Genomic DNA, 55067 nt, shown 5'->3' with positions numbered 1-55067 from the left:
AATCGAACATCACCGTGGCAATGCCCGGCGCGCCGTCGTCGCGGCGGAAGAAATGCCGGGACAAGGTCTTGCGGCGGATGTAATTGGTGGTGCTGCGGATGCCGCCCATGATACCGCCGCCCTTGTCTGCGGCCGGTTCGTCGTCCTCAAGGTCGAGTTCGGGCTCAATCGGCGCGCTCTCGTTCGAGGGGATCAAGGCGCCGTGCAGCGCGATGTCGCCGTTCAGATTGACCGCGATCACAGCCGTCGCGCCAAGGGCGCGGCAGACGGTGACGGGCACCGGATTGACCAGCGCGCCGTCCACCAGCCACCGCCCGTTCAATTGAACGGGATCGAAAATGCCGGGAAGGGCGTAGGACGCGCTGACCGCATCGGCAAGATGGCCGTGCCGGAGCCATATTTCGTGGCCGGAGGCGACTTCCGTCGCGACGGCTGCATATTTGATCGGTAAGTCCTCGATGCGTAGACCGCTGAACTCTTGGCTGAGGCGGGCTCTGAGCTTCATGCCGCTGATCAGGCCGCTCCCGCCCATCGAAAAGTCCATCATGCCGAAGATCCGGCGTTTGGTCATGGAGCGAGCGAAATCATCGAGCACATCGAGCCGGCCGGCGGCATAGCTGCCGCCCGCCACCGCGCCGATCGAGGTGCCGGCGATGACCGAGGGGCGAAAGCCCTGTTCTTCCAGTTCCTGCAGGACGCCGATATGTGCCCAGCCGCGCGCCATGCCGCCGCCGAGCGCGATGCCAAGCACCTGACCGCCGCGTGGCACGCGCGGCGCGGCGAGCGGCGCGTAGGCTTTCACCGGACCGCTGCCGATATCGTCCTGACTCGTCCGTAAAAATTGGAACAACGGGAAGACTCCTCGCCAGCGCTCATTTTAAGATCATGCAGGCCCTGAAGCCCAGATGAACGAAATGGTTATTTTGGGGGATGCGGTCAGCGATCGAACGTGAGAACTGGGCCTTGGTCGGTCAATTGGACCGAGCGGTAAAAACACGACCGGCGCCCCGTGTGGCAGGCGCCGCCGTCGCCGCCCACCTCGACCTTCAAGAGGATGGCATCCTGATCGCAATCGGTCCGCATCTCGACGATCTTTTGGATCTGCCCCGATGTATCGCCCTTGCGCCACAGGCTTTGCCGCGAGCGCGACCAATAATGGGCGATGCCGGTTTGCAGCGTCTCTGCCAGCGCTTCGGCATTCATCCAGGCCAGCATCAGCACGTCGCCACTCGCGTGATCGACGGTGACGCAGGCGACGAGGCCGTGCGCATCAAAGCGCGGGGTGAAGGCCTCGCCCTCTTCCAGGGCGGCTTTGGTTCCGGGCGGGGCGAAAGGGGTGCTAGGCGTCCACATGTGAAATCCGATAGAGGTAGGAATGCTTTATTCGCGGCTTTGTCGTCCGCTTCTCCTTGCCTATATAGGCATCAGTGTCCTGTGAGCAGTCCAGTCATGTTGAACGACATCTACAATAAACGCATATTGGAACTGGCCGCCGATATTCCGCGCCTGGGCCGCTTGAGCGCGCCTGATGCCAGCGCCACGGCCCATTCCAAGCTGTGCGGTTCGACCGTGACCGTCGATGTAAGGATGGCGGACGGCCTGGTGAGCGATTTTGCGCATGATGTCCGTGCTTGCGCGCTCGGCCAGGCCTCGAGCTCGATCATGGCGCGGCATATTATCGGCTCGAGGCCGGACGAGTTGCGCGATCTGCGCGAAACGGTGCGCCGGATGCTCAAGGAAAACGGCGCGCCGCCGCAGGGCAAGTGGGAGGAGATCGCGGTGCTGGAACCGGTCCGCGATTTTCGCGCCCGCCATGCCTCGACCTTGCTGACTTTCGACGCGGTGGTGGATGCGGTGGGGCAGATCGAGGCCAGGCAGGGCTTGACCTCGGCTTGAAAGGTCAGGGCAACGAGACGTGCCCGACCGCATAGAGCTGCGTCTGTTCCCGGCGCACCTCCGGCACCCGGTCCCAGAGTCCGAAATGTACGAGCGTCCAGTCCGTGGGGTTGAACGCAGTCACGGACGCCAAGGCGCCGTCGCGCGCGGCTGCTTGAGCGTCGGCAATCGCGTCGCTGCGATATTGCCCCAAGTCGGAATAGGGCGCGATCGTCTCCACGGTCCGGCTTGCGAACCGCGCACTGCCGATGCTCGGGGCAAGTTCGGCGTGCCAAACCATCCAGGTACGCACGCTTGGCCAGCCGAAATCCCGGCTCACAGTGGCGAAGCCGGGCCCGGTGAGGAAATTGTTGAGCCCTTCGGGCGCGTCCCATAGATAGAACGGTGCGTAGAGGTTCTCGGCGCTGCGCAAACCATCGTCGTGCTTGCGCGCGGCGAGATAGGCCTTGAAGCGTAGATGCGGAAATCCGTCGAGCAAGGGCCCCTTGTCGCGGATGCGCCGGTCGATGATGGCCATGTCGTAATCGGCGGGCAGGGTGAAGCTATATTGCATCGCGATCACGGGGGTTCTCCTGTCCGGGCAACCGGCTCCATCCAATGAACCGCCGTTCCGTCCTCGACGCATTGGACACTGATATAGCTGAAGGGGCTCGCGGGTGTCGCCCCGTGCCAGTGCCGCTCATGCGGGGCAAACCAGACGCTGTCGCCCGCGCGAATTTCGATCACGTCGCCGCCGTCGCGTTGGGCCAGGCCGACGCCGTCGAGGACGAACAGCAATTGGCCGCGCGGATGGCTATGCCAATGGGTCACGACGCCGGGATCGACGAAGGCGCGCATGGCCGTCATCTCGCCATCGGTCCGGCTCGACAGCAGCATTTGCACGAGAAAGGGGCCGGTCGCGACGCCGTCGGGCGCACGGGTGATGCCTTCACCGGCGCGGCGAATGGTCATCTCCAGCGGGCAGGCGGAGGCCGTTTCGAACGACTTGCTCATGCGGCATCTTCCGGCACGGGCGCGGCGGCGGAGACGCCGTAGGCGAACGACCAATCCTGGAAGGCCGAGTTGGAGATGAAGACCATGACGTCCTCGGGCCGAATGCCGGGCTCCTTGGCGAGGCGTTCGACCAGACGGCTGTAGAAACGCTGTTTGGTGGCCGCCGAGCGCTGTTTGCCCGTCGTGATGTGAAAGACAACATAATCGTCCGAGCGCGGGCCGCCGCGATAGGTGCGGTCGAAGATCAGTTCGCCGGGTTGAAGCTGGTCAAACGACGCGAAACGATCATTTTCGGGAACCTCAAAACATTCGACCAGGGCGCGGTCGAGATTGTCCGCGATGGCGGCGAGATACTCCGGCGACTTTCCGGCCAAAAGCGAAATGCGGGTGAAGGGCATGGATTGCTCCGTGAATGGCATTGACAAGCGCACTATGGAGCAGTGAAAATGTCCTGAAAATTGGATTATTTTGAACAAATAATCCTGAAAATCAGGATGATTGCGATGCGCTTCACCAACCTCGATATGGATTCCCTGCGCAGCTTCATGACGGGCGTGGATGCCGGGTCATTCGCCCGCGCCGCCGACCGTCTCGGGCGGTCCACGTCGGCGGTGAGCGCGCAGCTCAAGAAGCTCGAAGAGCAGGCGGGCGTGCCGCTGATGCGCAAATCCGGCCGTGGCCTGACGCTGACCGACGGCGGCGAGGCGCTTCTGTCTTACGCCCGGCGCATTCTCGAGCTCAACGACGAGGCGGTGAGTGCCGTGCGCGGTGTCGAGCTCGAGGGCTGGATCCGCCTCGGCCTGCAGCAGGATTTCGGCGAAACCTTGCTGCCGCAGGTGCTTGGCCGCTTCGCCCGCGCGCATCCCAAAGTGCGGATCGAGGGGCGGATTGCCCGCAACAACGAGCTCGTCGACAAGATCGCCTCCGGCAGTCTCGATCTCGCCCTGGCTTGGGACGATGGCAGCCGCTTCGCCACGACCGAGCGGATCGCGGCATTGCCGCTGTGCTGGCTGGCGGCGGCCGAGGGGGAGCCGGTCTCGCATGCGGGGAGCGGCGATCCGTTGCCGCTCGTGGCGCTGGAAGCGCCCTGCGTCCTGCGCGCCGTCGCGGTCGAGCATCTCGATCGGCAAGGCTTGTCGTGGCGCTTGTCCTTTGTCAGCCCGAGCCTTGGCGGCCTATGGGCGGCGACGGCGGCCGGGCTCGGCATCGCGTTGCGCACCCCGGTGGGGCATCCGCAAACGATCCGCGTGCTTGACCCTGTAGCTCACGGCTTGCCGCAATTGCCATCGCTCGGACTGGTGCTGCATCGGGCCGAGAAGGAACCGAGCGCAACCGCGGCCCATCTCGCCGCAATCATGGTTCAAGCTTTGCGCGAGACCTTGCCGCGCGATTGGCTGGTGTGACGGGATGATGCGTGAGTAGATTGCAAAATAATATCAGTATAATATGTAATTTTCTTCACCTTACATATAACTTCACCAGAACTGCTTCATATCGAACGAATAAGCGACCGTCGCGCCAAAGGTGAACTGGTTGCGCGAGCCGGTGACATTGGTGATCGGGCTGCGGGCGGCGCTTTGGGTCAGGCGATTGTAGCCGGCAAAAGCGGTGGTGCTCCATTGCTTCGACCAATCATAGGTGACCGAACCGGCGACACCCAGGTAATTGAGGCCGCCTTTGGCGTGATAGGCTGGCAAGAAGTTGGCGTTTCCAAGCGTCGCCAGCGATTCCTGCTGGGTCACGGAAAAATAGGTGCTGGTGTAATGATCGTTGCCGAATTGGAGTCGGGGGCCGATCATATAGGTCCAGGGGCCGTTGAAGGTGACCCAGTCCTCACCGAGCTTGGCGATGAAGCCTTGCTGCTCGTGCATGGTGCGCATCAGTTCGACGCGGCTGCGGAAATTGGGTGTTTCCCACACATCGACGAAGCCGCCCGCCGCAAGTGCCCAATTGATGGTCTTCAAGCCGGTCAGTTCGGAATAATCATGGTGGCTGCGGGGGGCAATGTAGCGGACGACCGGGCCGGCCTTGATCCAACCCATATCGAGTATGGCCAGGCTGACGCCGTCGTCCGGCGCGCTGAAGCTGGCGGGTGTTCCAGCACGGCGAAACGAAATGCCGGGCGTGCCATAGGGGAGAAAATCGCTGGAGCCGATATAGGCCGGCGTCAGGCCGACGGTGCCTTTCACCGTCACGGTCCAATAGGGCGCGGACGAATCGAGATCGGCCTGCTGCGCCAAACTTGCCGACGTGGTCAGTGCGCCGGCAGCTAAAATCATGAAAAATAAGGAACGAGACACAATAAAAACTCCTTAACGGGCGCCGCGAGGGTGACCGGACAATGTTTAATATCGTGCGACCAAATGCGGTGAATTTCCGGTAAACATGTGGCGCGCCGCATTTTTGCCACCCGCTTGCCGACAAGCGAGCCGATTTTGCCACACGTCGGAGGATCATTGTTTTGGGGCTTGGATGCGGCGTTGGAGCTGCCTATTTTAGGGCGATGTTGGACTTACCCCGCCTGCCGCGCCTGTTGGGTCATGGCGTGATCCGGACCTATCAGGTCACCTTGTCATCCTTCCTGGGACGGCACTGCCGCTATCTGCCGACGTGCTCCGCTTACACGGACGAGGCCATTCAGCGGCACGGATTGTGGATCGGGAGCTGGATCGGCTTGGCGCGCATCTGCCGCTGCCATCCGTGGGGCGCATCGGGCTTCGATCCGTTGCCGCGCGATCTGCCGGCCGATGCCCGATGGGACAGGCCCTGGCGCTACGGCGCGTGGCGGCAAATCCCGGTTTGCGAGGCGGTGCCGCCGGAGGGCCGTGGGGCGGATGAGCACGCCTGATTCATCGCATCGTCTGAGGAATTCCAGACGACGTTCTATCCGCCTGACATCAAATTGATCATGGCCGATAAAATATTCGATCGGGCCGGCTCGGAGAGCTGCTGCAGCACATCCATGTGAATCTTGCCGATGGCGCAGAGACGGTCGTCGGGAATCGGCTCCGCCGGCATCGTATTGTCGACCAGGTGATCGATTTCCGCTTTGCTGAGGCCTCGGGCGGTCAAGGAATTTTCCAGAACGCTGATGTCCTGCTCGGTCGGGCGGCTGCGCTCGACATTGCTCGCTTTGCCGTCGACCATCGCATCGAGATTGGCTTGGGCCATTTTGGTGATGAGATCGCGGTGGTGGGCGGCAAAGGCCAGGAATGCCGGCGACGTGGTGCCGTAGAGAAAATCGCCGCACAGGCGCGGGTCGGCCTTGCCGAGCTCGCCCAGGATCGTGCCTTGGACGGCGAAAATCGCCAGCATCTTGTCGGTCTGTGCCTTCGCTTCCAGGATGCTGCGTTCGGCGCGCAGGTTCTGGATCAGGTTCAGCATGGCGGCGTCCGTGTCGGTCGCGCCCTCGGGCAGGGGCGTGGCCGGATGGAAGGCCGCGTTGATCCGCTCACGCTCGCCGGGGAAGGCGGCGTCGAGTTTTTGGTAGAACGTATCGTAGACTTCAAGGCCGGGACCAGCGCTCGCAGGTTCGGTCGAGTGCTGCGAAGCATCGGTTGGGCTCAAGGACGGCCAGAGCGGCGTTTGCGGCGCGACGGTATAATGCCACCCCACATAGCCGCCGACGGCGGCGGCCAGGACCAAGATCAGGAGACGAAAGTATTTCATGTCTTACCCGGCCGGAGAGAATTTCGAGCGTATCACTCTTGCCCCATGCGTCGGCTCCAGGGCAAGGGCCGCTCGCCCAAGGACATGCTTTCTTTTCGCCCTTTAAGGCAATTTTGCGATGGCCCGCCTTGTGCTGATTGCCAGCATTTTTGACCTCGTCCAACGCCTCTCTATAAGTGTCAACCGGCCCTGGCGGGCCGGAGCGATTCGAACCGGAGCGGGCTTTCATGCGCTGTAACCTTTGTGGCGGCACGGAATTTAGCGACATGCCGAAGCGGCCGAAGGTGCGTTGCACCGCGTGCGGTTCGCTCGAGCGCACGCGGGTCGCAGGGTTGCATATCCAGCACAAGCTGGCGCTTCAGCCGGGCGCGCGGATTCTGCATTTCGCGCCCGAGCGTGGCTTGTCGAAACTGCTGCGCGGGATCGGGGGCGAGAATTACCGCTGCTGCGACATCAATCCCGAGCTCTACCCCGGCCTCGGTGTCGAGCGCTTCGACCTCACCCGCGACCTGTTCGACCTGCCGCGCGGCTATTTCGATCTGATCTTGCACAATCACGTACTGGAACATATCGAGGGCAATTACAGCGCGGTGCTGCTGCGCCTGGCCGCCGCGCTGAAGCCGGACGGGACGATGCTGTTCAGCATGCCGATACTGCCGGGCCATTTCTCGGACGAATTGATCCACGGCACGCACGAGGAAAAACTCGCGAAATTCGGCGACACGCTGCATGTGCGCCGCTTCGGCCGCGACTTTCTGCAAGAGACGATCGGCATGCTGTTCAGCATTCCGGCGGAGTACGATCTGACCCGGAGTTTCCCGGAAGCCGTGCTGGAAGAAGCCAATATTCCGGCGCATCATTGGCGCACCTATACGGGCACTAGCATCTTCCGGGTGAGCCCCGCGGACATACGGGTCTAGCCCTGCATCGCCGCCGCGACGAGCCGCGGCATGATTTTGCCGGCGGTGCCGCGGATGTTGAAATCCGCGAGCGCGTCGAGATCGGTGGCTTCCGGATTGATCTGCGCGATCGGCGCGCCAGCCTGCGCCGCCACTTGCGGCAGACCGGCGGCGGGATAGACGAGGCCCGACGTGCCGATGCACAGCAAGAGATCCGCCGTCCGGCATAATTCTTCCGCTTTGGCCCATTCGCGCTGCGGGAGATTTTCGTTGAACCAGACGACGCCGGGGCGGATCAGGCCGTTGCACGCGGCGCAGCGCGGCGGGTCCATTGCTTCGCCCGTGCCGGCGGCGTCGACACTTGGTGGAGGCAGCTTGTACGCGGCGCCGCAGTCGAAGCAGCGGGCGGCGAAAATGCTGCCGTGCAGATGGATCACCCTGGAGCTTCCGGCCCGTTCGTGCAAATCGTCGACATTCTGGGTGATCACGGTGACGTCGCGCGTTTGCGCCCATGCGGCAATGGCGCGATGGCCGGCATTTGGCTCGGCGGCGGCGACTTTCGCGCGCCGCCATTCGTACCAGCCGTAGACAAGCGCGGGATCGCGCAAGAAGCCTTCCGGCGTCGCAAGGTCTTGCGGGCGGAAGCGGTGCCACAGACCGACTTGCGCGTCGCGAAAGGTCGGAATGCCGCTTTCGGCCGATGCGCCGGCGCCTGTGAAAACAACGATACGCCGCGCCTTGCGAAGAATCGCATGAAAGGCGGGAACGAGGTCGGGGTGCAGGTCGAACGTGTCCATTGCCGGCCTTCTAGATCACCTGCCGCATCGCCGATTGGGATTGGTCGAGCAATCGCCGTACGATCTTCAACCCGAGCGTCAGCTCGTCGCGTGTCGGCCCACCTAAACACAGGCGCAAGCCGCTGTCGCGCGCGCTCGCATCCGTCGTGAATGCGGCGGCCGGCGTGAGAATGACGCCTGCGGCGGCGGCCTCGTGAACGATGCGATCCGCCTGCGCCGCCGCCATCGGCAGCCATATGTGAAAGCCGGGGTTGGGTTGGTGCAGCCAAGCGCGGCCCAAAAGATCCTGTGCCAGATCCATGCGCGCAAGGGCCTCGGCGCGAATGGCCGCCTCGATCGATGTGGCCGTGCCGTCGGTGAGCCATTGTTCCAGGATGGCGCAGGAGATCGGCGAGGCCATGGTGCTGGTCGCTTGCAGCGCCGCGATCGCAGACGTGCTCATGACCGGCGGAGTGGTCACGAGGCCGACGCGCAAGCCCGGGCTCATCGTCTTGGAAAAGCCGGTGACGTGCAAGGTGCGCTCCGGCGCGAGCTGCGCCAGGGGTGGCACACCGTCGGGCGCGAAAATCGCATAGACGTCATCTTCGATAATGGTGACGCCATGGCGCCGCGCGAGCCGGACGATGTCGCGCCGGCGTTTCTCACCCATCGTCACCGCCGTCGGGTTCTGCAGGGTCGGAATGGTGTAAAGCGCGACGGGACGATCCGCGGCTTCGCGGGCGCGCAAAGCCTGCTCGAAGGCGTGCGGTGTGATGCCTTCATTGTCCATCGCCAATGTCTGCACCGTCAGGTTCATGCTGCGGGCCAGCGCGATCGCGCCGGGAAAGGTGAACGCCTCGGTCAGCAGCAGGCCGTCCGGCGGACAGGCCACTTTGAAGGCGACGGCGAGGGCGTGCTGCGCACCATGGCACAGAAGTAAGGTTTCGGGCGCGACCTCGAGGCCGCGTGTCGCCAGATAGCGCGCGAGCAGTATCTGATGGGTGGGCAGGCCGATCGCCGGCCGGTAGCGGCCGAAGTCGTCAGCATGGAGTTTTTTGGCGAGCAGCGAAAAGGTTGCTGTCAGCAGGCGGTTGCTCAAAGCTTGCGGCGGAATATTGATGGCAAGATCGATGCTCGGCCTTGCGTCGCCGTGATGAAGGCCGCCAATCCAGGCGCGCCCTTGCTCCCGCACCCAGCCGCTCGCCACGAACATGCCGCGGCCATGCATGCTCTGCACCAAGCCCCGCCGCTCCAACATACCATAGGCTTTGGTGACGGTGCCGAGGCCGATCTTGAGCTGGAAGGCGAGCTCCCGGTGGGCCGGGAGCCGCGCGCCCGCGGGGATAAGGCCTGCGGTAATATCCTCGACCAGTGCGGCGATCAGACGCTCATAGGCCGGTGCGGCGCCGGCGGCGATGCGTGGGGTCCAGGGGGAGGCGAGGCGCATGGTTTGGATCTTGAGGAATAGTGTAACGGTACACTATTCGATATTTTCAGAAGTGTCACGATTTCTATAATGGGTCAACCGCCACGGACTGGCGGCCGGATACATCCATCATGACTGTCGATCTTGCTCTCGCCCTCATCGCCTATGCTTTCGTGACCTCGATCACGCCGGGCCCAAACAACACGATGCTGCTCGCCTCCGGGGTCAATTTCGGCTTCCGGCGCACCATCCCACACACGCTCGGCGTGGCGGTCGGGTTTGACGTGGTGGTGATCGTGGTCGGCTTGGGCGTCGGCACGCTGTTCATCACCTACCCGCCGATCCATCTCGCGCTGCGCTATGCCGGCATCGCCTATACCCTTTATCTCGCCTGGAAGATTGCGCGCTCGGGCGCGATGCACGGGGAGGCGCAAGCGGGCCAGCCCATGACCTTCCTCCAGGCTGCGGCCTTTCAATGGGTCAATCCGAAGGTCTGGGTCATGGTGATGGGTGTGCTCACCGCCTATACGCCGCAGCAGGATTTCTATTGGAATGTGCTGATCGTGGCTTTGCTGTTCGGCCTCGTGAATTGGCCTTGCGTCGTTAGCTGGGCGGCCTTCGGCACGGTGCTGCGCCGCTACTTCACCAATCCGAATTATGTCCGCGTGTTCAATGTCGGTATGGCGCTGCTGCTGGTCGCATCGCTCGTGCCGTTGTTGTTCGAGGGCGCGGTTTGATTTGCGAGGAGAATGGCGATGAGTATGGGCTCCTATATAGCGATTGCCTTCGCGACCTATGTGATCGGCACGGCCAGTCCGGGTCCCGCGAATATGACGATCATGATGACGTCGATGCAGTCGGGGCGCCGGGCCGGGCTCGCGCTGGCCTGCGGTGTGATCGGCGGATCGCTCACCTGGGGACTTGTCGCGGGTTTAGGCTTCGGTGCGCTGATGCTCACCTATGCGCATGCGCTGATCTGGCTCAAGATCGCCGGCGGCCTTTATATGTTCTGGCTCGCGTGGCGTGCTTTGCGCGCGTGCCGGCGCAATGACGCTTCGTTCGCCCCGATGCCGTCGGGCGAAAAGCCGCGGGCGCAGAGCGTCCGTTCGCATTTCCTGCGCGGCCTTGGACTGCATCTCACCAATCCCAAGGCGATTCTCGTCTGGATGTCGGTAATCACATTGGGCCTGCCGCCGGATGCCGATCAGCGGTTCGGTCTGTGGATCATTGCCGCATGTTCCTGCCTCGGCATGGTGATCTTCACCGCCTATGCCATCGCCTTTTCCACGTCTGCCGCAGTCACCTTTTACGCGCGGCAGCGACGCAAGATCAGCGGTGCGATGGCGTTTTTCTATGCCGCGATCGGTGCACGGCTGGTAGCCTCGTGAGATTTTGCCCCTGTTTGAGCCGCAGAGAACTGTCGATTGTAGACGGACGTCTGCGAGCGGGGAACGCGCGGCCTTTTAATTTTTGCTCAGAATATGCGTATTATTATCTCGCAATACTGTGTATTCGCAGTAGAAGCAGAGAGATGCCATGTTTAAGAGCGCGCTAGACTTAAATAGGCCCGACCCGTATTTTTCGGGAACAGCAGGTTTTGTTGCGAACACACTTGAGGACCTGCACGAGGATATGCGCAGATTCGAGCTTCCGGAGGTCGTGCCTGACAAAGTGCGGCACGCACATGATGCGATTCGACACGCCTATATTTATGCCTATTTCTCGTATGACCTCCTGTCTCTAGCAGCTAGCCAAACATTTCCTTGTCTTGAATTGGCTCTGCGCGAACGCATCGGACATCAGTTCGCCGGAAGAGTGAATAAGAGGGGCAAGCCGCATCCAGCAATGCTCAATGAGTTGCTAAAGGTGGCCAAGAAACAGAACTTGATTGTTACGCCGATCGATCATCTGCACAAAATACGCAACATGTTTGCCCATGGCAGTGACACTGTCTTGAATCCGCCGATGTTTCTGACTCAGTTCGGGATTGTCACCAACATTATCCGAGAACTCTACTCGTCTCGATAGCCCCGAGAGAACCCAGCCCCCTTTTCCTGCAGCTTTCCGCCTGCTATAGGCACCTCCGCTACGCTTACGCCGATTGGTTTCGGCGAGTGAGCCGAATGGAGTCATTATGATTAACGTCACCTTTCCCGATGGCGCCTCGCGCGCCTATGAAGTCGGCATGTCCGGCGCCGATATCGCCAAAAGCATTTCCCCCTCTCTCGCCAAGCGCACGGTCGCGATGGTTCTCGACGGGGTTTTGAGCGACCTTGCCGACCCGATCCAGAAAGATGCGAAGGTCGAGTTCATCTCGCGCGAGGATCCGCGCGCACTCGAACTCATCCGCCACGATTGCGCCCACGTGCTGGCGGAAGCCGTGCAGACGCTTCACCCGGGCACGCAAGTCACGATCGGCCCGGTGATCGACAACGGTTTCTATTACGATTTCTATCGTGCGACCCCGTTCACGCCCGACGACTTCGCCGCCATCGAGAAGAAGATGCGCGAGATTATCGCGCATGACGCGCCGTTCACCAAGGAAGTGTGGACGCGCGATCAGGCGATTGCGCATTTCGAGAAGACCGGCGAAGCGTTCAAGGTCGAGCTGGTCGAGACCATTCCCGCCGATCAGGATTTGAAGATCTACCGCCAGGGCGCGTGGATGGACCTGTGCCGCGGCCCGCATATGACGAGCGTTGGCAAGATCGGCAGCGCGTTCAAACTGATGAAAGTGGCGGGCGCCTATTGGCGCGGCGATTCCACCAAGCCGATGCTGACACGCATCTACGCGACGGCCTTCGCGAAACAGGAAGATCTCGACGCCCATCTCAAGCAGATCGAGGAGGCGGAGAAGCGCGACCATCGCAAGCTCGGCCGTGAAATGGATCTCTTCCATTTCCAGGAAGAGGGACCGGGCGTCGTATTCTGGCACGCCAAGGGTTGGCGCATGTTCCAGACGCTCATCGCCTATATGCGCCGGCGCCTGGACGGTACGTATGACGAGGTGAATGCGCCGCAATTGCTCGACAAGTCCTTGTGGGAAACATCCGGCCATTGGGGCTGGTATTCCGACAATATGTTCGCGGCCAAATCCGCGTCCGCGATGATCCGGCCGCAGGACCCGGATGCGGACCAACGCGTCTTCGCGCTGAAGCCGATGAACTGCCCGGGGCACGTGCAGATTTTCAAGCATGGGCTGAAGAGTTATCGCGACCTGCCGATCCGGCTTGCCGAATTCGGCGCGGTGCATCGCTACGAACCTTCGGGCGCGTTGCACGGGCTGATGCGCGTGCGCGGCTTCACGCAGGACGATGCGCATATCTTCTGCACCGAGGACCAGCTCGAAGCGGAGATTCTCAAGATCAACGATCTGATGATGTCGGTCTATGCCGATTTCGGCTTCGAACATGTCGAGGTCAAGCTCGCGACGCGGCCCGAAAAGCGTGTCGGCACCGATGCGATGTGGGACCATGCCGAGACGATCCTGAAGCAGGCGCTGGATCGCATGGTACGCGAGTCGGGTGGGCGCATCCGCGCTGGCATCAACGAGGGCGAAGGCACGTTCTACGGGCCGAAGTTCGAGTACACGCTCAAGGACGCGATCGGCCGCGACTGGCAATGCGGCACGACGCAGGTCGACTTCAATTTGCCGGAGCGGTTCGGCGCTTTCTATATCGATGCCGACAGCGAGAAGAAGCAGCCGGTGATGGTGCATCGCGCGATTGTCGGCTCGCTGGAACGTTTCTTAGGCATTCTGATCGAAAGCCATGCTGGCCATTTCCCGCTGTGGCTGGCGCCCGAACAGCTCGTGGTCTGCCCGATCACATCGGAAGCCGATGAGTACGCCGAGCGCGTCACCGAGGCTGCGCTCGCCGCGGGCTTACGTGGCCGCGCCGACCTGCGCAACGAGAAGATCAGCTACAAGGTGCGCGAACATTCGCTCGCCAAAGTGCCGGTGATCTTCGCGGTGGGCAAGCGCGAGGCCGAGCAGAAGACCGTGACGATCCGCCGTCTCGGCTCGCAAGCGCAAGTGACCCTGACGATGGATGAGGCGATCGCGTTGCTGCGCAAGGAAGCCGTACCGCCGGATGTGAAAAGAGCGTGAAATCCCTTCTCCCCGCAAGCGGGGAGAAGGGATTCACGCGGCCTTGACGGCATCCTCGAAATCCGCGGCCCTCGTCTCGTCCTGCGCCGTATTGGGTAGCACGAGCGCCAGCACGGTTGCGACGAGTATATTGATCGTCACGGACATCAGGCCGTTATAGGCGTTGAACGGCAGCAGCCCGAAGAAGTTGCTCACCGGCAACCAGGCGGTCGGGCCCCATGACAGCGCCGTGCCGACGAGAAAGCCCGCAGCCCAGCCGCCGAGCAGCGCCCAGCCGCTGTAAAAGCGTGTGTAAAGACCGAAGATGATCGCCGGGAAGATTTGAATCATCCACACGCCGCCGAGCAATTGCAGATCGAGCGCGAATTTGGTCGGCATGAAGAAGATCACCAGCAGCGCGCCGACCTTGACGATCAGCGAGAGCAGTTTCGCCATGTTGCTTTCCTGCTGCGCGCTCATGTGCTGATTGATGAAGGGCTTCCAGATGTTGCGAGTGAATGTGTTCGCCGCGCCGATCGACATCACTGCCGCCGGCACAAGCGCGCCGATGGCGATGGCGGCAAAAACGAAGCCGTTAAACCAATCGGGAAACATCTTCAGGAAGAGCTGCGGCACGACGTCTTGCGGGTTCTTCACCTGGATGCCGGCGGCATGGGCCATCAGCCCGAGCAGCGCGATCAGGCCCAGCACCAGCGAATAAGCCGGCAGGCCGATCGCATTGCGGCGGATCGCATCGGCGCTGGACGCCGAGAGCGTTCCCGTCAGCGAGTGTGGATACATGAACAGAGCCATGCCGGAGCCGATCGCGAGGGTGATGTAAGGCGAGATCTGTCCGGGCTGTAGCAAGATGCCCGCGGCCGGCACGGCTTTGGCGGCAACCTTTGCATCATAGACTTTGCTCGCCGCGTCGAAGATCACGCCATAGCCGCCGAGCTTATACGGGATGACGATGATCGCGGCGATCACGAAGACATAGATCATGATGTCTTTCACGAAAGCGATCATCGCCGGCGCGCGCAAGCCGCTCTTGTAGGTGTAAAGCGCAAGAATGACGAACGCGATGGTGAGGGGCAGGTGGCCGAGCCATGGCGCCTCGTCGCTGCTCGGAAAGCCGAGCGCCTGAATGACTTTTTCCATCCCGACGAGTTGCAGGGCAATGTAGGGCATGGTCGCGAGAATGCCGGTGGAGGCAACGGCGAGGGCAAGATATTTGTTGCCGTAGCGGCCTTCGACGAAATCGCTTCCCGTGATGTAGCCGTGCTTGTGGGTGACGTTCCACAGCCGTGGCATGGTGAGGAAGATGAACGGATAGACGATGATCGTATACGGCACGGCGAAGAAGCCATAAGCGCCGATCGCATAGACGAGTGCCGGCACCGCGATCACCGTATAGGCGGTGTAAAGGTCGCCGCCGAGCAGGAACCAGGTGATCCAGGCGCCGAAGCGCCGGCCCCCGAGGCCCCATTCATGGATATGGTCGAGGTCCGCCGATTTCCACCTCGAGGCCATGAAGCCGATGATCGTGACGAGGACAAAGAAGAAAACGAAAACGGAGGTTGCAACCCAATTGATCTTATCCATTGGCGCCATCTCCCCGATAGGCGAGATAGATGAAGCCAGCCGATATCGGGATCATCACCATCTGAAACCAGTAAAACAGCGGAAAGCCGAAGAATTGCGGTTCGGTCGCATTATAAAGCGGTACCCAGAGCGCCAGCACGCAGGGTATCAATAAGAGCAAATATTTCACTGTTCCCCCCTTAAACGAGTCGGACCCGACTTATGAGTCGGGCCACGTTAAGTCCATCGTGGCGGGATTTGCTGTCAAGATCAAGAATGAAAGGAGCGCGGCCTTCCAGGGCGCATGATGGGCGGCTGCCTGCGCTGGCATCGGGGCAAACCTGCGGTTTTTGCCCGGATGTACGTGGCCTGGAAGGCCGCGGTCAGTTCAGAAGGCCTTGAAGGTGATGATGGTCCGCGTATCGGCAATGCCGGGAATGATCTGCACGTGCTCGCCGACGAAATGGCCGATATCGATGTCCTTTTCCACATAGAACTTGGCCAGGATGTCGTAGTCCCCTGCGGTCGAATAGATTTCCGAGGCGATCTCCGCCTCTGCAAGGGCGCTGGCGACCGCATAGGTCTTGCCCAGCATGCATTTGATTTGCACGAAAAATGTCTGCATGGCGTCTATCATCCGTACGGGCGGGGGATTTTGCAAGCTATTCCATCGCCGATTTGGTCAGGACTTCCACATCCTGGTCCTGCGCAGACTGCACCTTGAATACGGTCTGATAGGTCCGGTCGTTGTTGCGGGCGATGGCCACATACTCGCCTTCGGCGAGAATGAGCGACGGGAAGGCGCCGATGAGATCGCGGATCACGTCGCCGCCCGGCGTCAAAACCGTGAAGCTCGTATTGGCGAGCGCGTCGCCGCCGGGGCCGTCGACGAGTTTCAACGTGATCAAGGCGGCGCGATGCTTGAGTGTCGCCTCGACCATCTGGCCGGCCGGCACGCGAATATCCGCCTCGACCACCGAATTGGTCGCACTGTTGCCGGCATTGAGCGCGCCGACGCCGACCTTGTCGAGATAGGTGGAGACGATGTGATAATTGCCCTCCGGCAGCCCGATGATGTCGCCCGGATGGGCATTCGACATGACGAGCTTGGCCTCCGAGTTGCCGCGCTCCGGCACATAGAGCGAAATCGACAGCAGGTTGGCCGGAATCGGCTTGTCGCCGAGCACGCCGATGAGTTTGAGCGTGCCGGCATTCAGCGCGATCCGCTGGCTTGCTGGCTGCGCCCCGACCGTCACGCTGCGCGTCGCGCTGGCGAGGCCATAGGCGACATGGACGACATAATCGCCGTAAGGCAGGGTCAGCGAGGGCAGGGCGTCGTCGGTCTGGGCGACCAGCGGATGGCTGCCGTCGGCTTCCGGATGCCGGTTGAAGATGCGCCATACGACACCGGCCCGGATCGGCTCCGCCTCGTCCGCGTAGGTCGCACTCAAAATCAAGAGACCCTTGCCCGCTGCCGGTGGCGTGGTGGCTGCGACCGGTGCAGTGGCGACGGGGCCCTCGGCGCGGGCCAGCCCGGCGCCAGCGAGCAGCAGCGCCGTTAGGGCTAAAATGCGGAAAAATAAGCGTGTCATATTGCGTTCTGCATCATCCGAATTGCCGCGCGCGTCAATCTCAAATCATCAAGGCCGCCGGCTATTCCGGTTGAACCCGCTTGACCTTATGCGAGCCGGGCGCCAAGTGATGGCTTTTCCGTCGCGATTGTGGAGTGATTATGTCCGGCGACCAGACCATCCTTCAACTCTTGCAGACCCGCCGCTCGGTGGCGCCGCTCGCCATGCGCGGACCTGGCCCGACGCCGGAGGAGCTCAACACGCTGCTCACCATCGCCGCCCGGGTTCCCGACCACGGCAAGCTCGCCCCTTGGCGCTTCATCGTGTTCGAAGGGGCGGCGCGCGAGCGGGCAGGGGCGCTGATCGCCAGTGTGTTCCAGGCCGACAATCCGCACGCGACGCCCGAGGCGCTGGAGATTGAGCGGACCCGCCTCGCACGGGCGCCTCTGGTGGTGGGGGTCGTATCCCGCGCCGCGCCGCATGTGAAAATTCCGGTGTGGGAGCAGCAGATGTCGGCCGGCGCGGTCTGCATGAACCTGACGATCGCCGCCAACGCCATGGGCTTCGTCTCTGCCTGGCTGACCGAATGGTATGCCTATGATCGCCGCGTGCTCGAAACCTTGGGCGTCAACGAGCACGAGCAAATGGCCGGGTTCGTGCATATCGGCCGCTTCGATCAGAAGCCCGAGGATCGGGTGCGGCCCGATCTCGCCGAGATCACCACGCGTTTCGCGCCCTGAGGCCAGGATCTGAGGCAGCCCTATGTTCTATGAACCCGAAGCCCGCGATAAGAGCCTTCTGCCGCACGACCCGTTCAAAGCGATGATCACGCCGCGCCCGGTCGGGTGGGTCTCGTCGCGCTCATTGAAGGGCGACGTCAATCTCGCTCCCTACAGCTTCTTCAACGCCTTTGCCTCGCGGCCCGGGATCCTGGGCTTCTCCAGCGAGGGGCGGAAGGACAGCCTCGCCTTCATCGCCGAGTCCGGAGAGTTCGTGTGGAACATGGCGACCTTCGCCCTGCGCGATGCGATGAACCGGACCTCGGCGCCCTTGCCGCGCGGCGAGAACGAATTCGCCCATGCCGGCCTCGTCATGGCCGAATCGGAAATCGTGAATGTGCCGCGTGTTGCGGCAAGCCCCTGCGCGTTGGAATGCAAATTGTTGCAGATCATCGACCTGAAAGATCTGCGGGGAGCGAGCGTGGGCGCCTATCTCGTTCTGGGCCAGGTTGTCGGCGTTCACATCGACGATGCCTATCTCAAGGACGGCCGTTTCGACACGGCTGCGGCGCAGCCCATCGCCCGCTGCGGTTATGCCGATTATGCCGTGGTCGATACGGTTTTCGAGCTTTCGCGGCCAACGAAAGCATAGCCCGCGACGAAAACGCAGCGACCACCGCGCAAATTCACACGGGGCGCCGTTCAGGTTTACGGTGCGCCTTGCTTGCCAGGACCAGGGCAATGCCGCCGAGGATCGCCGCCGACGACACGAGCAGGCGCGGCGTGATGGCTTCCGACAAAAGGGCGACGCCGCCGAAGGCGGCAATCAGCGGCACGGACAATTGCACGGTTGCGGCGCGGGTGGCGGAAAGCCTGCGCAGCGCGGCATACCAGATGGCATAGCCGACGCCGGATGTCAGCGCGCCCGAGGTCAGGGCCAGGATGAATCCGGTTGCGTCGGTGTGGGCGCGTGCGATCAAAATCACGCTCGAAGCCAGGGCGAGCGGTGCCGCGCGCAGGAAATTGCCGGCTGTCGCCGCCAGCGGGTCGGCGACACCGCGGCCACGCAGCGAATACACGCCCCATGACACGCCGGCAATCGCCATCATTGCGGCGCCGAGCGGCGCCGGCGCGGCGACGCCCGGCGAGACGAGATAGACAAGCCCCGAGACGGCCAAGGCTAGGCCGAGCCAGGCGATGGCCCCGAATTTTTCACCCATGTACAGACCCGCGCTGAACATGGTGAGGTGCACGCCGCCAAATAAAATCAATGCCCCCGTGCCGGCGGGCAGAGTGAGATAGGCGAAGGAAAAAAACACGACATAGGTGAACAGCATTGTCGCTGCGAGCCACTCGCCGCCACCGGCGTATGGCGGGCTCGCCCTGGCCCGCACGATCAGCAGAAGGGTGATCGCCCCGGCGACCAGCCTGACGCTGGCAAAGCTCGCCGCGTCGATAATCTCCTGCCGCAACGCGATCCGGCACAGCAGCGAATTGGCGGCAAACGCCATCATCGTCAGCGCGACAAGGGCCATCGTCTGCCAGTTCAACGGATTTGCGTGCGCGTCTTGCATGGCCACCTCAGATCCGGCGCTGTCGGGTGGTCGTGTCATGGCTGGGTCGCCACCAGAAACGTAGCCCAAGACAGAAGCGCAATGCCAAGCGGCGCGCCGAGATGAACACCCCAGGGCACGTTCTTTTCGATGGCCATGACCACGGCGAGCGCCAGCATCCAACCAAGACTGCCGGCGCCGACCACAAACATCAGGAGCATCAGCGCCCAGCAACAGCCGACGCAAAACAAACCGTGGTGCGCGCCAAGCCGATACGCATGCCACGAAGTCGATCGACCGCGCCAATGTTCGATGACGAAGCTGAGCGGGATGCGGCACTTTTCGAGACATCGGCGCTTGAGGCCGCTGAATTGAAAGGCGCCGGCCATGGCTATGGTCGCGGCGCCAATCAGCCAACCATTCCACGCGAGCCCGGGCCAGCTTCCGACTAGGAACAGGAGCAGGCCATGCAGCAGATGCGCGAGGAGGCCGAATGCGCCCCATATGGTCAGATAGCCAAACCCGAGCAACAGCATGAGGCGCCCATGGTCCCGGCGCAGCGCGGTCAAGCGATCGAAGATGCCGAACAGAGGCAATGTGGTCGGCAGCATCATCGCCACGGTCATCAATACCCACGCGGCGGCATAGAGTGTGGCGGGCACGATGACATTGCCGCCCGGAACCATGCGGCACAAAAACGCCGCTGGACCCGACGCCACGATGTCGCTGTGGTCGAGATAGCCGGCGTAAGGACTGCGTCCCCATGCCCAGAGCGCGGCCCACGCCGACAGCGCCAGTGCGACGATCACCGGGAGGAACACGCGACGATGCCGAAGGGCGCTGGACGGGCGGGCGCGTGACGCGTCAGCGCCGCTAAGGGCGCTCATCCGTCAAAAACGAACGTGCTTTGCAGCGCATTGTGATTTTTGATGTCGAGATCGATACCGAGCGCCGCATTCTTAGAGCGGTAGGTCGGGGCCTTGCCGACGAAGACCGGCGCACCTGGTACAGTCGAGAACACGGTGTCGGACAGTGTGGTCTGGCGGCTGCCGGTTGCGTCGAGATAAGGCTGGAGTTCGGCATAATAATCTTTGCCGATCTCGATGACGCCCCTGCCGTTGGCCACGTTAAACTGGATTGGCGCACGCTCGACCGAGACGATCGAGCCGATGAGTTTGACAAGTTCGGCGACAGGCCCGCCCGCCTTGCCGCTATAGACGCTGAGCAGCGCCTCCTCCTGCTCTTTCGAAGCTTTGTCGTCGACAAAGATCGCAGCAGACCAGTTGCCTTGCAGAATATTGCCGGGAACATGGGCGACGCAAGCAACGGTATTGCCGCCGACTTCGACGCCGTCGATCGTGCCTTTGTCGACGTGCCAAGCGACGATGGTGTCGCAGGTGCCGCGGTCCGGATCTTCGCCAATCCAGCAGGGGCACAAAACGTTGCAATTGCATACTTCGAGCAGACGACCTTCCAGATGATAGCTCATACTATCCTCCCTTGAAGACCTGTACCGGCGCACGCCGCCGTGGCTGAAGCGTCAAGAAGGGCAAAGGATACGCTTGCCGAAAGGCGTCGTCGAGCAAAATGCACGGAAATGCCTCGCAGCGAAGCTGAATAGGCGCACAATGATGCCAGGCGGACGCCGATCCGTGAAATCACTCACGCATGGCAAAATAAGAGCACCTATTTCTACCTCAAAACCGTCTCGCTTTTCCCCCTTCCCCGCCGCCTTCCCCGATGCCGGCGGGGCCTCACCGCTGGCCCGAACTACGTTGAGGGTGCATTTAATTCAGCCCGCGCCAATATGCGTTCGGCGCGGCGCAAATGCGGCAGGTCGAACATTTCGTCGTCCAGGGCGACCACACCCGCATCGGGTTGAGCGCGAAAGGCGGCGACAATTTTTTCTGCCTGCGCCACGGCGGCGGGTGACGGCGTGAAGATTTCGTTGATCGTGGCGACCTGCGCCGGATGGATCGCCATTTTGCCGGTGAAGCCGTCGCGCCGCGCCGCTTCGCATTCGATGCGCAGGGCCGCCGCGTCGCGAAAATCGGCGCGGATCGAGTCGATCGCCGAAACGCCGGCATTTGTCGCGGCGAGTAGCGTCAGCGTGCGCGCGAGCTGATAGGGTGCCGCGAGCGAACCGTCGCTCAGACGGCTGGTTTCCGCACCGATATCGGCGGAGAGATCTTCGGCGCCCCATGTCAATGCAATGAGCCTGCGGCTCGCCCCGGCATAGGTGCCCATATGGAACAAAGAGGACGCCGTTTCGGTGGCGATCGCAATGATTCCCGTCGAGCCGTCGGGCAAATTGTTTTCTGCCTCGCGCACGGCAAGCTTGGCGGCAAGATGCTGGACCGATTGGCCGGACAGGCTTTTCGGCAGCATGATGCCGTCCGGCGCATGCACCATCACCGCGTCGAGATCGGCATCGGTCAGGCCGGTGTCGAGCGCGTTGACGCGCACGAATAAAATCGGATGGGGCTTAAGTTTTTTGGCCTCAGCCAGAAAGGCTGCCGCAATCACCCGCGCCTGAGATTTGTTGCTCGCGGCCACCGAGTCTTCGAGATCGATGAGCAACGCGTCCGCGCCGGAAGACAGCGCCTTTTGCAACTTCTTTTCGCTGTCGCCGGGTACGAAAAGCAATGAGCGCATCAAAAAACCCTAAACCGGATTGACGATTTGGCCCGTCGCCACAGGACGCTTCAGCATGAAAGCCTGCCGGCGGCATTCGGCGACGAGCGTGTTGTGCTGATTGAAGGCGCGATGATGAAATTCCACGAGCCCCGCGTTGAGCCGCGATTTCGACTCGCGCTTGCCCAGCACTTCCGTCGTGCAATGCACGGTATCGCCTTCAAAAACCGGGGCCGGGAATTTGACGTCGTTCATGCCGAGATTGGCGATCGTCGTGCCGACCGTGGTGTCGTTCACCGAAATGCCGATCATGAGTCCGAGCGTGAACAGCGAATTCATCAGCGGCTTGCCCCATTCGGTTTCGGTCGCGCAGAAATGCGCGTCGATATGCAAGGGCTGCGGATTCAGTGTCATGTTGGAAAACAGCATATTGTCCATCTGCGTCACGGTGCGCGTCAGGCGATGGATGAAAATATGACCGACCTCGAAATCTTCATAATATAAACCGCCGCGGGGATGGGGCGTCGACATGGACCGATTCCTTCTGGCCGCGTTTTTTCCGTCTCCGCGAGAGAGCCGGATACTGCCTGATTCTTAGAGCATTTTGCGTTCTTTCAGAATCGCAAAATGCTCTACTTCTTAGTGTTGTCGCATTTTCGCTGCGCGGACCGCTGGTTCTTAATCGAAAAGTCGCGCAACTTTTCTGGAAAATTCTCTAGCATCAAACGCCGAATTGCTCACGCAAAATGCGTTCGTCCAACGAGTGGCCGGGGTCGTGCAGAAGCGTGAGGCGGGTGGAATGGTCCATCTCCACATCGACCTGCACGACGGCCTTGATCTCGAAATGATCGGCGACGGCGGCGATGGGGCGCTTGTCCGCTTCCAGCACGTCGACGGTGACTTTGGCGCGGTCGGGCACCAGGGCGCCGCGCCAGCGCCGCGGCCTGAAGGCGGATAGCGGCGTCAGCGCCATCAGGGGCGCGTTCAGCGGCAGAATCGGTCCGTTGGCGGAAAGGTTATAGGCGGTCGAACCGGCTGGCGTGGCGACCAGCACCCCGTCCGCGATCAATTCCGCCAGCCGCTCCTTGCCGTCGACGGAAATACGCAATTTCGCCGCCTGATACGATTGCCGCAGCAGCGACACTTCATTGATGGCCCGACTGACCTGCGTCTCACCGCTCAGACTGAGCGCGCGCATCACGAGCGGATGGATGACCGAGGGCTTCGCCGCCTGTAGGCGCTCAAGCAGGCTGTCCTCGCGAAATTCGTTCATCAGAAAGCCGACCGAGCCGCGATTCATGCCGTAGATCGGCGTTCCCTTATCCATGAACCGGTGCAGGGTCTGCAGCATCAGACCGTCGCCGCCGAGCGCCACGATCACGTCCGCGTCGGTGGTGGGCATATTGCCGTAGCGATGCACCAGATGGCGCAGCGCCGTGTCAGCCTCGTCGGTGCCGCTCGACAAAAATGCGATTTTTTGCACGCGAGAGGAAGGTCCGGGGTCACCGGGCATGGGAAGGTCCGTTGCTGCCTTGGGCCCTACTCAATAGCCGGAAGCGGGCCGGAACGCAAAATTGCTGCCCTTCGGCCTCGCGATGCGTCTTCAGCGATGCCCCAGAACGCCATGCCCCATCTCGGCCTGGGAAGGCGGCGGCGCGAGCCGGCCTTCTTCGGCCTTGTTGATATATTGGCTCGCGATCAGCAGACCCTTGAAGGGCCGCAAAATCGGAATGCAGGCCAAGAGAAGAAAGGGAAATGTCGTCACGAGATGCACCCAGAACGGGGGCGAATAGGTGAGTTCGATCCACATGCCAAGGCCCGTCACCGGAAAGGCCATGATCATCATGACGAAGAAGGCCGGCCCGTCGGCCGGATCGGCGAAGGAATAATCGAGGCCGCAGACCTCGCATTTCGGCGCGATCTTCAGAAAGCCTTGAAACAATCTGCCTTCGCCGCAGCGCGGGCAGCGGCAGCGCAATCCGGTGCGGATAATTGATCGTGTGGTGGCAGGAAGCTGGTCCATGATGATCACCATTTTGTTTTGGCTTATTGTATGGATTGTAAATCCATACAATCTAGTTTATGATTCAATCTGGGGATTCGCTACAGGGGTGAATTTGCGCTGAGAATCGGTCAAAGATGACCAGGTTTTGGCGAGAATTCGCTCGATGAAGCGCTTCATGATCGCTTTATGGTATTGTATGAAGATAAATGCAAGACAAAAATAAGAATCGCGAATGGACGCCGCCGCCCGTTGTTGACGGCATGCCGAAATATCTGGCGATCGCCCAGGCGCTGATCGCCGACATTCACGCCGGCCGGCTCGCGCCGGGCGCCCGTCTGCCGGCCCAGCGTGATTTGGCCAAGGCGTTCCAGGTCGATCTCACGACCATCACCCGGGCGTTCAACGAAGTGCGCCGCCAGGGGCTCGTGGAAGGACATACCAAGCGCGGCAGCTTTGTCCGCGCGCCGGTTAAGGAGCGTTATGCGGCATCGGCCGATCCGGCTGGAATCGTCGATCTCAGCATGAACATGCCGCCACAGCCGGCGGGCGCCTTGTTGCGCGAGCGTATTCGCGACGGCCTCGATGCGCTGCTCGCCTCGCCCTTCGGACTCCTGCAATTGCAATATCACAGCAGCATGGGGGTGGCCGCCGACCGGCTCGCGGGTGCGCAGTTCCTGCAAGGACGGGTCGGCACCCTCGAACTCGATCGGCTACTCGTGACGTCGGGGGCGCAGGCTGCTTTGTCCGGTATTTTGTCTGCAGCCCTGCCGCGCGTCGGACCAATCGCCTGCGCGGCCGTGACCTATCCGGGCCTGCTCGCGCTCGCCCAGCGGCAAGGCCGCACGCTGATCGGCCTTGCCTATGATGCGCAAGGCATCGTTCCAGCCGCGTTCGAGGAGTCCTGCGCCGCGCACCGGCCGGAAGCGCTGTATCTCATCCCGCATATCGACAATCCGACCACCGCGACTTTGCCGGCGGCGCGGCGCGACGATATCGTCCGTATCGCCCGCCGTTTTGACGTCACACTGATCGAGGACGACGCCTATGGCGCCCTGCCGCTCGATCCGGTGACGCCCTTCGCGGCGCTCGCGCCGGACATCACATGGCATATTGCGACTTTGGCGAAATGCGCGACGCCCGCCTTGCGGGTGGCCTATGTCGTGGCGCCCCAAGTGGAGGGCGCTCTGCAGCTTGCCGGCGACATTCGCGCCACGCACCTGATGGCGCCGCCTTTGATGACGGGACTTGCGACCCGCTGGATCCAGGACGGCACGTTGACCGCCTTGACCGAAGCCGTGCGCGCGGAAAGTGCTTCGCGTCAACAGCTTGCGGCCCGCGTGCTCAGTGGCTTCGACTTTTGGGCCCATCCGCAAGGACATCACCTCTGGCTGCATTTGTCGCCTGACTGGCAGACCAAGGATTTTGGACAGGCCGCGCGGCAGGCCGGCCTGTCGGTGGTCACCAGCGGCGCCTTTGCCGTGGGGGCTCCGCCCAACGCCTTGCGCATTTCGCTTGGCGCGTCGGCGAGTCAGCCGGCGCTTGAACAGGGCTTGAAACTTTTGGCGCATGTGCTCGCCGGTGCCATGCAGCTGCCGCCGGCAATTGTCTGATCGGCTACTTTGACGCCATCCGGCCACAGGTTAAATGGTCACCACGCTCAGTCGGGCGGCAGGCAGATCGCGACGTTCTTGAGCGCACATTGCTCGGCAAAGGACGCGGGCGGCGGCTGGTCGGTGATGATCGCCGTGACATCGTCGAGAGAGCCCAATCTGACCGGGGCATTGCGGCCGAATTTGCTGTGGTCGGCAATGACCCAGGTTTCGTCCGCTTGCTCGATCGCCGCTTGGGCGAACTCGGCTTCCCATAAGTGGAAATGCGCAAAATCGCCGCGATCGCTGATACCGGCGACCGTCAACAACGTGTAGCGGACCCGGAACTGCCGCAAGAAAGTGATGGCCGTCGCGCTGAAGGCGGCAAGGCCCTCCGGTGAGATTTCGCCGCCCGCGAGAAAGACGCGATTGTCATTGCGCGATGCGAGCCGGCAGGCGACATCCGCCGAGTTTGTGACAATGACGAGGCCGGTGTGGTTGGCGAGGGCATCGGCGACGTAAGAGGTCGTCGTCCCGCTGTCCAGGATCAGCGAATCGCCGTCGCGGATGAGCGCGACCGCCGCCGCCGCGACCCGTTGCTTCTGTTCTCGATTCAATTGCATGCGGCGCTGAAACGGAGGTTCGTCCTCGGCCGTCGGCAACGTAACGCCACCGTGAAATTTTGCGACCAGCCCTTTATCTGCAAGCGATTTCAGATTTCGCCGAATGGTCTCGGTGGAAACCGAGAACCGTTCGGCGAGGTCGGTAATTTTATACGTGCCACGTTCTTTAACAACCTGCAGAATTTCTTTCTGCCGCTGGTTGGAAAGCATCAGCCGTCCCTCTTTTGCTGTCATGTTATTGAATATGATTTCATATGTAATAATTTTAAGAGTCTGAGCGGCGTGCCCGCACAATGTCCTCCTGGACGGGACTGCCGGTAAGAGGTTCGACACAATAAAACTGTTTAGATGAAAACAACCAGCCTCTTTACAGTAAGCACATTACACCTTGTCCGAGAGGGTTCGGCAAGTGTGGCAATATAGGCCAATAGCGTTGCAAAGTGCCAAGCCGATTGTAGCATCTCCGCGATATCTTTTGGCTTTTCGGTCAAGATATTTGGGCTTGCCCGCCCATGCGCGGTCGATCGCGCAACTGCGGCATTGGAAAAAGTGACAAGTGGCAGTTTCGACCCTAAAGCGCTGGGCGAGCGCCAGTGTCAGCGGCAGCTTGGTAAAAATTGCAAAAAACTCTCTCGGCTAAGCGATCAGTTTGACGCGATGCGGCCGGTTCGCCCCATGTTTGGGAAGCTTTTCCGCGATGCCGTAGATGCGCTCGCGCCGCTCGATTTCGTCATCCACATCCTCGGGCGTAATGCCGCACTCGGCCCAGATCACGGCGAGATGGTAGAGCAGATCGGCGCTTTCCAGGATCACCCCGTCGCGCTTCATCCGCAAGGCGTCGAGGCCGACCTCGAAGGCCTCTTCGGCCAGTTTCTTCGCCATTTTCGTTATGCCGGCACGGAACAATTTCGACGTCCGCGACACGTTGGGATCACGGTCGCGCGCCGCGAGGACGGTTGCGTAAAGGTGATTGATAGCGTCGGCCATGGGTCTGCCACCCGTCTGAGAGCCACGATTCGGCGCATCGCTACGCCAGCCCCTGACAAGCATGGTAGCGGTATAGTAGTTGACGAAATGTGATGTTCGCCACAAAGCCTTTGTTAAGTTAAATCAAATTGGGAAACGGGCGGGCAGACGACCTCAGTGACGAGACTCTTCTTTTTTCTGCTATCCGAATGCGCCGCCGGACGTGCCTCAAATGACCGCCTCTTCGAGGAAGGGTTCGTTGCGCGGGATGCGCTCATACCGGAACGGCGACAGGTCGAGCGTTTGGAATGCGCCGTGAATGATCAGTTCCGAAACAGCCCGGCCAACGGCCGGTGATTGCTGCAAGCCATGTCCCGAGAAGCCGTTGGCGAACATGAAGTTGCTTACCGCCGGATGGAAGCCGACGATGCCGTTGTGATCCAGCGTGTTGTATTCGTAATGGCCGGTCCAGCTTTGCTGCACCTTGAGCGCGTCGAAACAGGGGATGCGATGCCATAGCGCCGGCCAGATGCGCTCGTCGAACTCCGAGTGATCCATCTCGAAATCGTCGTAATCCGCCGCCCGATCGTCGAGCGGCGTGTTGCCGGTCAGGAAGAGTTCGCCTTCCGGCCGCACGAAGGTGCCGGAAAGGTCGATGACATTGGGCATCCGACCTGGGATCGGCGTCGAGCTGGCAAAGACGAAGCTGTAGCGTTTGCGCGGCTCCACCGGGATCGACAAGCCCGCCATGGCGGCAACCCGCTGCGCCCGCGGGCCGGCGGCATTGACCAAGGTTCCGCAAGCAATCGTTTGGCCCGTGGCAAGGCTGGCTGTAATGACACGTCCCTTGTCCATCTCCAATCCAGCCACGGCATTGTCGATATATTCGACGCCGCTGGCGCGGGCGCCGCGGCGGAAGCCGTTCATCAGGCCCATGGAATCGAACCAGCCTTCGTCGCGCGATCCCCAGGCGCCGCCGCCGAGATCGTCGACGTTGAGCCACGGGAATCGGTCCTTCAGCGGGCCGGGCTCGAGAAAGATTGTGTGAGCGCCGTGGCGGCGCTGCAAGTCGACGCGGGCCCTGGCGGCCTCCACGCCCTCGGGCGAGCAGCAATAGAGATAGCCGTGCTCGCGAAATCCAAGATCGGGTGCGATCTCGTCCTTATAAAACGGGGCCATCCGCTCCTGAAAGCCACGGATGATCTGGATGCCGAACTGGCTGATCTTCACGTTGATCGGGTTCGAATATTGTTGCCGGATCGCGCTGGTCGACAAGGCGGTCGAGGAGAATGTGTAGGTGCTATCGCGCTCCACCACCAAGATCGACGCGCGCGTACCCAAGGCCTGACTGAGCCAATAGGCTATTGACGAACCAACCGCTGCACCGCCCACGATGACGATATCGTAAGCCGTGCGGGTGGGAGCTCGGTAAGGGGGGACAGGCATACAGCAACACCAAAGTCAGCGGTTGAACGAGGCGATGAGGGCGTCGGAGCCACGCGCGAGCAGCCCAAGATCCGAGCCGACCGCAACCATCGTGAAGCCATTCGCAAGGTAGCGATCGGCATCCGCCTTGACTGGAGCCAGAATGCCGCTCCACTTGCCTTTCGCTGCCGCGGCATTCTGTACCGAAGCGATGGCCGTTTGAACCTTCGCCGCGCCGGGATTACCCATCTCGCCCATATTGGTGGAAAGATCGCCAGGGCCGACGAAGATCGCGTCGACGCCGTCCACGGCGGCTATTTCGCTCGCATTCGCAACGCCGGTCCCGCATTCGACCTGAACCGCCAGAAGCTGCTGCGTGCGGGCGTTTGCGTGATAATTGGCAATGCGGCCAAAGGCGTTCGCGCGATGGCCGACGGAAAAGCCGCGCACACCGGCGGGGGCATAGCGCATAGCGGCAACGATCGCGCGGGCCTGATCGGCGGTCCGCACATTCGGGATCATCAGGCTGCGCGCGCCGATATCCATGGCCTGTTTGATGAGATTGGAGTCGTCGGAGGGCAGCCGCACGACGCCTTCGCAGGCAAAGCCGCCCAGCACCTGAAGTTGCGCCATGATGCTGCGCAGGTGATTGGGGCTGTGCTCGCCGTCGATCAACACCCAATCCGTCCCGGACCCCGCCACGATTTCGGTGGTCAGTGCGGACGCCAGCGAGCACCAAATCCCGATCTGTCTGCGGCCGGCGGCCAAGCCGGCCTTGAGGGTGTTTATGCGCTCTTCCATTTTCGGCCTCCGCGGCGGGAAAGGTTATTGCAATTTGTATGATGTCCTATATCATATGTCATATTCAAGTCGCAAGAGATCTTGCGCACAGCGATCGGGGCGGGAGCGCAGATGCGGATCGGTTTCATCGGACTCGGAGTGATGGGAGCGCCGATGGCGAGGCACCTCGCCGCCGCCGGGCACGATATTGTGACGGTGCTCAACCGATCGGCCCTGCCAGACAACCTGAAAGCAACCGTCGTCGGCTCGGCCGCCGATGTGGCGCGTGCCTCTGAAATCGTCATCACGATGCTGCCCGACACACCGGACGTGGAGCGTGTTTTGCTCGGCGACGGCGGGGTGTTGGAAGGCATATCCGCCGGGGCGCTCGTGATCGATATGAGTTCGATCAGCCCGATTGCGACGGCGCGATTTGCTGCGAGATTCACCAGCGCGGGAGTTGGCTATCTCGACGCCCCCGTCTCGGGCGGGGAGGTCGGCGCCAAGGCGGCGAACCTGACCATCATGGTGGGCGGCCCGAAAGCCGAGTTCCAGCGCGCTTTGCCGATCTTCGAGAAGCTGGGCAAGAACATCACGCTGATCGGCGAACGTCCCGGCGCCGGCCAGACCTGCAAGATCGCCAACCAAATCATCGTCGCGCTGAACATTGAGGCTGTCGCCGAGGCGCTGGTGTTTGCCAGCAAGGCCGGCTGCGACCCCGCCGTCGTGCGGAGCGCGCTCATGGGCGGGTTTGCGTCCTCCCGCGTGCTTGAAGTCCATGGCGAGCGCATGATCAAGCGCTCGTTCGCGCCGGGATTTCGCATTCGCCTGCACCAGAAGGATTTGAGCCTGGCGCTCGAAAGCGCGCGGGCGCTTGGAATCGCATTGCCCAACACCGCAACCGCGCAGGAACTGATGAACGCATGCGCCGCCCGCAAGGGCGGGGCGGAGGCTGATCATTCCTCGCTCGTGCGGGCACTGGAAATGCTGGGCGGTCACACATTAGCGGACGACAAGGAGTGAATGGATGCGCGGAACGGGCAAGGCGGACATCTTCGTGATGCTGGCTCACCCTGTGGGTCATGCGAAGAGCCCCGGGATCTTAAACGAGATTTTCGAGCAAAAAGGCCTCGACAGTCTGATGGTGCCGCTGACCTGTCGCCCGGAAGATTTCGAGACATTTTGGGCGGGGCTCACGGCCGCGGAAAATATCCGCGGCGTCATCATCTCGGTGCCGTACAAAGTCGCGGTCTATCATAAATGCGCCGCGGCGCACGACCGCGCGGCGCGGGTGCAAAGCGCCAATTCGGTCCGTCGCCAGGCGGACGGAAGCTGGTACGCCGACAATTTCGACGGCGTCGGCTTCATCGATGCGCTAAAGGCTGCCGGTCATCAGCTTGAAGGGCGCCGGGTTCTGCAAGTCGGTGCCGGCGGTGCAGGGGCTTCGATCGCTTATTGTCTGGCCGAGGCCGGCGCCGAAGAGATTCGTCTTGCCGACATCGATAAAGACCGCGCAGAGACGCTGGCCGGCCTTGTCGGCAAAGCATTCCCGAAGTGCCGCGTGCAGGCTGGGGAGGCCGATCCCACCGGCATGGATATGGCGGTCAATGCGACGCCGGTCGGCATGCACGCGAGCGATCCGTTGCCGCTGGACGTCGCCCGGCTCACCCCCGACATGACCGTCGTCGATATCATCATGGAGCCTGCCGAAACGGCGTTGCTGAAGGCCGCGCGGGAACGCGGCTGCCGCGTGCAGCCCGGCCGTCCGATGATGGATTATCAGGTGCGGGGAATGTCCGAGTTTTTCGATATTGACCGCAAGGACCGTAACCATGGCTGAAGCGCGCACAATTGTCGTCGTGGGCGGCACATCGGGAATCGGTCGGGCCATCGCCCTGCGGTTTGCCGAAGAGGGGGACAATGTGGTGGTCGCCGGTCGCGATGGGGTGCGCGGCAATGACGTTGCGGCCGCCTGCATCGCGGTGGGCGCGCCTGAAGCGCAGTTCTTCGAGACGGATGTCGGCAACCCGCGCTCGGTCGAGGCGCTCGGTCAGGCTGTCGTTGATCGGTTTGGTGCCCCCGACGTTGCCGTGAATTGCGCCGGTATCTTGCAGAGCGGCAAGCGCGTCCTCGATCAGGATCTCGATGAAGATGAGAGGCTGTGGCGGGTGAATTATCGCGGCACTTTGTTGGGGTGTCAGGTCTTCGGGCGATTGATGTCCGCTGCCGGACGTGGCGCCATCCTGAATGTCGGCTCCCTCGCGTCCTTCGCGCCGCTCTCGCTTCCCGCCTATACGCCGGGGAAACACGCGGTGCTGGCGCTGACCCAGATGCTCGCGGCCGAACTTGGACCGAAGGGCATCCGGGTCAATGCGGTTGCGCCCGGTTACACGCTCTCTGAGGGATTGAAGGATAAAATCGCCAAGGGCGAGCGCAATCCCGATGCGATACAGGTCACGACGGCGTTGCGCCGCTTCGTCGAGCCGCGTGACGTCGCGGAGGCTGCCTTGTTCCTCTGCTCGGACCGGGCGGCCTCAATTACCGGCGTGACTTTGCCGGTCGACGCGGGCTGGCTCGTGCAAGCGCCTTACGCACACTATTTGCAAGGCAACCCCATCCGCCCGAGCACTTAGAGAGTCCCTTCATGAGCGATATCAAACGGCTAGATTTCGACACGCGGATCCATCACGGGGTCATCCACAATGGAACGCTGTATTTGACCGGGCAGGTGGCGCGGCCCGGCCAATCTGCTGCCGACCAGATGCGCGAAGTCCTTGCCAAAATTGATGCACTTCTGATCAAAGCTGGTACTGATAAGACACGTATCCTGCATGTGCAGATTTGGCTGGACGACATCCGGGACTTCGACGAAGTCAATATTGTCTGGGATGCCTGGATGCCGAAGGAGCACGCGCCGGCCCGCTCGACCGGAGAGGGACGGATGGCGAAACCCGGGATGCTCGTCGAATTGATCGTCACTGCAGCGGTGTGAAAACCGTCGCAGGCGGCGCATCGACCTCGACGGGGCGCGGGAGGTTGGAAAAGGCGATAGATGACGAAACGCAAACCACTTTCCACGCTTGTCGCCGAGAGCCTGGCCGACAAAATACAGTCGGGCCTGTTGCCGCCTGGCACGCAATTGCCGACCGAAGCGGAGCTCTGCAAGGAATACGAGGTGAGTCGCACCGTGGTGCGCGAAGCGATCGCCCGGCTCAGATCGGAAGGGATCGTGATTCCGCATCAGGGGCGCGGCATGTTCGTGAGCGAAGCGCCCGCGGCCCGCAATTTCTCGATTCCCGAGGAAGCGCTCAAGACCTTACCCGAGACGATCGCGCTGCTCGAATTGCGCTTGAGCGTGGAAGTTGAGGCTGCAGGCCTCTGCGCCGAACGGCGAACGGAAACCGAAGCGGTCGAACTTCGCGCGCTGATGGAGCAGTTCGATGCGCAGCACGGAGATCCAGCGGCGGTCCAGATCCATTACGATTACGATTTTCACCTGGCCATCGCCAAGGCGGCGGGCAACGAATTCATGCACGCCTTCCTCAGCTACTTGCGCCCCATCCTCGTGCCGCGTTTCCAGCTTGAGTATGTCGTCGCGCGCGAACTCAAGGATGCTTATTACGAGCGGATCCATAAAGAGCACAGTGCCATCATGGATGCGATCGAGAAGCGCAATGGCCGCGCGGCGCGCCAAGCCATGCGCCGGCATCTGTCCAACAGTCTCGAACGCGTCCGGCATCTGGTGCTGTCCTCGGGAGTGTCCAGCTCGGATACGGAGCAGAAGGCGGCGGCCGAGACCTTTTTCGGTGACCTGAAACGGCCGATCCCCTTGGACGGATGATCGGTTGGCCAGATGGGGCGGTACCCAGTTGGCGTGAGGCGGACTCATGATCCGGTTCGGCGGAGAAGGGCAGGCTTTGGCGCGGACCGCCTGCCGCGCTGAAATCCGTTGACGTCGCGCCGGACGACCATTCCGGAAGCAAGTTGGGCTAGAAAGTGCATGCCCGCGGAGAGCTGCCGCGCCGCTCTTGGGACTCGCAGGGAAATAGAAAATTTATCTTTCCTATTCCCCGGTTTTCTTGGTTTTCCCGCCCGCACCGATGCGCAACACTCAATACAGGACAACTCGGATGACTCACGTGACAACAGCACTCATCACCGGCGCAACGAGCGGAATCGGTCGAGCGATGGCCGTAGCGCTGAGCGACGCAGGTTATGATGTCTACGCTTTGGGTCGTAGCAAATCCGCCTTGGAAGACTTACGGGCCGGCCGGCCCAAGATCACGCCGATCGCCGTCGATGTGACCGATCGGGACGGGATCGAAGCCGTGGTGTCGGACCTGCACGTCGATGTTCTGATCAACAATGCCGGCATCATGCCGCCGCTCGGCAATTTCGCCGACATGAAGATCGCCGACATCGATGCGACGCTCGAGGTCAATCTCAGCGCAGCGATCTTGCTGACCCGTCTCATCGTGCCGCAGATGCGCGACCGTGGCGCGGGGCATATCTTGTTCACCGGCTCCTCGGCGGCCCACACAGCCTTTCCGAACATAGCCGTGTATTCGGCCGCCAAAGCCGCGATCTCAGGCTTCGCCGCGTCATTGCGCACGGATCTTTCGCAGTACGGCATTCGCGTCACCGAGATCGTGCCCGGCCGCGTCGAGACCCAGCTCTACAAGGACATTCTCGGCGCGGAAGCACGCGCCGCCATGTACGCCGGAAATATCGCCGTTCAGCCGGAGGATGTGGCCAAGATGGTTGTCGCGCTGCTCGACCTGCCGGCTTGGAGCGATGTGACCCGTTTCGACATCATGCCGACCAGGCCCACCACGCCGAGCGGCAGCAAGTAAAAGTAAGCAAGGACGTTATCATGAAGGATCTTTCTGTAGTCATCGTCGGTGGCGGCTCCGGTCTCGGCGCATTGCTTGCCCGTATGGCCGTCGACGAAGGCGCATCCGCGATGGGCATCATCGACATCAACCTCGATGCCGCGGAGGCCGCCTTGGAGCCGGCGCGTGCCAAAAGATTGCCGACAGCAAGCGCCACATGCGACATCCAGGTTGGCCCGCAGTGTCATGCGGCTTTCGAAGAAATGGTCGCGAAACTTGGGCGTATCGACACACTGATCAATTGCGCCGCCATCTATCCGCGCCGCCCGCTCCTGGAAATCAGCGACGCCGAGTGGGACGCGTCGAACGGCGTCAATATCAAGGGCACGTACCACATGATGGTGGCGGCAGTCCGCCACATGCAATCGCAAGAGTCCAAAAGCCACGTGAGGGGACGCATCGTCAACCTCACATCCGTCGATGCGTTCAAGGCGCATCCGCAAAACGCCCATTATGCGGCAACCAAAGCGGCGGTCGTGAGCTTGACCCGCTCTTTCGCGCACCATGTCGCGAAGGATGGCATCCTGGTGAATTCGGTGGCGCCGGCCGGCATGGCGACCGAGCGTGCGAAAGCCCTTGGGTTTCTGGAAGAACTCGCAAAGGCGAGTCCGCTGGGCCGAGGTGCGCTCCCCACCGAAATCGCCGAATGGGTGCTCATGGCCGGTAGCCCGAAGAACACTTACATGACGGGCGAAAATATCATTGTGTCGGGCGGCTATATCTACGCATGACCGATGTGAAGCCGCTACGGAGAGGACCTGTTTTGTTGGCACGAGTTGATCGACCGAGTTCGACGACGGTGGAGTGAATCCGACGATGAGTGAAAAGCCGCGCCTGCCACCTTTGAATGCCCTGCGGGTTTTCCACGTGGTGGCGCGGCACAAGAGCTTTCGTCAGGCGGCGGACGAGTTGCTGGTGACGCCGCAAGCCGTCGGGCTGCAAATCAAGCTGCTTGAAGATGCGTTGCAGGTCACGCTGTTCGAGCGCAAGGGGCGCGCGATCGAGCTGACGGAATCCGCGATCCTTCTGTCTCACTTCGTCAACGCCGGTTTCGAGGAATTTGCCGAAGGCATTCGCCGGGTGACCAAGTCTGCCTATCGCGATCGCATCAATCTGAACGCGAGCCCCTATTTCGCGACACGCTATCTCTTGCCGCGTCTGTCGTTGTTCCGGGAGATCCTCCCGCGTGCCGACCTTCGGCTGACAACCATCGTCGATTTGCCTGATTTCGGGCGCGACGACATCGATATGGCAGTGCAATGGGGCTATGGCAATTGGCCCGAGTTCGACACGAAGCTGCTTGTGCGCGATCCGAAGATTATCTGTTGTTCGCCAACCATCGGCGAACAGATCAAGTCGCCGCAGGATCTGACGCGTTTCACGCTCCTGGACCCGGTCAAATCGAACCGCCTTTGGCCGGATATCCTGCGGCATCTGTCGGTCGAGCAGACCCATAGCGACCGCAGCATTGGCTTCGACGACGCAGCCACGATGCGGCGCGCGGCGCGGCAAGGCATCGGCATCGGCCTCGTCTCGGTGATCGACGCCGAAGAAGATTTGCGCTCCGGCGCTCTCGTCGCGCCGGTCGGGCGCGATGCCTTGGCCGATATGAAGCCGGAGGAAGTTCCCGGCTTCTATCTTGTCGTGCCGAAAGGACATCTGCGCGTGACGGCGGTCGCGACCTTCCATCGCTGGCTGTGCCAGCAAGAATGGCAAAGCGATTTGAAGATTCCCGATCTTCCGAAACCGGCCCCGCTTTCAGGTTGACCAGGGCTGGGTGTGCAGACCCAGGCCATGTCCGTGGGACCAGATAACAAGCAACCTGAATCACCTTAACGATGGAGAGAGAACATGAAACTGTCCAAATGGAGCGCCGTTGCCTGCGCTCTCGCGCTGGTGCCGTTTTCGATACCCGCGCAAGCGGGAGGTAAGACGCTGGATGAGGTCAAAGCGCGCGGCGTGCTGCAATGTACGGGCCACGATGGTTCCTATCTCGGCTTTGCCGAGGTGGACGATAAGGGCAACTGGAAGGGACTGGACATCGATCTCTGCCGCGCAATGGCAACGGCGGTCCTCGGTGATCCGTCGAAACTGAAGATCGTTCCCGTCAGTTGGGCGCAACGCTGGCCCGCCTTGCAATCCGACCAGGTCGACATCGTCATCAAGGCCTCGGGCGCAACGTTGAGCCGCAACGCGGACCTTGGCCTGCAGTTCTCGAATTCCTATTACCTTGGCACGACCAAGGTGATGGCGCACAAAGAACTCGGACTCAAATCGCTTAAAGATGCGCAAGGCGGCACGATCTGCATTCCGGCAGGCACGACGCAGGAGCAACAAGTCGCTGCCTACACGCAAAAGATCGGCATCAAACTCGAGCCGGTTCTGATCGAAAAGACGGAGGAGCTCGAGCAGGCATACTTCTCCGGCCGTTGCGATCTCTACGCACAATGGGGCCCGGTGCTCGCGATCGCGCGTGCCGCAAAGGGCAAGGTGGAAGATCATGTGATCCTTCCCGATGAGCTTGCCGTCGAGCCCGAAGTGATGATCATGCGCCAGGGCGACGACAATTGGGTCGACATTGCAAACTGGATGCTGACCGCGCTGACCTTTGCCGAGCAAGAAGGCGTCAACTCGAAGAACGTGGACGAGATGCGGGCCAAGCCGCCGTCGCCGCAGATCGCCAAATTCCTCGGCGTTACGCCGGGCATGGGCAAGGGTCTCGGGCTCTCGGATGACTGGGCCTACAATGTCATCAAGAAGGTCGGGAACTACGGCGAGATCTTCGATCGCGACCTTGGCAAAGACTCGCCCTACAAGATGGATCGCGGCCTGACCAACTTGTGGAACAACGGCGGCGTTCTCTTCCCGATGGTAGTTGACTGATCGTGTCTTGGCTTCGCCTGGCGAAGGCCAGGCGGAGCCAGCGCCATAATCCGTGAAAGGTCGGCAATGGGCAGCCTCCTGCGAAATCAAAAGGTGCGGAACGTCCTGCTGCAGGCTGCTTTTGTCGGCACGCTCGCAGCCCTGATTCTGTCCGCCGTCCTGACCGCACGACAGAATCTGATCGCGCAAGGCATCGCATCGGGCTTCGATTTCCTGTTCAAGTCGACCGGCTGGAATATGGACTTTTCCCTGCTGCCGGTCACAGCCAACGATCCCTATTGGTGGTTTTTCCTCACCGGAATCTTGAACACCTTGTTTCTGGGAAGCTGCGGGCTGGCACTGGCGACGCTCGTCGGCGGCATTGTCGGATTTGCACGGACCTCATCCAATGAACTCGCGCAATTGCTCGGGCGGACCTATGTCGATATCTTCCGGAATATTCCGCTCATTCTGCAGGTGTTTTTCTGGTACGCGATCATCACGCATTTTCCGCCACCACGGAATGCCTATCAAGGCTTTGGCGCCTTTCTCACGAACCGCGGCATTTACATTCCGATTCCCAATGTGTCAGGCCCGATGTTTGCCTTGATGCTGGCGGCGGTCTTCGCTGCGATCGCCGTTCCGATTTGGCTCGGCAGGACATCACGTCTCAATCGCCCGCTGGGCGCGCGCTTAGGGCCTCAATGGCTGGCGGCCGCAGCCGCGCTCGCTTGCGCAGCCACCTTCGTGCTCATTGGCCATCATCCAGGTGAGCCGCTCATCGATGTTCCAGCGGTGCAGGGCCTCAACCTGCGCGGGGGCTTGCGCATTTCGTCGGAATTTGCGGCGCTCGCTGTCGCGATTGCGATCTATGGCGGCTCCTACATCGCCGAGATCGTCCGCGGCGGGTTCAAAGCCGTCGGCAAAGGACAGGTCGAGGCGGCCCAATCGCTTGGGCTGAGTGCGTGGCAAGTTTTTTCCCGTGTGCGTTTACCCCTCGCGTTGCGCGCCATGCTCCCGATCCTCGCCAATCAATATGTGTGGCTCATCAAGGCAACGACGATGGGCATTGCGATCGGTTTTACCGACTTCTTCATGATCGTCGCCTTGGCCATCAATCATTCGGGCCAGACGTTCGAATCGATCGCCATTTTGATGGCCGGCTTTCTCACGATCAACCTCAGCCTCGCCGCGATCTTCAATCGCATCAACAAAGCAATAGCCCTCAAAGGCAGTCAACTCAGGGGATAAGGAATGACCGCTCTCGCTCAGCCCGTCCCACGCGGATCTTCGGATTTGAGACGCCGCTTCCTGGCGACGCCATTTCAGGCGAGCGTGTCGCTGCTGTGTCTTGTGTTGATTGTGCTGCTAGGCTGGAAGATTCTGAATTGGGCGATCTTTTCTGCGGTCTTTGACGCCAGCCACGGGCCCGACGCATGTCACGCCGCTTCCGGTGCCTGCTGGTCGGTCATCGCGGCACGTTGGCGGATCATTCTGTTTGGCCTGTACCCATTCGAGGAGCAGTGGCGCTCGGCATTGGCCTGCGTAACCGTCGTGGTGATGACTGTGCTCAGCTGCATGCCGATGTTATGGACGGGCGCGCGTATTGCCGTCATATGGGTTTTGGGCGCAGCGACCTACTATGTATTGATGAAAGGCGGCGTATTGGGACTTCACTACGAAGGTGAGGAGGTCTGGGGTGGGCTCGCCCTCACGCTCTTCATCTTTGTCTCGACCTGTCTCATCGGCTTTCCGTTGGCGATTTGCCTTGCCCTGCTGCGACGCTCGCACCTGCCCTGGATATCCTACACGACAGGCGGCATCATCGATACGGTGCGTTCTCTGCCTCTGATATCGATCCTTTTCACATTTGCCATCGTTCTGCCATTCGCTCTGCCACAGTGGCTGCAAGGGGATAAACTGTATCGCGTGATCCTTGGCTCCGCGCTGTTTTTCGCCGCCTATCAGGCCGAGATCGTCCGCGGCGGCATGCAAGGTGTCCCCAAAGGGCAGGAAGAGGCGGCGATGGCGCTCGGGCTGAACTATTGGGAGCGCATCTCGCGCATCGTTCTGCCGCAGGCCATGCGCAATGCGCTGCCGGCGACAATCAACCAGTTCGTGATTTCGTTCAAGGAAACCTCGCTGGTGGTCATCGTCGGATTTTTCGAGATCCTGGCGTCCGGCAATGCGGCATACGGAACCGGCGATTGGCGCTTCGCCTATGTCGAAGTCTATGTCTTCATCGCGTTCATCTATTTCGTTTTCGTTTTCAGCCTATCCCGTTACGGCGCTTATCTCGAGCGTCGGATGGCGGTCGGCGCGCGCTAGGGAGCTTACATATGACTCGTCCAGATAGCTCTCACCACGAAACGTCAGCTGTGCGCATTGAGGGCATGAACAAGTTCTATGGCGACTTTCATGCCTTGCGTAACATCAATCTGAGCGTGCGGAGCGGGGAGAAGATCGTGGTCTGCGGGCCCTCCGGCTCCGGAAAATCCACGATGATCCGGTGCATCAACCGTCTTGAAGAGCACAACTCGGGAAAAATCGTCGTCCTCGGCACGGAGTTGAACGACGACGTCGGCAATATCGACGAGATCCGGCGCGAAGTGGGGATGGTGTTCCAGCACTTCAATTTGTTCCCGCATATGACCGTCCTGGAGAATTGCGTTCTCGCGCCCATGCTGGTGCGGAAGAAGTTGCGCGACGAGGCGGAAGCCATGGCGTTAAAGTATCTCGAAAAGGTGCGCATTCCGGAGAAAGCCACTAAATTTCCGGGCCAACTTTCCGGCGGCCAACAGCAACGCGTCGCGATCGCGCGCGCCCTTTGCATGCAGCCGAAGATCATGCTTTTCGACGAGCCGACATCGGCGCTGGATCCGGAGATGATTTCGGAGGTGCTCGATGTGATGGTCACGCTCGCGTCGGAAGGCATGACGATGATGTGTGTCACGCACGAAATGGGTTTTGCCCGCCGCGTCGCCGATCGCGTCATTTTCATGGATGCGGGCGAAATCGTCGAAGAGGCACCGCCTGAGATTTTCTTCACGTCGGCGAAGAACGAGCGGACTCAGAAATTCCTGTCTCAAGTTATTGGCCATTGAGGGCATCATGCACAGGCGTTGGCCAAGGACTTGCGCGCACTCAAATCGGCCTTCGATCCGGCCGGAGTGATGAACCCGGGCCTCGTCTTGCGGAACCCGTCGCAAAGAAAAACTTTCCAATAAACCGCATTTCTTGATTTCGGATCGGCGGGTCAATGTGCACACTCATGAAGAGTGGCAAGCGATAAGATCAAGGAGATGACTGCCTTGGCCGTTGCTGGCACTCTCGTATTGCAAGGGATCTCTTCAAGAGGGAAAGCGGGCAGATGATGCGAAATGGCGGGAGACTTCTTGCTGAATGCCTCGTGGCGCTGGGCGCCACCAAAAGTTTCGGCATTCCCGGCGAGAGCTATCTCGCGGTCCTCGATGCCTTGCATGACCTTGCTGGCAAGCTTGATTACGTTGTGTGCCGCAACGAGGGCGGCGCCGCCTTCATGGCTTCTGCCTATGGCAAATTGACCGGCTCGCCTGGCATCTGCTTCGTGACGCGCGGCCCCGGGGCCACCAATGCCAGTATCGGCGTGCATACGGCGATGCAGGACAGTTCGCCGATGATCCTGTTCGTCGGCCAGGTGGGAACCGACATGAAGGGGCGCGAGGCGTTCCAGGAGGTCGATTACCGCGCCGTCTTTGGTACGCTGGCGAAGTGGGCAGTCGAAATTGACGACGTGTCGCGCATTCCGGAAATCGTCTCACGCGCCTGGACAACGGCCATGACCGGCCGTCCCGGGCCGGTCGTGGTGGCATTGCCCGAAGACATGTTGACGGATTTGACCGACCAGCCGGTGCTCGATGGGCCTCCCCGCGTCTTTGAGCCCGCAGTCGAAGCCTCGGCAATGGCTGCGGCGCGCGCGCTGATCGCGACGGCGAAGCATCCAGTTATCCTCCTCGGCGGCACCAATTGGACGGACGAGGGCCGCACCGCCCTGCAATCCTTTGCCGAAGCCTCCGACATTCCCGTCGTCGCGGCGTTCCGCTATCAGGACCAGTTCGACAACGGATCCGCCGTTTTCGTCGGCGAAGCCGGCGTCGGCATGGCGCCGCATGTCAAGGAGCTTATTCGCGACGCCGATGTCATTCTTGCCGTCAACGTACGGTTCGGCGAGATGACGACGGATGGCTATACGTTGCTGTCAGTGCCGACGCCGGCGCAGAAGCTCATTCACGTGCACCCGTCGGACCGCGAGATCGGAAAGGTCTATGTGCCGGTCCTGGGTGTGCAGGCCGGTCCGAACGCGTTCGCTAAAGTATTGGCTCCTGTCAAAGGTCAATGGAGCGACTGGCGTGCGCGGGCACGTGAAAAGTACGAAGCGGCGTTTTCCGCGCCTGTGCAGCCCGGTCCCGTGGATATGGTCGAGGTCAGCGCCTGGCTGCGCGATCGTCTGCCCGACGATGTGATCCTGACCAACGGCGCGGGCAACTTCACCGTCTGGCCGAACAAGTTTTTCAAATTCGGGCCGAAGGCGCGCCTGTTGGCGCCGCAGTCGGGCGCCATGGGTTACGGCCTTCCCGCGAGCATTGCCGCCAAAGTGGCGTTTCCGAACCGCACGGTGGTTTGTTTTGCCGGCGACGGCGATTTCCAGATGAACTGCCAGGAACTCGGGACGGCCATGCAGGCCGGTGCGCAGCCGATCGTTCTGATTGTGAACAACGGTATCTATGGCACGATACGGGCACATCAGGAGCGCAACTATCCCGCGCGCGTTTCCGGCACTACGCTCGAGAATCCCGATTTCGTTCAACTCGCACAATCATACGGCTTCCACGCCGAACGCGTCAGCGCGACGGGTGAATTTCCGGCAGCCTTCGATCGTGCGCTGAAGTCGGCGACGGGTGCTGTCCTCGACATCACGGTTTCGGCGGAAGCGCTGACGCCCCGTCAAACTCTCTCGCAAATGCGCGATGCCGCGCTGAAATCGCAAAAGGCTAAGACATGAATACGGCAAAGGACGATATCCGCCTTGGCGCAGACATCGGCGGCACCTTCACGGACATTGCGCTCGATGTGCGGGGAACAATCTTCTCGACCAAAGTGCTGACCAATTATGCGGCGCCCGAGCAAGCCATTCTCGACGGTATCGCCATCGTGCTGCGCGGTGCCGGCCTTGCGCCAAGCGACATCGGTATCGTCATCCACGGCACGACCCTCGCCACCAATGCCTTGATCGAGCGCCGGGGCGCCAAGACGGCGCTGGTCACGACGGAAGGGTTCCGTGACGTGATCGAGATGCGCACCGAAAATAGGTTCGAGCAATATGATTTGAATCTTCGCTTGCCGACACCTTTGATTCCGCGCGAGCATAGGTTCGTTGTCAAAGGGCGCATCGGGGCAGGGGGGCAGGAACTGCAGCCGCTGGACGACGCGGCTTTGGAAGAGATTGCCGATGCGATCGCCGCAGCCGGATTTGGCGCGGTCGCGATCGGTTTCATCCATTCCTACGTTAACCCGGTCCACGAGCGGCGGGCGCGCGAGATCCTCGCCAAGAAGCTGCGGGTTCCGATCTCCATCAGTGCGGAGGTTTCGCCGCAGATGCGCGAGTTCGAGCGCTTCAACACGGTCTGCGCGAATGCCTATGTGCGGCCGCAGATGGCCGATTATCTCGCCCGCCTGCAGACGCGCCTGAAGGACATGGGCGCAAACTGCCCGGTCTTTATGATCCATTCCGGCGGCGGGTTGATTTCGGTGGAGACCGCATCGGAATTTCCCGTGCGGCTGGTGGAGTCGGGTCCAGCGGGCGGCGCTATTTTCGCGGCCGATATCGCCGAGCGCTTCGGCTTGGAAAAGGTGGTCTCCTACGACATGGGCGGCACCACGGCCAAGATCTGTTTGATCGAGGATTGTGCGCCGCGCACAGCGCGGACTTTCGAGGTTGCCCGAACCTACCGGTTCTGCAAAGGGTCCGGCATGCCGATCTCCATTCCGGTGATCGAGATGATCGAAATCGGCGCCGGCGGCGGATCGATCGCCTGGGTCGATGCCATGGGCCGCATTCAGACCGGACCTGAAAGTGCCGGATCGGAGCCGGGGCCGGCGTGCTATGGACGCGGCGGCATGCATCCGGCGATCACCGATGCCGACCTGGTCCTCGGCAAGCTCGATCCGAACAATTTCGCCGGCGGCGCCATCAAGCTCGATAGCAGCGCATCCAAACAAGCGATCATGCGCGATGTCGGCGATCGCCTGTCGCTTGATACGATGTCGACGGCCTTCGGCATTTGCGAGGTCGTGGACGAGAACATGGCCAATGCTGCGCGGGTCCACGCCGTCGAAAACGGCAAGAACATTTCCGATAATATCATGATCGCCTTTGGCGGCGCGGCGCCGCTGCATGCGGCGCGGCTGTGCGAGAAGCTCGGCATCGACAGATGCCTTGTGCCCAAGGGGGCGGGCGTCGGGTCGGCGATCGGCTTTCTGAAAGCGCCCTTCGGCTTCGAAGCGCTGGCGTCGCGGGTCACGCGTCTTTCGCAATTCAACGCCGATGCAGCGAATAAATTGTTGCGCGGCCTGAAGGCCTCCGCCGAGAGCTTCGTGCGCGCCGGCACGAGCGGCCGGATCGATTGCGAGATCACGGCTTTCATGCGCTATGCCGGTCAAGGGTGGGAAATTCCGGTGAACGTGCCGAACGACATGTTCGGGGACGATGCGGCGGCGCAACTCAAGGAATGGTTCCAGGCCAGCTACCAGCGTTTCTTCGGCCGCGCCATCGACGGCCTTGGCAAGCTGGAGATCGAAATCGTGACCTGGTCGGTCAAGGCCTCCAACCAACGGCCGCACGCCGTCCGGAATCAGATCGCTGCGGGGGAGACTGCGGTCGCAGCAAAGGTGAAGCGTCCGGTATTCGATCCGGCCAGCGGCTCGGTTCAAACCTACGCGATCATCGAACGGGAGACTCTGTCGTCGCACGATCGCGTGGTCGGACCCGCCGTGATCGTGGAGCGCGAGACGTCGACCGTCGTCACCACCCTGTTCGATGCCGTCATCCAGACCGACGGCACCATTCTCCTCATTCGTAAAGGCATCCAGGCATGAGCGACATTGGCGAAATCCGCATGCAGGTGATGTGGAACCGCTTGGTTTCGGTTGTCGAAGAACAAGCATTGACCCTGCTGCGCACGGCTTTTTCATCGTCCGTTCGCGAAGCCGGCGATCTTTCGGCCGGCGTTTTCGATCCGCGCGGCCAGATGCTCGCGCAGGCCGTCACCGGAACCCCCGGCCATGTCAACACGATGGCGGAAGCCGTTCTGCAATTCATGAATGAGATCCCGCGCGAGGACATGTTCGAGGGGGACACCTATGTCACGAACGATCCGTGGCAAGGGACGGGCCACTTGCATGACATCACCATGGTGTCGCCGTCTTTCCTCAACGGGGAACTCGTGGCGTTCTTCGCCTGTACCGCGCATGTCGTGGATGTGGGCGGACGCGGTTTCGGCGCGGACGGCAAATCGGTCTATGAGGAAGGGATCCAGATCCCGATCATGAAATTCGCGGAGAAGGGCAAGGTCAATCTCGATCTCGTCAAGATCCTGCGCGTGAATGTCCGCGAGCCGAACCAGGTGGTCGGCGATTTCTACTCGCTCGCCGCCTGTAACGAGGTCGGCCATCGCCGCCTCATCGCGATGATGGGCGAGATCGGGCTGACGTCGCTCGAAAATCTTGGCGACTTCATTTTCTCGCGCACGCGCGACGCCATGATCGAACGCATCAAGGCCTTGCCGAAAGGCGCCTGGGCGAACGAGCTGGTCACGGACGGATATGATGCGCCGGTCAAGTTGGCGGCAACGGTCTCGGTCCGTGATGATCATATCGACGTCGATTTCGCCGGTTCCGACCCGATGAGCCGTTGGGGCATCAATTGCCCGATCAACTACAGCAAGGCCTACGCCAGCTATGCGTTGAAATGCGTGGTGGCGCCGGATATTCCCAACAATGGCGCCTCTCTTGCCTTTTTCACGGTCACATCTCCGGTGAACATCCTGAATGCCGTTCGCCCGGCGCCCGTCGCGCTGCGCCACATCTTCGGCCACATGGTGCCGGACCTGGTGCTCGGCGCGATGGCCAAAGCATTGCCCGGCAAAATTCTCGCCGAAGGTGCCGGCGCCCTTTGGAACATTCACATTTCGGTGCGGCCGGTTGGAAGTGGCGAAGGGCGACGGGCAGAGGTGCTGATGTTCAATTCGGGCGGAATGGGGGCACGGCCGGGGCTCGATGGATTGTCGGCCACCGCCTTTCCGTCCGGCGTCCATACGATGCCGATCGAGGCGACCGAACATACCGGTCCCATTGTGATCTGGCGCAAGGAACTGCGTCCTGATTCCGGCGGGGCGGGAGAGTTTCGCGGCGGGCTCGGACAGGTCATGGAGATCGCGGCGCTGGAAGGACACGAATTCGATTTTTCCGCCATGTTCGACCGGGTGAATCATTCGGCGAGGGGCCGCAACGGCGGCCACAACGGCGCACCCGGCAGTGTCAAACTCGACGATAGCACCCAGATGCGCCCCAAAGGCTGGCAACATGTTCCTGCCGGCCGCACGCTGCTGCTCGAATTGCCCGGTGGTGGCGGTTACGGCGATCCCGCCAAGCGCGACACGAGCGCAAAGGCGGAAGACCGGTCCAAGGGATATGTTTCGGAGAATGCCGGATGAACTATATTTCCTCGCGTCTCGCGGCGGTGAAACCGTCGGCATCGATGGCGGCCTCGCAGGCCGCCAAAAGCCTCAGGGCCAAGGGTGTCGATGTCATCGACCTTGGTCTGGGAGAGCCGGACTTTCCGACGCCGAGCCACATCATCGAAGCGGCCCATGCGGCGGCCAAGGGCGGACAGACGCTTTATACCGGCGCCGCCGGAACCCCGGAGGTGCGTGCGGCGATCGCCGGGAAATTCAAGCGCGAGAACGGGCTCGACTACACGCCCGACGACATTGTCGTCGCGAACGGCGCCAAGCAGATCATCTTCAACGCCCTGATGGCGACGCTGGAGACCGGCGACGAGGCAATCCTTCCAGCGCCCTATTTCGTGTCCTATCCGGAAATGGTGAAGCTTCTGGGCGGGACGCCCGTTATCGTTGAGTGCCCTGAATCCGTTGGGTTCAGGCTGACCCCGGAATTGCTCGAGAAGGCCATTACGCCCAAGACCAAATGGCTCTTCCTCAACATGCCGGGCAATCCGTCGGGCGCCACCTATTCGGAGGCCGACTTAAGGGACCTGGGCCAAGTTCTGGCGCGGCATCCGCAGGTGCTCGTGCTCTCGGACGAGATTTACGAGCATATTCTTTTCGGCGGCCGGCAATTCGTCTCGTTCGCCAAGGCGTGTCCGGACTTGCGCGACCGTGCGCTCATCGTGAACGGCGTGTCCAAGGCCTATGCGATGACCGGTTGGCGCGTCGGCTATGCGGCAGGTCCCGCGCCGCTGGTGAAGGCGATGACGACGATTCAGAGCCAGTCCGTCACCTCGGTTTGCTCGATCGCGCAGGCCGCGACGGTCGCGGCATTGAACGGCCCGCAAGACCATGTGTCCCAATTCTGCAAGGCCTTCGAGGCGCGCCGCGATCTGGTGGTGGAGGGTATCCGGCGGATCAATGGCCTGACGCTCGCGCCGCCGGAAGGTGCTTTCTATGCCTATATCGGATGTGGCAGCCTGATCGGCCGCAAGACTCCCAAAGGCGAACGCTTGAGTGACGATGCCGCCGTGGCAACCTATCTGTTGCACGAAGGGCGAGTCGCATCGGTGCCGGGCGCCGCCTATGGTCTTTCACCTTATTTTCGGATCTCGACCGCCACGAGCGAGGAGATCCTGACGGATGCGGTCGCGCGGATCAATGCCGCCGTCGCGCAAGTGGAGTAACTTATGCCGCAGTATGAACGTATCCTAATCACCGGTGCCGCGGGCCGCCTCGGTTCGGTGTTGCGCCAGGGGCTTGCGCCGCTTGCAACGAAAATCCGCCTTGCCGACCGGCAGCCATTCGAAGACTTGGCGCCGCACGAAGAACAGGCCGTCTTCGATTTGGCCGATATGGATGCGACGATCGCGGCGACCAAAGACTGCGACGCCATCGTTCATTTTGGCGGTGCGCCGCTGGAAAGCCCTTGGCAGACGATCCTGGATTCCAGCATTCGCGGCTCCTATCACATTTATGAAGGCGCGCGGAAACATGGGGCAAAGCGCGTCGTCTATGCTTCCTCCGTCCATGCCATCGGCTATCACGAAATCGACGCGCATATCGGCGTCGACGCGCCAGTGCGGCCAGACAGTCTCTACGGCGTTTCGAAAAATTTCGTCGAAAGCTTGAGCCGTCTGTACTGGGACAAGTTCGGCATCGAATCCGTGTGCTTGCGGATCTTTTCCTCGTTTCCTGAGCCGGCGGATCGGCGCATGTTGTGGTCGTATTTGTCTTTCGCCGATTGCGTGCGTCTCGTCGAGGCGTCGCTGACCGCGCCGCGCGTGGGGCATACGATTTCGTTCGGCCTCTCGAACAACAAGGTCAAAATGGTCGACAATACGGGCGCGGAGCACCTCGGATATATTCCGCAAGATAGTGCCGAGCCGTTCCGTGCTGCGGTCGAAGCGAAAACATCGGCTCTGGATCCAAAAGCGCCGTCGGTGAAATATCTCGGCGGCTGGTTCTGCGAACTCGGTCATCCGGACGACAAAGACGCATGAAACAGCGTTATGACGTCGTGATTGTCGGCGGCGCCGTGATCGGCTCCGCCGTCGCCTATTTCCTCGTGGCCAATGCCGATTTCAACGGATCGGTCCTGGTTGTTGAGAAAGATCCGACCTATGCGAAGGCGTCAACATCGCTGTCGTCGTCGTCCATCCGCAATCAGTTCTCGAATCCGATCAACGTCCGCATCAGCCAGTTCGGCACCGAATTCATCCGCAACTTCGGCGAGACGATGCAGGTCGGAGCTGACAGGCCGGATCTGAGCTTTCATGAAGGCGGCTATCTCTTTCTTGCCGGGAACGCGGAACAGGCGCAAACCCTGCGCGAAAACCATGCGGTCCAGCGAGCCTGCGGCGCGGATGTCGTGCTTTGGCAGCGCGACGAACTCGCGCAAGCCTTTCCCCATCTGAATGTCGATGACATCGTTCTGGCTTCCTATGGCCGTTCCGGCGAAGGCTGGTTCAACAACACTGGACTCATGTATGGGTTCAAGAACAAGGCCAGATCGCTGGGCGTGGACTATCTCACCGACGAGGTAATCGCCATCGGCCGCGAGGGCAACAGCGTTACGGGCGTCACCTTGAAATCGGGCGGAACGATTGAGGCCGGCATCGTGGTGAACGCCTCCGGCCCGCGCGCGGCCCTCACCGCGCGGATGGCGGGGCTCGATGTTCCGGTCGAGCCGCGCAAGCGTACCCTCTTTGTCGTGGACTGTGCGAAGAGTCCGGAAGGAACGGCGAGTGTCAATAAAGGTCGGCTCCCGCTGATGATCGATCCGTCCGGCGTATTCTGCCGCCCGGAAGGCCGCTTCTTCCTTTGCGGCTGCCCGCCGGCGGAAGATCCTTGCGTCGACTGGGACGATTTCGAGCCGCGCTACGCAGAGTTCGAGGACATCATCTGGCCCGCATTGGCCGAGCGTTCCCAAGCCTTTGAGGCGGTCAAGGTCATGAATCAATGGGCCGGCCATTACGATTTCAACGTCCTCGATCACAATCTGATCGTTGGGCGGCATCCGGATGTGCGCAATTTCGTCTTTGCGAACGGCTTTTCCGGCCACGGCCTTCAGCAAGGGCCGGCCGCCGGCCGCGGCGTTTCCGAACTGATCGTCTACGGCGGCTTCCGCACCCTTGACCTGTCCGAGGTCGGCTACGAACGCATCCTCGAGAACCGGCCGTTTCTTGAGAAGGCCGTCATTTAGGTAGGGGCGAACACTTCCGGATCATATTCCCGCGCGCCGTCATCCCTGGAGAACAGCACACACGGGCCCTGAGAGCCGCGCGGATCATAGGCAAAGCCTTTGGCCGAAAGCGCTTCGGTAATCTCGCGCACCCCCAAAAGCCCGTACAAATGGTCGTGTAGTTCGAGAAAGATGCGCTCCACGCCATCAAGCCGCGCGCGCCGCAACAGGTCGCGCTCGGCGCCTTCGATATCCATCACCAGCACATTGATGCCGTTTTGCTTCACGACCGTGTCGATATCCATGGAGGTGAGGGCGATTTCCGCCTCATAGGGCCCTTGATCTCGGTCGGTCGATGACATCCAGAGGTCGCGCCGCACATAAAAGGTGAAGGTCTGCGGGGTGCCGACCGACAAGATTCCTTCCGACAGCGTCACATTCTCGAGATTGTTTGCCGCAATGACGCGCCTTGCCAAAAGAACGGTCGCTGGATTGGCCTCAAATGCCCAGACCGTGACGTTGGGGATTTTCGCGATGAGCGAGGTAATGATGCCGATGCCGGAGCCGAGTTCAAGGACGCGGTCGCCGGGCTTGATGGCCCGCTGAATGGAGCGGGCTTCCTTCGCTTCATAAGCGCCACTCGTCAAGGCTTGCCAGATGACGGGCGAAACCTCCTCAGGTGCCAGCGGCACGGTGACTCCATGAACGCTCAGCGATTCCACTCCCAGACTCCTTTGACGGTGGGCTGACCAAAGTCAGCTCCAGGTAACCTCAAGTTTTATGATGCTAAGCCGCGGGCGGACTGAATATAACTCTTCTTGCCATACAGATAGGCTAGGCTGGAAGTCGGCGCCGGCCTTCCGATCAGATAGCCCTGTATCTGATCGCATCCTAGGCGCTTCAGACATTCGAACTGCTCTTCGGTTTCGATACCTTCGGCGATGGTTGTCATCCGCAAGCTCCGCCCCACGCCGACCGCCAGTTCCACGATAGCCAAAGAGTTGGGCCGGGTCGTGACATCGCGGATGAAGGATCGGTCGATCTTGATCTTGTCGAAGGGAAACCCGCTGAGGCTGCCGAGGGACGAATAGCCGGTGCCGAAATCGTCCATGGCGATCTGAACGCCAATCGTCTTGAGACGACGCAGCGTGTCGAGAGTCTGTTCGTTCTTGTCGAGCAGCACAGATTCCGTGATTTCGAGTTCGAGCCTGCTCGGGGATAGGCCGCTTTCCTCAAGCGCCTGAAAAACACTCTGGAACAGATTTTGGCTGCGGAACTGGATCGGCGAGAGATTGACTGCGATCTTGAGGGGGAGGTTCCATCGGGCGGCTTCACGGCAGGCCATTTTCAGCACCCAGTCGCCGAGAACATGAATCATGCCGGTTTTTTCTGCGACCGGAATGAAGTCGCTCGGAGGAACCATGCCGCGAACGGGGTGGGTCCAGCGCAAGAGCGCTTCATAGCCGCAAATCTCTCGCGTGATTGTGGTGGCCTGCGGTTGATAGTGGACCTCAATTTCACCGTTCTGCAGCGCTTTTTGCAGATCGGTTTCAATCGATTTCCTCTCCTTCAGGCGGGTCTGCATTTGCGACTGGAAGAAGCTGATATGCCCCGGCCCCAGGGCCTTCGCTTCATAAAGCGCCAGATCGGCATGCTTGAACAATTCTTCCGTATCGGACTGTCGATCGGCAAGGGCGACGCCGACGCAACTGCCGATCTTGATGGCCAAATCATTGACGGAATAGGGCTGGCTGATCTCCTTCACCAGGCGTCTCGCGAAATCGAGCGCAGCTTCCTGCGTCAAGCCGGTGGACACGACAGCGAACTCGTCGCCGCCGAGGCGGCAGACAAGATCGCCCGGCCGCGTCAAATCCAGCAGGCGCTTGGCGATCGCCTGGAGCAGCGAGTCGCCAACGTCATGGCCAAGCGTGTCGTTCACCTCCTTGAAGCCATCGAGATCGAACAGCAGGATCGCCGCGGGCTGGCCCGCACGGGCATGCAAAAGGCGCGCCGTGAGATCCTGACGAAAGAGAATGCGGTTCGGCAGCCCGGTCAGCGCATCGTGATGGGCATCATGCTCCAGACGATTGTTCTGGGTTTGCAATTCCTGCGACGCTTCGCGCAATTCATCCGTGAGGCGCCGCGTATGGCCATAGGCGCGATCGAGCAGATTATTGTGGCGCAGGAGCAGGAAAACCAGCACCACGCCCGCTAGAATGAGGCCGGCCGCAAGGCCGGTGTAGATGAAGTGCAGGCGCCGCAATACGTTTTGCGCTTTGGCGAGCTCTGCAATGTCGAATTGGACGATAGACGCCGACAGGCGGGTCATCGGGCCATCGAAGGGGCTCATCTTTTGCAGCACCTGCTTGATGCCGTCCGCGTCGAGCGTTTCAAAGTTGTTGTCTAGCTCGGTCACCACATCATTCAGGTTAGCGATGAGCTGACGGCGTTCGGGATCGCTCTGGATGAAATTGCGCAGCGTTCCCTGTTGCAGCACGCCAAGCTGGTTGATCATGACATCAATGCGAAGCCGCATATCGTCACTGTTAGCGTCCGGACCTTCGGCGCTATAGGTGGCAAGCTGATGCTCGAGCCGCAGGTAGGATGTAAAAGCCTGACTGACGTCCCAAGCATCATCATATCGGGCGAACTTTTGGAGCGCCGACTGCCGTTCCGCGATGACATAAGCAAAATATGCCGTTGCCACCACGAAGCAGCAGATAATGACCCCAAGAATTCGTCTCACGCGCGGCCTCTATTCGATGATCATCTTTGCGACCTGCCACGCGGAGCGCGAGTAATAGGTTTCGGACTGGAGTTGGGAGTCACTATCATAGGGATAGATGACAAATAAGGGGCCCTTATCGCGAACCGGCATATAATTGCCGTCGCGCTTCAATGCCAGAATGACATTGAATTTTTTGAAATCGTCCAACGGAATCGTCGTCTCATAGTCGTTGAGGGCAAGGACCCGCACTTTGGTTCCCGATGCGCCGACCAATTGCATGAGTTTGTCGAGTGACACGCCCTCGAAATGGCTGTGGCCAGGGTACCAGGGCGTCGAGGTTTCGACCGTCTGCATTCCGAGGGCCTCGATCATGGCGCGATCGAAAACGGCCACTTTTCCGTCATTGGTGTTCGCGATGCTGCCGGAAATGGTCAGGATCGGTTTTGCAGTCGGTTTTGACAACGGGTCGGCATGGGCCCCGGTCAGAGCTATCAGGAATAAGGCGAAACCAAAAAAAAGGCGACCAAGTTTCATTGCGTTTCTCCACGGTTAAAGAGGCTAATACAATAAACCCCTTAAATTAACCTGAAAACCGCATAATACATGATCAGCGACCTAAATAGACGCCAAGAATGATACCTCATAACCCAACTGGAGCTGCCGTACAAATCGCTTCGGCACCTTCGGTTAAGAGAACGTCCCATCAGATGACTTGGCGGCGAATCAGACGCTCAATGACGAAATACTGACCGAACTCATTAAAGAAAGATATGACAGCTGAATGGCGATGCAAAGCGTTCGCTCGGATGGGAAGAGGCAACAGGTCAAAACGCGGAGAGAAGCAGCAATCGATCGATGCAAATGACCCGGCAAATCTATGACCGGACGCCGCGTGTTGCCGTGAAAGAGATTTATCTATTTGATTTATTTGAGAAATAGCGCAATTAGCCGTAAGCGTTGGTCTATCAGAAGGCCACATTGTCATCCCGGGCTTGACCCCCGGGGATCCAGTGCAGCGCACCGACTGATTCATCATTGGCGTTGCGCCGCAAGCCCATCTCGCAAGCGCTCACGTGTGACCTGGATCACGAATCATCAAGCCGGCATGACAATCGCTGATGCCACATGAACCCGAGGCAAGGGCTTTTGGTATTATATTAAGTGGATGTGCTCTTTGCCCGAACGCGCCACGTCGCGATCATCCCAGGGCGCAAGAAGCTGTCGGCTCCAAGTGCCCGGTCGCGATCGGACGGCACGGATTTCCGGTCGCTGAGTGGGGCGGATACCCCGCGATCACCGCAGCCAAGCGAGCCAATCAGGCGGCGGGTTGAAGGTGATCTTGGTCTCGACCGACATGCCCGGAGACACCCAGCGCAAGGCTTCGCCCGGATCGTCGAAGACGATCTTGACCGGCACGCGCTGCACGATCTTCACGAAGTTCCCCGTCGCGTTCTCCGGCGGCAGCAGGGCAAATTGCGCCCCCGTGCCGCGTTGAATGCTGTCGACGTGCCCTTTGAGGCGCAAATTGGGAAAGGCGTCGACGCGAATGTTCACCGGCTGGCTGGGGCGCACATTCGTCAGGTCGGTCTCCTTGTAATTCGCGGTGATATAGAGCGTGTCGGGCACCGCCGAGAACAGAACCTGTCCCGGCTGCACGAAATTGCCCTCCTCGACACTCTTATTGGCAACGGTGCCATCCGCCGCCGCATAGATCTTCGTATAGGACAAATTGAGTTTGGCTTGCGCCAGAGCGGCCTCGGCGCGGCTCACCATGGCTTCGGCCTGCTGCCGCTGGGTCTCGAGCACGGCAACATGGGTTTTCGACGCCTCCAGCGTCGCCAGGTCATGCTGCAGGACCGCCTGCTTCTGACCGATATCCGATTGCGCCTGCTGATAGCGCTCGTTGCTGCCGATCCCTTCATGCGCCAGCGACGCATAGCGTTCCAGTTCCTGCTGCAAGAAAGTGAGATTGGCGCGGTCGCCGTCAGCCGTCGCCGCGTTCTGCGCGATCACCGCCTGCTGCTCCTTGAGCTGCGTTTCGACATTGCCGACATTGGCTTTGGAGCTGGCAAGGTCCGCCGCCGCACTGTCGACGGCGACTTGATAGTCGCGCGGATCGAGTTCGACGAGCAGGTCCCCGGCGGTAATCTTCGCATTGTCGTTCACGTGCAGATCAGTGACGTAAGCGGCGATCTTGGGCACGACCGAGACGATATGCGCATCGACATAGGCGTCGTTGGTCGTGGCGACATAGAGGCCGGGCACATAAAGATAGAATCCGGCCGCGGCAAAGGCCATGAGCCCCAGCGTCAGAACCAGGAATGAATGGCGGCGGTGCGACGATTGCGGCTGCGCGGCCACGGCCGCCGCCGGGGCCGGTGCGATTTTTTCGGGGGCGATCTGGTCCGTCATCGGGTCAATGTCCTCGGCTGTTGTGCGTCATTTCTTTGTCGCCGGTGTGGGAGGAATGATCGGCACGATGCATAAAGCCAGCGCGCCGACCACCGCCATGAAGAGGAACGCATCGGCATAGGCGAGGGTTGCGGCCTGGCGCGCGCCCGCCTCCTTCAAAAGGTGATTGGCCGCATCCTGCCCCATCAGATGCGAATACCCGTCGCGTGATGAGATGATAGAGGCCGTCGCCCGCAGCCAATCCTGGGTGATCGCGCTGGTCTGACGCAAATGGTCGAACAGGCGGGAAGAATGCAGGGTCTCGCGCCGCTCGAGAAAGATCGTGACCAGGGCGACGCCGATCGCCGCGCCGAACTGGCGGAAGGTCATATAGAGCGACACGCCGTCGAGCAGTTTGTTCTGCTCGATGCGCGCCACCGTGCCGCTGCCCACCGACGGCAGCAGCGGCGACAGGCAGAACGCATAGAGAATCAAGGGAGCGGCATAGAAGATGTCCGGCGTTCCGGTGGTCAGCAGGCGCGACAACAGCAGCATCGAGGCAATGAGCATCGTCAGCGCAAAGATGATCGTCTTGCGCTGGCCGAAGCGGGCGACCATTTCCGGCACGGCAGGCCGGATCAGAAAGGCCGTGAGCGCATAGATGCACATGATCTGACCCGTCCGTGTGGCGCCGTGCGGCTCCGGGTCGACGTTGCGCAAATATTCCGGTAGCGCATAGAGGCTTCCCGACAGGATCACCCCGGTGCAGACGCCGATGAGGGCCGAAGACACGACATTCCGGTCGCGCAGCAGATCGATATGCAGCAAAGGCGCGGGGTTGCTCGGGCTGGCCTGCCAGAGCACGAACAGGAAAAACGCGACCGAACCGATCCAGGCGAGGAACTGGATGAGGGACGAGCCGAACCAATCGTCGATCGGGCCGCGGCTCAGGATGATTTGCAGGGAGATCAAGGCCGCGGCGAGGAGACCGATGCCGAGATAGTCGGTCTTCGCATAATGCTCCGGTCCGCGCCCGACGTTCGGAAAAAACCGCGA

At 61.1% G+C, this 55067-nt stretch carries 58 protein-coding genes (2 of these 58 only partly in view); 29 read left to right on the top strand and 29 right to left on the bottom strand.

From position 1 onward, the window contains the following. Positions 1–850: the 5' portion of a patatin-like phospholipase family protein gene (locus tag V9T28_RS13550; protein WP_245423923.1), read on the bottom strand. It extends 197 nt beyond the left edge of the window; the window shows 850 of its 1047 coding nt (coding positions 1–850); it begins with the start codon at positions 848–850; its stop codon lies off the left edge, out of view. A gap of 86 nt (positions 851–936) precedes the next feature. Further along, entirely contained in the window at positions 937–1353 is a 417-nt protein-coding gene (gene hisI / locus V9T28_RS13545) for a phosphoribosyl-AMP cyclohydrolase (RefSeq protein WP_116399455.1), read from the bottom strand. 96 nt (positions 1354–1449) lie between these two features. On the opposite strand from hisI, the gene V9T28_RS13540 reads away from it, so the two are divergent. Beyond that, positions 1450–1896, top strand: coding sequence for an iron-sulfur cluster assembly scaffold protein (locus V9T28_RS13540; protein WP_116399454.1), 447 nt, complete (start codon positions 1450–1452; stop codon positions 1894–1896). Between the two features lie 4 nt (positions 1897–1900). Here V9T28_RS13540 and V9T28_RS13535 read toward each other — a convergent pair whose 3' ends face one another. The 3 genes from V9T28_RS13535 to V9T28_RS13525 are packed head-to-tail and all read right to left on the bottom strand — an operon-like array spanning position 1901 to position 3287. Beyond that, entirely contained in the window at positions 1901–2458 is a 558-nt protein-coding gene (locus V9T28_RS13535; RefSeq protein WP_116399453.1) for a DUF4865 family protein, read from the bottom strand. After that, positions 2455–2889 (bottom strand): cupin domain-containing protein, encoded by a 435-nt coding sequence (locus tag V9T28_RS13530; protein ID WP_116399452.1) that lies wholly within the window; start codon positions 2887–2889, stop codon positions 2455–2457. The genes V9T28_RS13535 and V9T28_RS13530 overlap by 4 nt, the downstream gene beginning before the upstream one ends. After that, the gene (locus tag V9T28_RS13525) at positions 2886–3287 is read right to left on the bottom strand and encodes a tautomerase family protein (protein WP_116399451.1); all 402 of its coding nucleotides are present in this window, start codon (positions 3285–3287) and stop codon (positions 2886–2888) included. The genes V9T28_RS13530 and V9T28_RS13525 overlap by 4 nt, the downstream gene beginning before the upstream one ends. Positions 3288–3392: 105 nt before the next feature. Here V9T28_RS13525 and V9T28_RS13520 point away from each other — a divergent pair, with 105 nt between their 5' ends. Next, positions 3393–4292: a LysR substrate-binding domain-containing protein gene (locus tag V9T28_RS13520; RefSeq protein WP_116399861.1), complete on the top strand. Its 900-nt coding sequence runs from the start codon at positions 3393–3395 to the stop codon at positions 4290–4292. 72 nt (positions 4293–4364) lie between these two features. Here the strand turns inward: V9T28_RS13520 and V9T28_RS13515 are convergent, their stop codons facing one another. Further along, a complete protein-coding gene (locus V9T28_RS13515; RefSeq protein ID WP_147306395.1) occupies positions 4365–5189 on the bottom strand; it encodes a MipA/OmpV family protein in 825 nt (274 codons plus the stop codon). Positions 5190–5395: 206 nt separating this feature from the next. Between V9T28_RS13515 and yidD the strand changes: the two genes are divergently transcribed. Further along, positions 5396–5737: a membrane protein insertion efficiency factor YidD gene (gene yidD / locus V9T28_RS13510; RefSeq protein WP_245423921.1), complete on the top strand. Its 342-nt coding sequence runs from the start codon at positions 5396–5398 to the stop codon at positions 5735–5737. A 35-nt stretch (positions 5738–5772) separates the two neighbouring features. Here yidD and V9T28_RS13505 read toward each other — a convergent pair whose 3' ends face one another. Next, positions 5773–6558, bottom strand: a complete 786-nt coding sequence (locus V9T28_RS13505; RefSeq protein ID WP_116399448.1) for a hypothetical protein — start codon at positions 6556–6558, stop codon at positions 5773–5775. Positions 6559–6785: 227 nt separating this feature from the next. Between V9T28_RS13505 and V9T28_RS13500 the strand changes: the two genes are divergently transcribed. Continuing rightward, complete coding sequence (locus V9T28_RS13500; protein ID WP_116399447.1) at positions 6786–7478, top strand: methyltransferase domain-containing protein; 693 nt, start codon at positions 6786–6788, stop codon at positions 7476–7478. Here V9T28_RS13500 and V9T28_RS13495 read toward each other — a convergent pair. After that, complete coding sequence (locus V9T28_RS13495; protein ID WP_116399446.1) at positions 7475–8254, bottom strand: SIR2 family NAD-dependent protein deacylase; 780 nt, start codon at positions 8252–8254, stop codon at positions 7475–7477. The two genes, V9T28_RS13500 and V9T28_RS13495, sit on opposite strands and share 4 nt — an antisense overlap. Before the next feature lie 10 nt (positions 8255–8264). Continuing rightward, positions 8265–9680, bottom strand: coding sequence for an aminotransferase-like domain-containing protein (locus V9T28_RS13490; protein WP_116399445.1), 1416 nt, complete (start codon positions 9678–9680; stop codon positions 8265–8267). A gap of 110 nt (positions 9681–9790) precedes the next feature. Between V9T28_RS13490 and V9T28_RS13485 the strand changes: the two genes are divergently transcribed. The 4 genes from V9T28_RS13485 to thrS all read left to right on the top strand — a co-directional run bounded on the left by V9T28_RS13485 (position 9791) and on the right by thrS (position 13767). After that, positions 9791–10396: a LysE family translocator gene (locus tag V9T28_RS13485; protein WP_116399444.1), complete on the top strand. Its 606-nt coding sequence runs from the start codon at positions 9791–9793 to the stop codon at positions 10394–10396. An 18-nt stretch (positions 10397–10414) separates the two neighbouring features. After that, entirely contained in the window at positions 10415–11047 is a 633-nt protein-coding gene (locus V9T28_RS13480; protein ID WP_158554718.1) for a LysE family translocator, read from the top strand. 148 nt (positions 11048–11195) lie between these two features. Beyond that, a complete protein-coding gene (locus V9T28_RS13475; RefSeq protein ID WP_116399442.1) occupies positions 11196–11687 on the top strand; it encodes a hypothetical protein in 492 nt (163 codons plus the stop codon). Between the two features lie 106 nt (positions 11688–11793). Then, positions 11794–13767 carry a threonine--tRNA ligase gene (gene thrS, locus V9T28_RS13470; RefSeq protein WP_116399441.1) on the top strand — a complete coding sequence of 658 codons (1974 nt, stop codon included), beginning with the start codon at positions 11794–11796 and terminating at the stop codon, positions 13765–13767. Positions 13768–13800: 33 nt separating this feature from the next. Here the strand turns inward: thrS and mctP are convergent, their stop codons facing one another. The 4 genes from mctP to V9T28_RS13450 all read right to left on the bottom strand — a co-directional run bounded on the left by mctP (position 13801) and on the right by V9T28_RS13450 (position 16919). Beyond that, positions 13801–15348: a monocarboxylate uptake permease MctP gene (gene mctP, locus V9T28_RS13465; RefSeq protein ID WP_116399440.1), complete on the bottom strand. Its 1548-nt coding sequence runs from the start codon at positions 15346–15348 to the stop codon at positions 13801–13803. Then, positions 15341–15517, bottom strand: coding sequence for a DUF3311 domain-containing protein (locus V9T28_RS13460; RefSeq protein ID WP_116399439.1), 177 nt, complete (start codon positions 15515–15517; stop codon positions 15341–15343). The genes mctP and V9T28_RS13460 overlap by 8 nt, the downstream gene beginning before the upstream one ends. A 198-nt stretch (positions 15518–15715) precedes the next feature. Beyond that, positions 15716–15952: an Lrp/AsnC ligand binding domain-containing protein gene (locus V9T28_RS13455; protein ID WP_116399438.1), complete on the bottom strand. Its 237-nt coding sequence runs from the start codon at positions 15950–15952 to the stop codon at positions 15716–15718. Between the two features lie 37 nt (positions 15953–15989). Then, positions 15990–16919, bottom strand: coding sequence for a hypothetical protein (locus V9T28_RS13450; RefSeq protein ID WP_116399437.1), 930 nt, complete (start codon positions 16917–16919; stop codon positions 15990–15992). Positions 16920–17059: 140 nt separating this feature from the next. On the opposite strand from V9T28_RS13450, the gene V9T28_RS13445 reads away from it, so the two are divergent. Further along, on the top strand, positions 17060–17638 hold the full coding sequence (locus V9T28_RS13445; protein WP_116399436.1) for a nitroreductase family protein: 579 nt from the start codon (positions 17060–17062) through the stop codon (positions 17636–17638). Positions 17639–17660: 22 nt separating this feature from the next. Continuing rightward, on the top strand, positions 17661–18269 hold the full coding sequence (locus tag V9T28_RS13440) for a flavin reductase family protein (RefSeq protein ID WP_116399435.1): 609 nt from the start codon (positions 17661–17663) through the stop codon (positions 18267–18269). A gap of 34 nt (positions 18270–18303) precedes the next feature. Here the strand turns inward: V9T28_RS13440 and V9T28_RS13435 are convergent, their stop codons facing one another. The 7 genes from V9T28_RS13435 to V9T28_RS13405 form a co-directional block, all read right to left on the bottom strand. Further along, the gene (locus V9T28_RS13435) at positions 18304–19191 is read right to left on the bottom strand and encodes a DMT family transporter (protein WP_199499987.1); all 888 of its coding nucleotides are present in this window, start codon (positions 19189–19191) and stop codon (positions 18304–18306) included. Positions 19192–19226: 35 nt separating this feature from the next. Continuing rightward, positions 19227–20057, bottom strand: coding sequence for a DUF2182 domain-containing protein (locus tag V9T28_RS13430; protein WP_116399433.1), 831 nt, complete (start codon positions 20055–20057; stop codon positions 19227–19229). Then, the gene (locus V9T28_RS13425; protein ID WP_116399432.1) at positions 20054–20659 is read right to left on the bottom strand and encodes a DUF1326 domain-containing protein; all 606 of its coding nucleotides are present in this window, start codon (positions 20657–20659) and stop codon (positions 20054–20056) included. Before V9T28_RS13425 ends, V9T28_RS13430 begins: the two co-directional genes overlap by 4 nt. Before the next feature lie 281 nt (positions 20660–20940). Beyond that, entirely contained in the window at positions 20941–21825 is an 885-nt protein-coding gene (locus tag V9T28_RS13420; protein ID WP_116399431.1) for an HpcH/HpaI aldolase/citrate lyase family protein, read from the bottom strand. A gap of 9 nt (positions 21826–21834) precedes the next feature. Further along, positions 21835–22335 (bottom strand): MaoC family dehydratase, encoded by a 501-nt coding sequence (locus V9T28_RS13415; RefSeq protein ID WP_116399430.1) that lies wholly within the window; start codon positions 22333–22335, stop codon positions 21835–21837. Between the two features lie 190 nt (positions 22336–22525). Further along, complete coding sequence (locus V9T28_RS13410) at positions 22526–23317, bottom strand: NAD kinase (protein ID WP_116399429.1); 792 nt, start codon at positions 23315–23317, stop codon at positions 22526–22528. A gap of 90 nt (positions 23318–23407) precedes the next feature. Next, a complete protein-coding gene (locus V9T28_RS13405; RefSeq protein ID WP_116399860.1) occupies positions 23408–23827 on the bottom strand; it encodes a DUF983 domain-containing protein in 420 nt (139 codons plus the stop codon). A gap of 188 nt (positions 23828–24015) precedes the next feature. Between V9T28_RS13405 and V9T28_RS13400 the strand changes: the two genes are divergently transcribed. After that, positions 24016–25419: an aminotransferase-like domain-containing protein gene (locus tag V9T28_RS13400; RefSeq protein ID WP_245423919.1), complete on the top strand. Its 1404-nt coding sequence runs from the start codon at positions 24016–24018 to the stop codon at positions 25417–25419. 47 nt (positions 25420–25466) lie between these two features. Here V9T28_RS13400 and V9T28_RS13395 read toward each other — a convergent pair whose 3' ends face one another. From V9T28_RS13395 to V9T28_RS13380, 4 genes are all read right to left on the bottom strand, one after another. Next, complete coding sequence (locus V9T28_RS13395) at positions 25467–26231, bottom strand: DeoR/GlpR family DNA-binding transcription regulator (RefSeq protein WP_158554717.1); 765 nt, start codon at positions 26229–26231, stop codon at positions 25467–25469. Positions 26232–26657: 426 nt separating this feature from the next. Next, a complete protein-coding gene (gene hisE / locus V9T28_RS13390) occupies positions 26658–27008 on the bottom strand; it encodes a phosphoribosyl-ATP diphosphatase (protein ID WP_116399427.1) in 351 nt (116 codons plus the stop codon). A gap of 207 nt (positions 27009–27215) precedes the next feature. Then, positions 27216–28433, bottom strand: coding sequence for an NAD(P)/FAD-dependent oxidoreductase (locus V9T28_RS13385; RefSeq protein WP_116399426.1), 1218 nt, complete (start codon positions 28431–28433; stop codon positions 27216–27218). Positions 28434–28448: 15 nt separating this feature from the next. Continuing rightward, positions 28449–29213: an HpcH/HpaI aldolase family protein gene (locus V9T28_RS13380; RefSeq protein WP_116399425.1), complete on the bottom strand. Its 765-nt coding sequence runs from the start codon at positions 29211–29213 to the stop codon at positions 28449–28451. Positions 29214–29324: 111 nt separating this feature from the next. Between V9T28_RS13380 and V9T28_RS13375 the strand changes: the two genes are divergently transcribed. From V9T28_RS13375 to V9T28_RS13290, 18 genes are all read left to right on the top strand, one after another. Beyond that, positions 29325–30215: a 2-hydroxy-3-oxopropionate reductase gene (locus V9T28_RS13375; RefSeq protein WP_116399424.1), complete on the top strand. Its 891-nt coding sequence runs from the start codon at positions 29325–29327 to the stop codon at positions 30213–30215. A 4-nt stretch (positions 30216–30219) separates the two neighbouring features. Next, on the top strand, positions 30220–31032 hold the full coding sequence (locus tag V9T28_RS13370; protein ID WP_116399423.1) for a shikimate dehydrogenase family protein: 813 nt from the start codon (positions 30220–30222) through the stop codon (positions 31030–31032). After that, positions 31025–31825 (top strand): SDR family NAD(P)-dependent oxidoreductase, encoded by an 801-nt coding sequence (locus V9T28_RS13365; protein ID WP_116399422.1) that lies wholly within the window; start codon positions 31025–31027, stop codon positions 31823–31825. Before V9T28_RS13370 ends, V9T28_RS13365 begins: the two co-directional genes overlap by 8 nt. A gap of 11 nt (positions 31826–31836) precedes the next feature. After that, positions 31837–32184 carry a RidA family protein gene (locus V9T28_RS13360; protein WP_116399421.1) on the top strand — a complete coding sequence of 116 codons (348 nt, stop codon included), beginning with the start codon at positions 31837–31839 and terminating at the stop codon, positions 32182–32184. Between the two features lie 60 nt (positions 32185–32244). Then, entirely contained in the window at positions 32245–33033 is a 789-nt protein-coding gene (locus V9T28_RS13355; protein WP_116399420.1) for a FadR/GntR family transcriptional regulator, read from the top strand. Between the two features lie 298 nt (positions 33034–33331). Further along, positions 33332–34045: an SDR family oxidoreductase gene (locus tag V9T28_RS13350; RefSeq protein WP_116399858.1), complete on the top strand. Its 714-nt coding sequence runs from the start codon at positions 33332–33334 to the stop codon at positions 34043–34045. 20 nt (positions 34046–34065) lie between these two features. Continuing rightward, the gene (locus V9T28_RS13345; RefSeq protein WP_116399419.1) at positions 34066–34815 is read left to right on the top strand and encodes an SDR family NAD(P)-dependent oxidoreductase; all 750 of its coding nucleotides are present in this window, start codon (positions 34066–34068) and stop codon (positions 34813–34815) included. Positions 34816–34900: 85 nt separating this feature from the next. Further along, entirely contained in the window at positions 34901–35851 is a 951-nt protein-coding gene (locus V9T28_RS13340) for a LysR substrate-binding domain-containing protein (RefSeq protein WP_116399418.1), read from the top strand. 84 nt (positions 35852–35935) lie between these two features. Beyond that, a complete protein-coding gene (locus tag V9T28_RS13335) occupies positions 35936–36967 on the top strand; it encodes an amino acid ABC transporter substrate-binding protein (protein WP_116399417.1) in 1032 nt (343 codons plus the stop codon). 93 nt (positions 36968–37060) lie between these two features. After that, the gene (locus V9T28_RS13330) at positions 37061–38197 is read left to right on the top strand and encodes an ABC transporter permease subunit (protein WP_245423917.1); all 1137 of its coding nucleotides are present in this window, start codon (positions 37061–37063) and stop codon (positions 38195–38197) included. A 3-nt stretch (positions 38198–38200) separates the two neighbouring features. Then, entirely contained in the window at positions 38201–39274 is a 1074-nt protein-coding gene (locus tag V9T28_RS13325; RefSeq protein WP_116399415.1) for an amino acid ABC transporter permease, read from the top strand. Positions 39275–39285: 11 nt separating this feature from the next. Continuing rightward, on the top strand, positions 39286–40050 hold the full coding sequence (locus V9T28_RS13320) for an amino acid ABC transporter ATP-binding protein (RefSeq protein WP_116399414.1): 765 nt from the start codon (positions 39286–39288) through the stop codon (positions 40048–40050). A gap of 266 nt (positions 40051–40316) precedes the next feature. Continuing rightward, positions 40317–41987 (top strand): thiamine pyrophosphate-binding protein, encoded by a 1671-nt coding sequence (locus V9T28_RS13315; RefSeq protein WP_116399412.1) that lies wholly within the window; start codon positions 40317–40319, stop codon positions 41985–41987. Continuing rightward, positions 41984–44080 carry a hydantoinase/oxoprolinase family protein gene (locus tag V9T28_RS13310; protein WP_116399411.1) on the top strand — a complete coding sequence of 699 codons (2097 nt, stop codon included), beginning with the start codon at positions 41984–41986 and terminating at the stop codon, positions 44078–44080. Before V9T28_RS13315 ends, V9T28_RS13310 begins: the two co-directional genes overlap by 4 nt. Then, positions 44077–45696 carry a hydantoinase B/oxoprolinase family protein gene (locus tag V9T28_RS13305; RefSeq protein WP_116399410.1) on the top strand — a complete coding sequence of 540 codons (1620 nt, stop codon included), beginning with the start codon at positions 44077–44079 and terminating at the stop codon, positions 45694–45696. Before V9T28_RS13310 ends, V9T28_RS13305 begins: the two co-directional genes overlap by 4 nt. Continuing rightward, on the top strand, positions 45693–46895 hold the full coding sequence (locus V9T28_RS13300; RefSeq protein WP_116399409.1) for a pyridoxal phosphate-dependent aminotransferase: 1203 nt from the start codon (positions 45693–45695) through the stop codon (positions 46893–46895). Before V9T28_RS13305 ends, V9T28_RS13300 begins: the two co-directional genes overlap by 4 nt. A 3-nt stretch (positions 46896–46898) precedes the next feature. Further along, a complete protein-coding gene (locus tag V9T28_RS13295) occupies positions 46899–47711 on the top strand; it encodes an NAD-dependent epimerase/dehydratase family protein (protein WP_116399408.1) in 813 nt (270 codons plus the stop codon). Further along, a complete protein-coding gene (locus V9T28_RS13290; RefSeq protein WP_116399407.1) occupies positions 47708–48913 on the top strand; it encodes an NAD(P)/FAD-dependent oxidoreductase in 1206 nt (401 codons plus the stop codon). Before V9T28_RS13295 ends, V9T28_RS13290 begins: the two co-directional genes overlap by 4 nt. Here the strand turns inward: V9T28_RS13290 and V9T28_RS13285 are convergent. From V9T28_RS13285 to V9T28_RS13265, 5 genes are all read right to left on the bottom strand, one after another. Then, positions 48910–49614: an FkbM family methyltransferase gene (locus V9T28_RS13285; protein ID WP_116399406.1), complete on the bottom strand. Its 705-nt coding sequence runs from the start codon at positions 49612–49614 to the stop codon at positions 48910–48912. The two genes, V9T28_RS13290 and V9T28_RS13285, sit on opposite strands and share 4 nt — an antisense overlap. A 56-nt stretch (positions 49615–49670) precedes the next feature. Then, positions 49671–51638, bottom strand: coding sequence for a putative bifunctional diguanylate cyclase/phosphodiesterase (locus V9T28_RS13280; RefSeq protein WP_116399405.1), 1968 nt, complete (start codon positions 51636–51638; stop codon positions 49671–49673). 9 nt (positions 51639–51647) lie between these two features. Next, positions 51648–52154, bottom strand: coding sequence for a molybdopterin-dependent oxidoreductase (locus V9T28_RS13275; protein WP_116399404.1), 507 nt, complete (start codon positions 52152–52154; stop codon positions 51648–51650). 759 nt (positions 52155–52913) lie between these two features. Then, positions 52914–54032 carry an HlyD family secretion protein gene (locus V9T28_RS13270; protein WP_116399403.1) on the bottom strand — a complete coding sequence of 373 codons (1119 nt, stop codon included), beginning with the start codon at positions 54030–54032 and terminating at the stop codon, positions 52914–52916. A gap of 27 nt (positions 54033–54059) precedes the next feature. Continuing rightward, on the bottom strand, positions 54060–55067 hold the 3' portion of the coding sequence (locus V9T28_RS13265) for a DHA2 family efflux MFS transporter permease subunit (protein ID WP_199499984.1). The gene runs 567 nt beyond the window's last position; the window shows 1008 of its 1575 coding nt (coding positions 568–1575); the start codon falls outside the window, past its right edge; its stop codon occupies positions 54060–54062.

It is taken from the genome of Methylovirgula sp. 4M-Z18 (assembly GCF_037890675.1).
Taxonomy (GTDB): domain Bacteria; phylum Pseudomonadota; class Alphaproteobacteria; order Rhizobiales; family Beijerinckiaceae; genus 4M-Z18.
Note: the sequence above shows the minus strand (reverse complement) of the source record. Positions and strands in the feature narration are given on the sequence as shown.

What these genes read in the sequence shown, in the direction of transcription:
- hisE (WP_116399427.1), bottom strand. Translation starts at nt 27,008, where the DNA reads ATGGCCGACGCTATCAATCACCTTTACGCAACCGTCCTCGCGGCGCGC.
- V9T28_RS13480 (WP_158554718.1), top strand. Translation starts at nt 10,415, where the DNA reads ATGAGTATGGGCTCCTATATAGCGATTGCCTTCGCGACCTATGTGATC.
- hisI (WP_116399455.1), bottom strand. Translation starts at nt 1,353, where the DNA reads ATGTGGACGCCTAGCACCCCTTTCGCCCCGCCCGGAACCAAAGCCGCC.
- V9T28_RS13415 (WP_116399430.1), bottom strand. Translation starts at nt 22,335, where the DNA reads ATGTCGACGCCCCATCCCCGCGGCGGTTTATATTATGAAGATTTCGAG.
- V9T28_RS13475 (WP_116399442.1), top strand. Translation starts at nt 11,196, where the DNA reads ATGTTTAAGAGCGCGCTAGACTTAAATAGGCCCGACCCGTATTTTTCG.
- V9T28_RS13440 (WP_116399435.1), top strand. Translation starts at nt 17,661, where the DNA reads ATGTTCTATGAACCCGAAGCCCGCGATAAGAGCCTTCTGCCGCACGAC.
- V9T28_RS13370 (WP_116399423.1), top strand. Translation starts at nt 30,220, where the DNA reads ATGCGCGGAACGGGCAAGGCGGACATCTTCGTGATGCTGGCTCACCCT.
- V9T28_RS13380 (WP_116399425.1), bottom strand. Translation starts at nt 29,213, where the DNA reads ATGGAAGAGCGCATAAACACCCTCAAGGCCGGCTTGGCCGCCGGCCGC.
- V9T28_RS13335 (WP_116399417.1), top strand. Translation starts at nt 35,936, where the DNA reads ATGAAACTGTCCAAATGGAGCGCCGTTGCCTGCGCTCTCGCGCTGGTG.
- V9T28_RS13320 (WP_116399414.1), top strand. Translation starts at nt 39,286, where the DNA reads ATGACTCGTCCAGATAGCTCTCACCACGAAACGTCAGCTGTGCGCATT.
- V9T28_RS13355 (WP_116399420.1), top strand. Translation starts at nt 32,245, where the DNA reads ATGACGAAACGCAAACCACTTTCCACGCTTGTCGCCGAGAGCCTGGCC.
- V9T28_RS13345 (WP_116399419.1), top strand. Translation starts at nt 34,066, where the DNA reads ATGAAGGATCTTTCTGTAGTCATCGTCGGTGGCGGCTCCGGTCTCGGC.
- V9T28_RS13405 (WP_116399860.1), bottom strand. Translation starts at nt 23,827, where the DNA reads ATGGACCAGCTTCCTGCCACCACACGATCAATTATCCGCACCGGATTG.
- V9T28_RS13500 (WP_116399447.1), top strand. Translation starts at nt 6,786, where the DNA reads ATGCGCTGTAACCTTTGTGGCGGCACGGAATTTAGCGACATGCCGAAG.
- V9T28_RS13375 (WP_116399424.1), top strand. Translation starts at nt 29,325, where the DNA reads ATGCGGATCGGTTTCATCGGACTCGGAGTGATGGGAGCGCCGATGGCG.
- mctP (WP_116399440.1), bottom strand. Translation starts at nt 15,348, where the DNA reads ATGGATAAGATCAATTGGGTTGCAACCTCCGTTTTCGTTTTCTTCTTT.
- V9T28_RS13310 (WP_116399411.1), top strand. Translation starts at nt 41,984, where the DNA reads ATGAATACGGCAAAGGACGATATCCGCCTTGGCGCAGACATCGGCGGC.
- V9T28_RS13430 (WP_116399433.1), bottom strand. Translation starts at nt 20,057, where the DNA reads ATGAGCGCCCTTAGCGGCGCTGACGCGTCACGCGCCCGCCCGTCCAGC.
- V9T28_RS13485 (WP_116399444.1), top strand. Translation starts at nt 9,791, where the DNA reads ATGACTGTCGATCTTGCTCTCGCCCTCATCGCCTATGCTTTCGTGACC.
- V9T28_RS13455 (WP_116399438.1), bottom strand. Translation starts at nt 15,952, where the DNA reads ATGCAGACATTTTTCGTGCAAATCAAATGCATGCTGGGCAAGACCTAT.
- V9T28_RS13275 (WP_116399404.1), bottom strand. Translation starts at nt 52,154, where the DNA reads ATGAAACTTGGTCGCCTTTTTTTTGGTTTCGCCTTATTCCTGATAGCT.
- V9T28_RS13385 (WP_116399426.1), bottom strand. Translation starts at nt 28,433, where the DNA reads ATGCCTGTCCCCCCTTACCGAGCTCCCACCCGCACGGCTTACGATATC.
- V9T28_RS13495 (WP_116399446.1), bottom strand. Translation starts at nt 8,254, where the DNA reads ATGGACACGTTCGACCTGCACCCCGACCTCGTTCCCGCCTTTCATGCG.
- V9T28_RS13505 (WP_116399448.1), bottom strand. Translation starts at nt 6,558, where the DNA reads ATGAAATACTTTCGTCTCCTGATCTTGGTCCTGGCCGCCGCCGTCGGC.
- V9T28_RS13450 (WP_116399437.1), bottom strand. Translation starts at nt 16,919, where the DNA reads ATGACACGCTTATTTTTCCGCATTTTAGCCCTAACGGCGCTGCTGCTC.
- V9T28_RS13365 (WP_116399422.1), top strand. Translation starts at nt 31,025, where the DNA reads ATGGCTGAAGCGCGCACAATTGTCGTCGTGGGCGGCACATCGGGAATC.
- V9T28_RS13435 (WP_199499987.1), bottom strand. Translation starts at nt 19,191, where the DNA reads ATGCAAGACGCGCACGCAAATCCGTTGAACTGGCAGACGATGGCCCTT.
- V9T28_RS13530 (WP_116399452.1), bottom strand. Translation starts at nt 2,889, where the DNA reads ATGAGCAAGTCGTTCGAAACGGCCTCCGCCTGCCCGCTGGAGATGACC.
- V9T28_RS13425 (WP_116399432.1), bottom strand. Translation starts at nt 20,659, where the DNA reads ATGAGCTATCATCTGGAAGGTCGTCTGCTCGAAGTATGCAATTGCAAC.
- V9T28_RS13540 (WP_116399454.1), top strand. Translation starts at nt 1,450, where the DNA reads ATGTTGAACGACATCTACAATAAACGCATATTGGAACTGGCCGCCGAT.
- V9T28_RS13490 (WP_116399445.1), bottom strand. Translation starts at nt 9,680, where the DNA reads ATGCGCCTCGCCTCCCCCTGGACCCCACGCATCGCCGCCGGCGCCGCA.
- thrS (WP_116399441.1), top strand. Translation starts at nt 11,794, where the DNA reads ATGATTAACGTCACCTTTCCCGATGGCGCCTCGCGCGCCTATGAAGTC.
- V9T28_RS13315 (WP_116399412.1), top strand. Translation starts at nt 40,317, where the DNA reads ATGATGCGAAATGGCGGGAGACTTCTTGCTGAATGCCTCGTGGCGCTG.
- V9T28_RS13295 (WP_116399408.1), top strand. Translation starts at nt 46,899, where the DNA reads ATGCCGCAGTATGAACGTATCCTAATCACCGGTGCCGCGGGCCGCCTC.
- V9T28_RS13525 (WP_116399451.1), bottom strand. Translation starts at nt 3,287, where the DNA reads ATGCCCTTCACCCGCATTTCGCTTTTGGCCGGAAAGTCGCCGGAGTAT.
- V9T28_RS13290 (WP_116399407.1), top strand. Translation starts at nt 47,708, where the DNA reads ATGAAACAGCGTTATGACGTCGTGATTGTCGGCGGCGCCGTGATCGGC.
- V9T28_RS13520 (WP_116399861.1), top strand. Translation starts at nt 3,393, where the DNA reads ATGCGCTTCACCAACCTCGATATGGATTCCCTGCGCAGCTTCATGACG.
- V9T28_RS13325 (WP_116399415.1), top strand. Translation starts at nt 38,201, where the DNA reads ATGACCGCTCTCGCTCAGCCCGTCCCACGCGGATCTTCGGATTTGAGA.
- V9T28_RS13340 (WP_116399418.1), top strand. Translation starts at nt 34,901, where the DNA reads ATGAGTGAAAAGCCGCGCCTGCCACCTTTGAATGCCCTGCGGGTTTTC.
- V9T28_RS13410 (WP_116399429.1), bottom strand. Translation starts at nt 23,317, where the DNA reads ATGCCCGGTGACCCCGGACCTTCCTCTCGCGTGCAAAAAATCGCATTT.
- V9T28_RS13305 (WP_116399410.1), top strand. Translation starts at nt 44,077, where the DNA reads ATGAGCGACATTGGCGAAATCCGCATGCAGGTGATGTGGAACCGCTTG.
- V9T28_RS13420 (WP_116399431.1), bottom strand. Translation starts at nt 21,825, where the DNA reads ATGCGCTCATTGCTTTTCGTACCCGGCGACAGCGAAAAGAAGTTGCAA.
- V9T28_RS13395 (WP_158554717.1), bottom strand. Translation starts at nt 26,231, where the DNA reads ATGCTTTCCAACCAGCGGCAGAAAGAAATTCTGCAGGTTGTTAAAGAA.
- V9T28_RS13445 (WP_116399436.1), top strand. Translation starts at nt 17,060, where the DNA reads ATGTCCGGCGACCAGACCATCCTTCAACTCTTGCAGACCCGCCGCTCG.
- V9T28_RS13360 (WP_116399421.1), top strand. Translation starts at nt 31,837, where the DNA reads ATGAGCGATATCAAACGGCTAGATTTCGACACGCGGATCCATCACGGG.
- V9T28_RS13400 (WP_245423919.1), top strand. Translation starts at nt 24,016, where the DNA reads ATGCAAGACAAAAATAAGAATCGCGAATGGACGCCGCCGCCCGTTGTT.
- V9T28_RS13300 (WP_116399409.1), top strand. Translation starts at nt 45,693, where the DNA reads ATGAACTATATTTCCTCGCGTCTCGCGGCGGTGAAACCGTCGGCATCG.
- V9T28_RS13270 (WP_116399403.1), bottom strand. Translation starts at nt 54,032, where the DNA reads ATGACGGACCAGATCGCCCCCGAAAAAATCGCACCGGCCCCGGCGGCG.